This is a genomic window from Solidesulfovibrio sp. (assembly GCF_029978005.1).
In the GTDB taxonomy this organism is placed as follows: domain Bacteria; phylum Desulfobacterota; class Desulfovibrionia; order Desulfovibrionales; family Desulfovibrionaceae; genus Solidesulfovibrio.
In genome coordinates this window covers 1-56,430 of sequence record NZ_JARKOZ010000014.1, presented here as the reverse complement: position 1 = coordinate 56,430, position 56,430 = coordinate 1, and the positions used below count along the sequence as shown (strand labels likewise).

The following is a 56,430-nucleotide window of genomic DNA, read 5'->3' as shown; positions in this document are numbered from 1 at the left end:
GTTCGCAGTCGATGCCGAGCTGCGCGTGGACGGTGTGACTGAAACGAATGGGTTGCGTCTTCTCGCTGTACAGCAGTTTCGGAAAGATGACCCACCCCACCACGAGGGCGCCGACGAAGCCGATCAGGGCAAAAAGCACCATGCCGCCAACGCCGCCGGCCGAATTCGATCTTTTCTCCTCCATACTTCCCCTGCCCATTGCCGTTGCTGGTTAACCCCGCGCGAAACCCGCGCGACGTCCGCCGTCCCCCGGGGCACGGCCGGAAAATGATGTGATGCGAGCGAGGCGCGTCCTTTGCCCGGGGGCAATCCCCTCACCCCGGACGGGAGCGCCGCACCGCGCTTTTTACCCAGGCCGCAACTTCCGTGTCAAGGTTTAATGAAAAAATTCACGAATCCCCGTCATCGAGGGACGCCGCCTCACGACCCCGCGCCGCCGCCCCCGACCTTGCGGCCGTAGACGTCGTCGAAGCGCACGATGTCGTCCTCCTCCAGATACGGACCGGACTGGATCTCGATGATCTCCACCGGCACCTTGCCCGGATTGGACAGCCGGTGCTTGGCCCCCTTGGGGATGTCCACGGACTGGTTTTCGGTGAGCAGCCGCTCCTCCTCGCCGATCTGGACCAGGGCCGTGCCCGAGACCACCACCCAGTGCTCGCTGCGGTGGTGGTGCATCTGCAGCGACAGCCGGCCGGCCGGCGGCACCTCGATGCGCTTGATCTTGTAGCCCGGGCCGCCCTCGAGCACGGTGTAGCTGCCCCAGGGCCGGCGCACCGTGACGTGGGCCTCCACGAGCTTGCTCCCCTGGGACTTGAGCGCGCCCACCACGTCCTTGACCCGCTGGGCCTCGGACACCGGGCACACGAGCGTCGCGTCGCGGGTCTGGATGACGATCATGTCCTTGACCCCGGCCACGGCCAGGGAGCTGCCCTGGGAGAAGAAAAGCGAGTCCGCGCAGTCGAGCGCCAACACCTCGCCCTGGACCACGCAGCCCGAAGCGTCCTTCTCGCCCAGGCGGTAGAGCGCCTCCCAACTGCCCAGGTCGTCCCAGTCGAAGGGGGCCTCGACCATGGCGATGCGGCCCATCTTCTCGACCACGCCGTAGTCCACGGACATGTCCGGCAGGAAGGTGTAGCCTCCGGTCAGGGGCCGCTCCTCGCGCGCCTGCCACCAAACGTGAAATTCCGGGGCGTGGACGGCCACGGCCTCCAGGAACACGTCGGCCCGAAACACGAACATGCCGCTGTTCCAGAAATGCTCGCCCCCGGCCAGGAGCTTCCCGGCCGTGGTCAGGTCGGGCTTCTCGGTGAATCCCGACACGGCGTAGGCCCCCTCCCCCAGGGACTCGCCCCGGTGGATGTAGCCGTAGCCGGTCTCGGGGCTTCGCGGCGGGATGCCGAAGGTGACGAACCAGCCCTCCCCGGCCAGGGCGCAGGCGCGGTCCATGGCCGCGGTCCAGGCCGGCCGGTCGTCGATGCGGTGGTCGGCCGGGAAGACGCCGACCACGGCATCGGGGTCGGCGGCGACGATGGGCTCCAGGGCCAGCAGGATGGCGGGCAGGGTGTTGCGGCCCACGGGCTCGGCCAGGACATGGGCCACGGCCTGGGGCAGGAGACCCTTGAGCTGGGAGCGCACCTCGAAGACGTGCTCCTCGTTGGTGACGACGTAGAGGCGCTCGGCGTCGAAGGCTCCGGCCACGCGGGCCACCGTGGACTGGAGCAGGGTCGCGCCGTCGCCGAGGTCGAGGAGCTGTTTGGGCAAAAGCGTGCGGGAAAGCGGCCAAAGACGCGTTCCCGAGCCGCCGGCCAGCACGATGGCGTAACGGTTCGCGTCGGCGGCGTTTTGGGCGGTGTCCATGGATGTTCCTTAGGCGGGTTCGGAGTAGACGAAAGGCGAGCCGATTTCGGCCAGACGCGGCTGCCTGGCGTCCTTTTCCGAAAGGACGGGATCCGTGACGGGCCAGGCCACGCCGATCTCGGGATCGTTCCAGGCGATGCCGCCGTCCTCGGCGGGCGCGTAGAGCGCGTCGACCTTGTACATGAACTCGGCGTTTTCCGTGAGCGTGACATAGCCGTGGGCGAAGCCGCGCGGGACCATGAGGCGCAGGAAATTGTCCTCGGTCAGCTCGATGCCGTACCACTTCTTGTAGGTCGGCGAGCCGACGCGCAGGTCCACGGCCACGTCGAAGACCGCGCCGCGCACCACCCACACGAGCTTGGCCTGGGTGGCCGGCGGACGCTGGAAGTGCAGGCCGCGCAACACGCCCCTCGGTCCCGAGCGGGCGTGGTTGTCCTGGACGAAATCGTAATCGAGGCCAGCCGCGGCAAAGGCCTTGCGGCTGTGGGTCTCCAGAAAGAAACCACGGTTGTCCCCGAAAACCCTGGGCTTGACGACGACAAGCCCGGGGATGCCGGTTTGTGACACCTCCACGCGGGACCTCCCATGACTATAGGCATTCGGTACGTTTTGGATGCAGAAGGTGCCGAGTCCCTACCCCATTTCAGGAACGCGGACAACCGCGAACCGCCGCCAGCGAGGCCGCCTGGCCGGCCTTGTAGGAGCTGCGGACCAACGGAGCGCAGGCCATCTCGGCGATGCCGCACCGGCGGCCGAGCGCGGCCAGGGCCTCGAACTCCTCGGGCGGCACATAGCGGGCCACGGGCAGGTTGCGCCGCGACGGCCGCAGGTATTGTCCCACCGTGACCATGCGGCAGCCGGCCCCGGCCAGATCACGGAAGGTCGCCTCGAGCTCGTCCGCGGTTTCGCCGAGTCCGACCATGAGGCCGCTTTTGACCACGGACCGGCCGAGGCGCGCCGCCCTGGCCAGCACGGACAGGCTGCGGGCGTAGTCCGCCCCGGCCCGGGCCGTGGGGTACAGGCGCGGCACGGTCTCCACGTTGTGGTTGTAGACGTCCGGCCCGGCCGCCAGCACCACGTCCAGGGCGGCGAAATCGCCCCGGAAGTCCGGGGTGAGCACCTCCACCGTGGCCGCGGGCACGGCTTCGCGCACGGCGCGGATGGCGGCCGCGAACTGGGCCGCCCCGCCGTCGGGCAGGTCGTCGCGGGTGACGGAGGTGACGACGGCGTGGGCCAGGCCAAGCTCGGCCACGGCCCGGCCCAGGCGCGCCGGCTCGTCGGGGTCGACCGGATCGGGCCTGCCCGCCTCGATGTTGCAGAAGGCGCAGCCGCGCGTGCACACGCCGCCGAGGATGAGGAAGGTGGCCGTGCCCTTGGAGAAGCACTCGAAGATGTTGGGGCAGCGCGCCCCGCGGCAGACCGTGCGCAGGCCCGCGTCGGCCACGGCGTGGGCCGTGGCGGCGAAACCGGCGTCGCCCGGGAGCTTCACCCGCAGCCAGGGCGGCAGGCGGCCGGCGGTCTGGGCTTTTCGTGACTTATTTTCAAGATCATCCATGCTTCGGTCCTTTTTTGCCTGGCGCGTTTCGCGGGCCGGACCGGGCCGGACCGGGCTTGCCGCCGGCCTTGGGGCGCGGCCCGGCATCGCCGCCGCTTCGGGCCGGACGCGGCGCGCGGGGCTTTTTCCCGGGCCGCGCCGGCGCCCCCGGCCCCGGGGGCCCTTTGCGGACGGGACGGCCGGCCCCTTGGCCGGGGCGCTCTCCTTCCCTGTCCGGGCGCGCGCCCTCCCGAGCCCTCGCAGGCGCTGCGCCCTCCCCTTCCTTGGGCCGGTCGTGGCCGGGCAGGACCAGGCGCGGCGCGCCGGACTTGGCGTCGCGCGGGGCGTCGGCAGTAAGCGGCAGCTCCACGGCGTCGCCAGGACGCGGGGCGCGGCCGTCCGGGGCGTGCAGCACCACAAGCCCCCGCTGCGAGCAGCCGTAGACCGCCGCGCCGGGCGCGTCGGCCAGGGAGAAGGCCCCGGACACCACACGGGCGACGTTTTCAGGAAAGGCCGGGGGCGCGCCCACGGCCAGCAGAAACGACAGACTCAGGCGCTCCTTGCCGAGCCGGGCCCGGGCGGACAGCCCGGTCAGCCAGTCCGGCGCGCCGGCCGGGGACATGGTGAAATGGCACCAGGCCCGGGTGCGGCCGGCGACCAGGGAGCATTCCCGGCCGTGGGGACAGGGCGCGTCGAGCCCAAGCCCCATCTCCAGAAAAGCCTCGCGAAGCCCGAGCAGACACCGCCAGCCCAGGCGCGTCCCGGGCTCCACCACCAGGGTCCGGCCGCCCGGGGCCAGGGAATCGGCCAACTGCCCGGCCAGGCGCTCCATGCGGACATCCAGCGGCTCGCGGCCGGCGCCGGCCAGCTCGTTGGCCACGTTGACCATGGCGATAAGCGACGCGCCCTCGGTCAGGCCCTGCCAGTACTCCCCCCGCAGCAGGCGCACGCGCCAGGGCGCGTCGGGCGCGGCCGGGTCGAAGCCGGCCAGGCCGCGGAAAAGGCCCAGCCCGAGATCGAGCGCCCGGCGCGAGCGGTCCACGCACAGAAACCGGAGCCGCTTGGCCCGCAAATCCGGCCGCGACAGCCAAAGGGCCTGGAGAAAGGTCAGCGGCCCGGCTCCCAGGTCGCACACGAGGCCGTCGTCGGGCAGGTCCAGCGGCAGGGCCGGCAGCAGGCGCGACAACCGCAGGATGTTCCAGGGCAAAAAATACCAGGCGTAGGCGGCCAGGGTACGCGGGTCGCCCAGGTAGCCGGGCTTGGGCCCGCCCTCGCGCTCGGCGGTCAGGGACAGGGACAGGTCGCGCACGCTTCGCGGCAGGGCTCGTTCCATGCCCGGGGTGAGGCCGAGCTCCCGGCGCAGGATGCCGGGATAGGCCGCCAGGGCCGCGACCGTCTCCGGGGAAAGCGGCGGAAAGAGCCGGCGGGCCGGCGCGGCGGCCGGGATCGGGGAATCAGGGCACATAGGCGAAAACCATCCTGGAGATGAAGGATTCCCCTGCGTCGGGCACAAGGGGCACGATCGTCGTGCGGCCGGGCAGAGCCTCGGCCGCGTCCCGGCTGCCGGGGTCGGTCAGGAAAAGCGAGGCCCCCTCCAGGGAGAGGTTGCCGGCGATCCGCAGGCGCGCCGCCAGTCCCGGCGGGAAAAACCCCAGGGTTTCCAGGGCCTCGGCCGACACCTTGGCCCCGAAGGCCCCGGCCAGGTAGACCGCGTCCAGGGCGGCCGTGCCGCAGCCGGCGGCGCGCAAAAGCGCGGCCACGGCCAGGTTGCAGGCCGCCTTGACCTTGAGCAGCTCCTCCACGTCCGAGGCGTAAAGGCGGCCGCCGGCCACGGGAAAATAGGCCTCGCCGCCCTCGCGGCCGAGCTGGCGGCGCAGGCGTTCGCCGAGCGGGGTCGGGGCCGCGTTTTGGGCGAAACGGCCGTCGGCGTCAAGCACGCCCTGCTCGCGCAGGGTGGCAGCCAGGCGCAGGTAGCCCGGCCCGGCGATGCCGCGCGCCGGGCCGGCGGCTTCCCTGCCCTCGAAAAACACCGGAACCAGCCCCGTGGGGGCGAGATCGAAGGAGACGACCACGCCCGGCCCGGCCAAGGCCCCGTGGGAGAGGCCCACACCCTCGAGCGCCGGCCCGAGCGGGGCGCTGGCGGCCAGGAAGCGGTCCGGGGCCAGGGCAAGGACCATCTCGGCGTTGGTGCCGAGGTCGGCCAGGAGGAAGGGAAAGGCCGGGGCGCGGCGCAAAAGCGCGGTCAGGCCGGCGCTTATGTCCGCGCCGACGAAGGGCCCGAGCAGCGGCGGCACGTAGGCCGGGGGCAGGCCGCGCCCCAGGGCGACCGTCTCGCCGCCTGCCCAGGCCAGGGCGTAGGGCGCACGGGCCAGGCCGGCAAGGGACTTGCCGCACAGGATCGAGACCATGGCCGGGTTGCCGGCCAGGCACAGCCCGTCGAGGCGGTCGCCGGCCAGGGCGGCCTTGCGGGCCAGGACGTCGAGGACCAGGCCGCGCAGGTAGTCCGCGCCGCCGGGCGAGAGGGCGAAGGCCAGGCGGGAGACCACGTCGCCGCCCGCGCCGAGCTGGGGATTGACCCCGCGCCCCTCGGCCGCGACTACGCCGGTTGCGCGGTCGAGGATGCGCCAGGCCAGGCCCGTGGTGCCGAGGTCCACGGCCAGGCCGAGCACCCCGTCTCCGGCGCGGCCGGCGATTTCGCCCACCCGGTCGTAGGCCGGCGACGGTCCGGGATCGCCGACCTCCAGGCGTTCGCCGCCAAGGGCCGGCCGCAGGCAGGACAGCCGCCAGCCCCCGGCCACGGCTTTTTCGCCGAGACGCCGGGTTTCGGCGGGCAAGGGTTCGGGCGGATCGGCAAGGTAGCGCACGCGGCAGCGGCCGCAACGGCCCAGGCCGGCGCAAAGGGGCGCGCCGACGTAGCATCCGGCACGAAAAAGGGCCCCGGCCAGGGTCTCCCCGGGCGCGGCCGGGACCTCGCGCGCCCCTTGCGGGTCCTCCACGGAAAAGCGTACCCTCATCTTCCCCATGGTTCCCCAATCCCGGAGGGAAGGCAATCCCCGACCCGGCCGGCGAATCGTTACTTTTCAAATTATTAAATTGTAAAATCAGCCTTGACTTCAAATTTCAATTCTCTTAAACGGTGTCCTACCTTCCGTGGCAAAGCGGGTGATTGTAGCAGGTGTTTCGCGTTCGTCAACGCGAAGAAAGCTGCGCGGGCGTTCGGCCCACGGATGGATCGGTTTTTTCCGTCACGTGGACGCGGCCCCGGCCAGCAAACTCCAGCAAGGAGAGAGGATTTTGACCGACGCGCACGCACACGCACGCACCATACGCAAGCTCAAACCGGTTGTCCTGGTAACCCTGCTGGCCCTTCTGGCGGCCGGCTGCACCTCGAAACAAAAAACCTATTCCTACCAGTTCGAAGAATTCCAGGGCTTCAACGCCAGAAACAACTTCCTCACCAACTCCGCCGCGCCGGAAGAGCGCCTCAAGGCGGACGCCGAACAAAATCTCCTCTCGGGCAACCTTTTCGACCTCGGCGGCACGACGCCCAAGGTCGCTTCCAGCCCGGACCGCCTCCTGAGCGAAAATCTTTTTGAAACCGCCGCGGTGCAGCGCAAGGGCAGCGTCTACGAACGCATGCTGCGCACCGCCCACACGCAGCTCGGCACGCGCTATCGCTCGGGCGGCTGCGACCCCAATTCCGGTTTCGACTGCTCGGGATTCACCACCTGGGTCTTCAACCGCTACGGCATCCATCTGCCGCGCTCCTCGCGCGAGCAGTACCAGGTGGGCAAGGAAGTCGCCAAGAGCAACCTCCGCAAGGGCGACCTCGTGTTCTTCCGCTCCAAGCGCGGCGTCAATCACGTCGGCATCTATCTGGAAAACGGCAAGTTCATCCACAGCGCCAGCAACGGCAAGACCGTCACCATCAGCCACCTCGACGAAGACTACTGGAGAACGCATTATGCCGGAGGCCGTCGGGTTTTCTAACCCAACCGGCCGCACGTCGCGAGAAAGAACTGCAAAAGCGGGTTTCCCCGAAGCGGGGGGCCCGCTTTTTCGTCTGTCGCGACGCGCGGGGCTGACGCTTTTGGCGGCGCTTTTCCTGGCCGCCCTGGGTCCGTTTCAGGGAGACGGCCTGGCCGCGAGCCATGTCCCGGCCTATATCGACGCGGAAACCGCGCCCCTGACCGATCCCGCCCTGCGCCTGGAGCTCGCCGCCGTGGCCGGGGACTTCGCCCGCGACGTCACGGACAGGACCCTGGCCCGGGTGGGCCGCAAGAACGCCCGCCGCCGCGTCGACCTCCTGACCGCCCCATCCCAGGAATACCGCGACCGCATCCGCGCCGACGCCCTGGCCAAGCTGGAAGCCGCCGGCATGGACCCGACGCTCGGCCAGTACTTCGTCTACGCCGACCGCAACCCGGCCTCCCAGGTGATCTTCCTGGCCTATTACGACGCGGCCAGCCGGCATGTGGCCCTGCTCGGCGCGGACCTCTTCTCCTCGGGCAAGCTGCGCGCGGGCGACGACTCCTTTCTCACGCCCCTGGGCGCGTTCGAGCACCTGCCCGAGCACTGGGGCTACCGGGCCGAAGGCACGAAAAACGCCAAGGGCTGGCGCGGACTGGGGGCCAAGGGCAGCCGGGTCTGGGACTTCGGCTACCAGCAGGCCCCCCGGCTGTTCCGCCAGGGCGTCTACGACAGCGAGATGCGCCTGCTCATGCACGCCACGGACCCGGACCAGGGCGAGCCGCGCCTGGGCGGCCCGGACTCCAAGGGCTGCGTGCGGGTTTCCGCGGCGGCTAACGCCTTCATCGACCGCCGCTCCATCCTCGACCGCCACTATGAAAAGATCGCCGCCGAGGAAAAGGCCCGCGACCTGTGGCTCCTGCGGGCCGACCGCCAGCCCGTGTCCCACCCCGGCAGCTTCCTGGTGGTGGGCGACTCGGCCATCCAAAGCGCGTCGCGCGCCGTGCCCGAGGCCCCGACTACGGCCCAATGACCGCGCCAGGCTCGGGCATGACGGCGGCCAAACCCGATTCCGCCAGCCGGCGGCGAATCTCGCCGCCCCGCTCCCGGCGCACCTCGCGGCGCACGTGGACCACGGCCAGCGTCCCGGCCCCGGCCTCGCGCGCCAGCGCCAGCGCCTCTTCCACCGACCCGTGGCCCGGCACGCCGGCGGCGATGCCATAGGCCTCCTGCACGACGACGTCGCAGCCCCGGACCAGCTCCCGGCAAGCCTCGGTCGGCGCGCCGTCGCCACCGTAATAAAGCCGCCTTTCCCCGACCCGGAGACGAAGCGCCAGACAAGGCGCGCCGTGCCCGGTCATCGCCGCCTTGGCCGCGAAACCGGCCAGGGAAAACGGCACCCCCGGGGCGACCTCAGCCACGGCGAGCGCAAAGCCGAGCTTGCCCCGCAGGTTCGGGTAAGCCAGATCCACAACCGCGCCGATCTTCTCCGCCGCGCCGGGACCGCCGCGAACGGCCAGCGGGCGCGACCGGCCGGCCTCGTGCCAGCGGGCCAGAAGATAGGGCAGGCCGAGGAAGTGGTCGCCGTGGAAATGGGAAATCCAGACCGCGTCCGGCCCTGCCTCCCGGTCCGCCCCGGCCAGAGCCGGGCAGGCAAAATACGCGGCCGCCGCCGTGAAGCCGCAGTCGAGCAGGACGGCCGCCCGGCCCTCGCCTCCCTCCCCCTCCACGAAAAGGCTCGTGTTGGGCAGGGCCTCGTCAAAGGCCTCGCCCACGCCGACAAAGGTGACGCGCACGCCTCCCTCCTTGCCTCGCGGCGATTTTTGCGACAGTTTCCAGCTTGGTAGGACGACAGGCGTCCCGGCCCATCCCCATCCCAAGGAGCGAGCATGCAACGTCGCGTCACCCAGATCGAGAGCATCCGGGTGCTGGCCATGGCCGGCATCTTCTTCTACCACCTGTGGACCGTGCTGCCCGAGGGCGGCGCGCAAAACCCGCTCGGCCCCATCCTCGGCGACGTCCTGAGCCAGGGCTACCTGGGCGTTGTGGTCTTCAACGCCATCACCGGCTTCGTCCTGACCCTGCCCCACGCCGATCCCGGCGGCAAGCCGCCGCTGGGGTTCCTGGACTTCTTTCGCCGCCGCTTCGGCCGCATCGTGCCGCAATACTACCTGTCGCTTCTCCTGTGGAGCCTGGTGGCGGCCCTCGCCGGGGCCATGCCCCTGGCCGCCCTGGCCGCCTGCGTGGCCGAAAAAATCTTTTTCGTGCAGACCTTCGACCCGGCCCGGTTTTTCTGCCTGGAGCCGGCGCTGTGGTGGATGGGCCTGCTCGCCCAGTTCTACCTCTTCTTCCCGTTGCTGCTGCGGCTTTTTCGGGCGCTGGGACCCGGCCGGGCCACGGCGGCCTGCCTGGTCGGCGGCTGGGGGCTGTGGCTCGTGTTGTCGCTTTTGGCCAAGGTGAGCGCCACGGCCGCCCTCCTCGACTACATGCTCTACTTCAACCTGCCCTACCGGCTGCCGGAATTCGCCCTGGGCATGGCCTTCGCCATGACCTGGAAAGCGCGCGCCGCCTCGGGCGAGGGCGTCGATCCGGTCACGGGCCTGCCGGACTCCTGGCGGCTCGGCTTCCTGGGCCTGGCCTACTTCGCCCTGCCCCTGGCCATCCTCTTCAAGAACGCCCTGCCCATGCCCTTCGCCCACATCCTGCTGACCGCCGCCTGCATCGGCGTGGCCGGATCGCTTTTCGCCTGGCCGCGCATGGCCCTGTGGGGCGCAAAGCCCGGCGTGGCCGCTGCGGCGGCCGCCTCCTACAGCTTCTACCTGCTGCACCAGCCCATCCTCGGCTACGGCGCGGATGCGATACGCTCCCACATGGCGCCGTTCGCGGCCATGGTGCTGCTGTGCTGCGTGAGCCTGCCCCTCTCGGCCCAGCTCTCGCGCTGGCAGGACAGGCTCGTGGCCTACCTGGAATCCCGAGGCAAGAAGCAAGGCGCGTGAACGGGGATGATGCGGGAGAGAGGCGTCAGTCGTCGCGCATGGAGGCGACCACGCCCGTGCGTTCCAGGGCGGGCGTGGTCGCGTCGCGGGGGTATTCGCGGCCGAAGAGCTTGCGGTAAAGCCTGCGCCCTTCGTCGAAGCCGGGATTGACGGCCAGGGCCTTGTCCACGCTGACCTTGGCCCGTTCCGTGTCGCCCAGGAAGTAGTAGGCCTTGGACATGTTGAAATGGATGTTCTCGTCGTCCGGAGTCAGGGAGAGGGCCTGATTGTAGGCGTGCAGGGCTCCGGCCAAGTCGCCGCTTTTGCGCAGTTTGACGCCCAGGGAATTGAAGGGGTTGGGCGTGGCGGCGTCGTATTTGAGGATCTCGATGAACAGTTCCTTTGTTTCTTCCATGTGGTTGAACTGGGCATGGATTTCGGCGGCTTTTTGCAGGTAGCGCTTGAATTCGTCGATCTCGCCCTTGCCCTTGTAGGCGTCGGCCAGCCCCTTGTAGGCTTCGGCGAAGAGGTCGTTGATCTTGATGGCCTTCTTGAAGGCGATGATGGCCTGGCCGTATTTCTGGCGCACCAGGCAGCGGCAGCCCATGTCGTAGTACTTTTGCGCCATGTTCTGTTCGGAGATGATCTCTTCGAAGGCTTCGATGGCGTCGTCGAAGTTGCCCATGGCCACCATTTCCCGGGCGTCTTCGATCTGCTGGCGTTCGATTTCCGTGACGCGTTCCACCTGGCAGCCGCGCAGCACGTGCTTGGCGAAGGTCTCTTCGGAATAGGGGCGCAGGATGTAGCCGGCGCAGCCCACGGCGATGGCGTCGAGGACCTTGTCGCGCTGGCTCTGGGCGGTGATCATGACCACGGGCACGTCTTTCAGGCGCAGGTCGCGGCGGATCAGGCGCAGGAACTGGATGCCGTCCATGTCGTCGAGCTGGCTGTCCAGGAGCACGATGTCCACGTGGTTGGCGGCCAGGTATTCCAGGGCCTTGCCGCCCGAGGTGAAGTGCTCCACACGCCTGGGGCGGAAGGTGGACAGGGTGCGCCGGTCGCGGCGGGCGTTTTCCTCGTTTCGGGTGAGGATGATCGCGGTGTCGAACAGGATGGGCGAGAAATCCATGGCGCCGCCTCGTGTTGCAGTCGGATCAGGTGGTCCTGGGGGCGAAACGGTCGTGGTAGCGCTCGGCGAAGGCGCGCATTTCCGGCGTGTCCGGCAGTTGGTCGAACAGTTCCCGGACGTGGCCGCGCCGGAAAAAGAGCCGCCTGGTGCGCGCATGGTTCATGTCGTTCACCCAGCTCAAAAGCAGCAAGGTAAAATCGTTGACCGTCTCCATGGCTTCGTAGTTCCCGATGCGCCCGGCCTCGATCCGGGCGAGCATGGCCGGATTGTACCGGTCCGGGACGTCGGGCAGGTCGAGGAAGACCACGCCGTCCTTCTCGCCCGGGATCCTGAAATGTTCGAGCATGACCCGCACGATGTCGAGCTTGTCGGCGTCGCGCACGATGCGGGCCAGGACCAGGGCTTCGGCGTCGCCGCCGGCGAGGAGCCCCTTGGGCAGGTTTCGCCGGTTGTGGGCCATGATGGCCAGGCGCACCAGGAACCGGTCCCTGTCTCCCAGGCCGGCCAGCCCTCCGTGCCGGGCCAGGGCCGTGGTCCCGAGCACGGCGTGGTTGGCGCTTGCCGCGTCGCGAAAGGTCCGCCAGCGCCGGTACTGGGGAAACCGCCCGGTGTCGTGGGTCAGCCCGGCCACGGTGGCCAGGTCGGTCAGGCGCGGGGACAGGCCCAGTTCCCGGGCCTGCTCCCTGGCCTCGGCCATGACCAGCAGGCAGTGCTGGCGCTTGAGCTCCAGGCGCGCCGCGTCCACGGGGTCGTCCATGTCGCCGTCGCGGACGAAGTCCTCAAACCAGTCGAGCACGGCGGCGATCATGCGTCGTGCCGCCCCTTGTCCTTGCGGGCGTCGGGGGCGTCCGGCCCCGCGGGATCCTCGGGATCGGGCTCGTCGAATTCCTTGTCGCGGAGCGGCCCGCCGGGGCCGAACAGAAAGCGCAGCACCCAGGCCATGCCGCCGAGGATGGCCAGGATGAAAAGGCCCTTGAGCACCACGGACAAAAGTCCTTCCTCGAGGCCCGGCCCGAAGGGCCAGGTCTCGTGCCAGTGCGGTTCGACGCTGCTCGCTGCGAAAAAAAGAAAATCCTGTCCCCACCCCATGCGTTCGCTCCATGCTGCGCCGATTGCGCAATCTATTTATTTACGCGCCTTCGGGCCGCCTTGCAAGCCGGACCGGGCGGTCAGGACACGGCTTTCCGGGGTGCCGCATTGCCTTTTTGAGGCATTGCGCCTAAAAACGAAGAGATCGGCCGCCGGGGCGAACAAGCCTCCCGGCGGTCGCACGCGCCCGCCTCGCGCGGGCCATACGCCATTTCCGGGAGGCGCCGATGCGCGTGCTCGTAGTCGAGGACGACTTCACCAGTCGCAAGATCCTCCAGAAGATCCTCGGCCCCTACGGCGAGGTGGACATCGCGGTCAACGGCCTCGAAGCCGTTCAGGCCTTCACCCAGTCCCTGGACGACGACCATCCCTACGACCTCGTCTGCATGGACATCATGATGCCGGAGATGGACGGCCAGACGGCCCTGCGATCGATCCGGGCCCTGGAGAAGCAGCGGGGCATCCTGCCGGCCAGCGAGGCCAAGGTCATCATGACCACGGCCCTGGACGACCCGAAGAACGTGGTGGAGGCCTACTACAAGGGCGGAGCCACCTCCTACGTGCCCAAGCCCATCGACAAGCACATGCTCCTGCACCTGCTCAAAAACCTCGGGCTCATCGAATAGCGCCACGGGTGCGAAAGCCATTCAGGGCTTTGGCGCGCGTGCATGGCGCAGGCGACGAGCCGTCGTGTGTCGACAATGAAAAAGACGAAGCCCCGGGCCGCTTTGACGGCCCGGGGCTTCGCGTTATGGAGGGGCGCGGGGTTTACGCTTCCTTCTTGATCTTGGACTTGCTCATGGACATGCCGATGCCGTTGAAGATGTCGAAGATGCCGTAACCGTACCACATGGTGTAGATCACGTAGAAGATGAGCAGGCCGGTCACGGTGGGGATCTTGGTCATGATGCTCTCGGCCGGAATGCCGTAGAAGTTGTAGGCCGGTTCGATGGCCTTCTGGTTGACCGTGTTGAGGATGTTGGCCTCGTCGATCATCTTGATCTTCTGCAGGGGCTTGATCATCGTGTTGAGCGTGGTCCACCAGCCCTTCATGGCCTTCTTGCCGTCCATGCCATAGAAGGCCGATATCTGGGCGTCCTGGTCCTTGTAGAGCTCGTCCGCGCCTTCGAGCACCTTGGCCAGCATGGCGCCGAGGTCGCCGCTCACGGCCAGGGAGTCGCCCTTGGGCTCGGCCTTGCCGCCGGCCTTGGTGATCAGGGTCTGGGCCATCTTGGTCTCGTCGGCCGACTTGAACTTGACTTCGACGTTGATCTGCTTGCCGTCGAAGGCCTTCACGTCCTTGGCCACTTCGGGAATGAAGTAGGACGAGCCCTTGGACAGCTTGTTGAACAGGTCGTCGGAGAAGTGCAGGCCGTTGACGCCGCCCGGGAAGATCGGCGAAAAGATCAGCATGAAGACCACGGCGAAGGATATGAGCAGCAGCAGGCCCTTGATGAAGAGCTTCTTGTCGGTGACAAGCATTTCCTTATCCCTCCTGGCGCAGGGCGCCGATGTTGACGATGAACTTGCCGATGACCCAGGCGCCGAAGATGGCCACGACGATCCAGAACACGATGTTGCCCACGTATTCGATGGCGTTGACCAGGTCCTTGGACATGTTGATGTATTCGAGCTCCACGAACTTCTTGGGCAAGGTGGCCACGCGGTTGATGAAGCCGGCGATGATGGACATGGCGTAAAAGCCGCGGATGTGGATGCCCTTGACCACCTTGGTGGTCAGCGCGCCGACCTGGATGCCGAGCAGCGAGCCGAGCAGCATGCCCATGGCCAGGGTGTAGAAGACGTAGCCGTAGATGGCGTACTGGGCGATGGCCCCCAGGCCGGCGGTGAAGATGATCTGGAGGATGTCCGTGCCGACGGTGGTCATGGAGGAGACGCCGAAGACATAGACGAACATGGGGAAGGTGACGAAGCCGCCGCCCACGCCCATAAGCGCCGCCAGGATGCCGACGATCATGCCGCCGGCGGCCACGATCCAGCCGGAGATGCGCTTGCCGCCCGGCACGAAGTCCTCGTCGAAGGTGATCATGGGAGCGATGTTGAGGTTCTGGAGCTTGAGCGCCATGCCGGTGGTGCCGGCCGGGCCGCCGTGGCTGCCGCCGTGAGCGTCGCCGCCGGAATCCTTGCGGCTGGCGACGATGTAGTCGATCAGCGCGTAGAAGCCCAGGAAGCCGAGCAACACGGCGTAGATGGTGCTGATGAAGAACTCGGAGAGCAGCGGGTCGGTGTTGTACAGGCCCTTGTTGATGGCGCCGCCGACGAAGGTGCCGGCGCCCGAGCCCACCAGGAAGGCGACGGCCAGCTTGACCGAGACGTTGCCGAGCTTCTTGTGCACGGCCGTGCCCATGATGGCCTTGGCGAAGATGTGGAACAGGTCCGTGCCGACGGCCAGGATGCCCTTGACGCCGGCGGCCATGAGCGCCGGGGTGATGATGAAGCCGCCGCCCGCGCCGATGCAGCCCGTGATCAGGCCCGCGGCCAGGCCGACGGCGATGGAGACCAGGAAGATCTGCGTGGTGTAGAACGCCGGGCCGTAGGCCGTCTTGCTGCCGATGAAGTCGCTGGCCTCGACGAAGGAGACCGCCAGGATCGGCAGGGCCAGCACCAGCAGAAAGAGCAGCTTCTTGCGATTCTTGAGAATGGACGTGGACACTTCCATGTCCCACTGGGCATGCGCGACCGACGCCGCCTTCAGGAATTCAAAAACTTGCCTGCCGAACCCCATTTTCACTTCCTCCGTATTGTGAGTGCCGCCCCGCGCGGACCCCGCCGCGCGATGAAAATATCCGCGACGATCCTGCCATCTGTCCCTTGCCGCCCCTGTCCCGTCAGCCGTTGGCCTCACCCGGCCGCAACACCCGGCGCACCGTGCGCTTGAGCCGCTCGAAATCCCCGTCCTTCTCCACCCGGGCCACGCCGCCCTCGCCGGCCTCGAAGCCGGCGAAGCCGTGCAGCACCACGGGCACCTGGGGAAACGACCGCTCCAGTTGCGGCACAAGGGCCGAGCCGTCGGGACCGCCCATCTCGGCATCGAGCACGAGGACGTCCACCTTCTCCGCCAGGGACAGGTGCGACAGGACTTCGGCGCCGGAGCCTGCCGTCAGCACGGCGTAGCCCTCGCGGCCGAATTCCCGGCGCAGAAGCTCCCGGATGTTGGCGTTTCTCTCGGCGATGACCAGCGTTGCCCTTGGACGATCCACCACGGTCTCCTGACAAGGTTTGCCCTGGCCATCGCAACTCCCGTGCCAGGAACGCGGGTCGCGCCCTGCCGGACAACGTGGCGGCATCGCTTGGGAAAATGAGAACTTGAAAGAAAACCCGACACTTCCCCGGCCCGGGGCCTGTCAGGATTTTTTACAGGGCGTAAAAAGGGGAACGGCAGGGACGGGAATCAATCGGCCTGGCGCACGCGGGATTCGATGCGCAGGCCGTACTTCTCGATCTTGGCCAGAAGCGTCGGCCGCGAGAGCCCGAGCAGGCGGGCGGCCTGGGTGCGGTTGCCGCCCGTCACGGTCAGGGCCTCGCGGATGATCTGCTGGCCGAAGCGGTCCATGAGGTCCTCGAACACGCTCTCCCGGCCCGAGGCCAGCTCCCGGCGGATGAGCCGCGACAGGCTCTCGGCCGGGTCGTCGCCGGGGTCGGCCTCGCGCTGCAGGGGCTCGCCCAGGGCCTTTTTCACCTCGTCGAGCCCAAGCGGCGCGCCGAGGTTGAAGATGAGTGCCTTTTTCACCGTGTTGGCGAGCTCCCGGACGTTGCCCGGCCAGGGCTGGGCCGTCAGGAACTCCATGGCCGCCTCGGACGCGCCCGGGTCGGGCTGGCCCATGTCCCGGGAGTAGCGGCCGAGGAAGTAGCGCACGAGCAGCGCGATGTCGCTTGGCCGTTCGCGAAGGGGCGGCAGGGAGAGGGTGACCACCTTCAGGCGATAGTAGAGGTCCTCGCGGAACTGGCCCTGGCGCACGGCCTCTTCCAGGTCGCGGTTGGTGGCGGCGATGATGCGCACGTCCACGGGAATGACCTGCCGCCCGCCCAGGCGCTCGACGTTTTGCTCCTGGAGCAGGCGCAGGAGCTTGGCCTGGATGGACAGCGGCATGTCGCCGATCTCGTCGAGAAAGACCGTGCCCCGGTTGGCCTGCTCGATTTTTCCCACCTTGCGGCCGGCCGCGCCGGTGAACGCCCCTTTCTCGTAGCCGAAGAGCTCGGATTCGAGCAGGGTTTCGGGGATGGCCACGCAGTTGATGACCAGGTAGGGCTTGGCGGCCCGCTGGGAGTGCTGGTACACGGCCCGGGCCACGAGTTCCTTGCCGGTGCCGGATTCGCCGCGCACGAGCACGGTGGCGTCGGTGGGGGCGACGCGGCCGATGGCCTTGTAGAGCTCCTGCATGGCCGGGCTTTTGCCGACGATGGCCTCGGCGGCCGCCGCCGCGCCCTCCTCGCCCACGGCCACCCGGGCGCGCATGGACCGGCCGGCGGTTACGGCCTTGTCGATCAGCCGCAGGACCTGGGGGATGTCGAACGGCTTGAGGATGTAGTCGTAGGCCCCCATCTTGGTGGCCTCGATGGCGATGTCCGTGGTGCCGTAGGCGGTCATGATGATGACGGGCAGGCGCGGCTCGATCTCGCGCATGGCGGCGTAGGCCTCGAGGCCCGAGATGCCGGGCATGCGCACGTCCATGACCACGAGGTCGGGCATGGCCTCGCGCACGGCGTCGATGCCGGCCTCGCCCGAGGAGGCGGTGCGCACGTCGTGGCCCTCGGCGGCCAGCAGCCGCTCGAAGCTCATGCGCAGCTGGTGGTCGTCGTCGACGATCAGGATCTGTGCCATCCCCGCTCCCCGGCGCACGGAAAAACCATGGTGAAGACCGCCCCGCCCGACGGCGGGGACTGGATCGTGATCCAGCCGCCGTGCTCCTCGACGATGCGCTTGACGATGGGCAGCCCCAGGCCCGAGCCCTCGCCCTTGGTGGTGAAAAACGGCTGGAAGATGCTGTCGAAAAGGGCCGGATCGACTCCCGGGCCGCTGTCGGTCACCCGCAGGGCCACGATGCGTCCGTAGGGCTCGAGCACGCCCGCCTCCTCGCGAAGCGTCAGGCTGCCGCCCTCGACCATGGCCTCGCAGGCGTTGAGCACCAGGTTGACCAGGGCCTCCTTGAGCTGGTCGGGATCGGCGTTTATTTCCGGCAGCACCCTGGCCCGCTCCACGGACACCTCCACATTGTAGGACTCCAGGCGGTGCCGCAATAAGGTCAGCGTGGTGTCCACCACGGCGGACAGGCTCACGGGCTGGGCCGTGAGCTTGGGCGGGCGGGCGAACTCCAGGAAATTGCGCACGATGGTGTCGATATGGCCGATCTCCTCGGCGATGACCTCGAAGTCCTCCTGCTGGGAGGGGTCGAGCTTGAGGCCGCGCTCCAGGGAGAAAAGGCGCATCTTGACCGAGGTCAGGGGGTTGCGGATGGTGTGGGCCACGCCGGCGGCCAGGCGGCCGGCCATGGCCAGCTTCTCGGACTGCATGAGGTGGCCGCGGCTTTGCTCCAGGTCCAGATGGGCCTGATCCACGTCCTTCTCCAGGTCGCTGAACTTCTGGCCGATGGCCTTGACCTCGTCGGAGAACCCGGCCAGGGCCTCCCTGCCCCTCGCGCCGCCGCCCCGGGCCAGGCGGCGCAAGGGGTCGAGGATCTGGCCCACCAGCACATAGGCCAGAAAAAAGCCCAGGGTGGCGTTTATCACCACGCCGACCACGGCCACGCCCATGACCATGTCCGTGCGCTCGATGTAGACCTCGCCGGTCTCGCGCATGCGGGCCCGGAAGAACTCCTTGAAGCGGTCGCACAGGTCGCGCAGGCCGTCGAAATCCTCGCGCACGGCCCAGTGCTGGCCCTTGGCCGCCTCCACCCGCCCCTGCTGGTAGAGGCTTATGACGTTGTCCTTGGCCGCGGCGTATTCCTTGTAGGCCGCCTCGATGCCGTCGAGCAGCGCCACGGCCTCGGGCGCGTCCACCTGCTGGCGCATGCGCTCGAGCCACAGCAGGAAGGCGCGGCGGCTCTCGTCGAGCTTGGCCAGCCAAACCTGGTCCTGGCTCAGGTAGTAGTAGGTGGCGTAGCCCTTCTGGTTGAGCAGGGCGTTTTCCAGCTCGTGGGCGGCGGTCAGGGCGGCCAGGTCCTTGTCGGCCGTGGCCGTGTAGAGGTCGCGGGCCATGGCCGCGTACCAGACCATGATGACCGGCCCGGCCATGTTGACGAGGAGCAGCCCGCCGAGCAGGAGGTAGACCCGGGCGCGAAGCCCGAGCCTGGCCAGGACGGCGGAGCCGAAATGTTTCTTCACGACGGTCATAGGCGGCGCGCCGCCGGGGAGGCGTTTGGGGAAAGGCCGCGCCCAGGCGGGCGGGCCGGCTCCTGCGGACGCAACAGCCTCTTACCGGGGCGGGGCGGCCGTGGCAACGCCAAGCCGCCCCGCCCGAGAATAATTTCGTCGTCCGGGGCCGTTGCCGCCGATCCGGCCGCTTGCCACGCCTCGCGGGCGCGGGAGCGACGATGTTTGGACATGGCAGGCATGGCCGCGCGGATGTCGCGCCTCGCGGGCGCGGGAGCGACCGGGGGCGGCGCGTCCGCCAAGACGAATTTCCCCCGTCGCGGACGACGCCTTCGAATGCTTTTATTGAAAATATCGCCGTATTTTCAATAAGCCGCCGCTCTACGCGGCCAGAGCCCGGAGGGCCTCGTCCTCGTCGCCGCGCAGGCGGCCGATGAGCTCCTTGAGCTCCTCGGCCATGGCGGCCAGGGCGCGGGCGGCCCGGGAAGTGGCCTCCACGCCGGCCACGTTGTCGTCGGCCACCTGGTTGATCTCGGTGATGGCCCGGCTGATCTGCTCCGAGGCGGCGGACTGCTCCTCGGCCGAGGCGGCGATGGACTGGACCTGGCCGCTGGTCTCGTCGGCATGGCCGACGATGGACAGGATGGCCTCCCCCGAGCGCTCGGCCAGGGAGTTGGCCTCGGCCACGGCGGCCACGGCCTGGTCCATGCCCCTGATGTTGCCGCCGGCGGCGTCCTGGATGGCCCGGATGCGCGATTCCACTTCCTTGGTCGCCACCATGGTCTTTTCGGCGAGCTTTCTGACCTCGTCGGCGACCACGGCGAAGCCGCGCCCGGCCTCGCCGGCCCTGGCCGCCTCGATGGCGGCGTTTAAGGCCAGCAGGTTGGTCTGGTCCGCGATGTCGTTGATCACGCCGACGACCTGGCCGATGGACTGGGCCTCCTGGCCGAGGCTCGACATGTCGGACTTGAGCTTGACGGCGATGCCGTTGACCCGACCCATGGACGCGCCGGCCTGCTTGACCACGTCCGCGCCGGTGACGGCGTTGTCCCGGGTCCGGCCGGCGTTTACGGCGGCCGCGCCGGCGTTGGAGGCGATCTCCAGGATGGTGGCGTTCATCTGGCCGATGGCCGTGGCCGTCTCGTCCACGCGGCGTCGCTGGAGCTCCACGCCCGTGGCGGACTGCTCGGTCTGGGTCGAGAGCTCCCGGGCCGCGCCGGACAGCCGCCGGGAGATGTCCGCCGCCTGTTCGGCCACGGTCTGCATGCGGGAAAGCGTGGCGGCCAGCTCCTCCTCCTTGCGCATGGTCTCGCGCATGGCCTCCTCGGCGGCCCTGGCCTGGCGGGCGGCCTCGGCCTGCTTCTCGGCCACCTGGCGCATGTTCTCCCGGAGGTTGGCGACCATGGCCGTGACGTCGTCGCGCAGGGCGGCGAACTCGGCCTCGAACCGACCCGAGGGCCGGGCGGCCAGGTCTCCCGAAGCCACCTGCCTGGAATAGCTCCCCAGGGCGGCCAGGGAGCGGTTGAGCCCCCGGACGATCCACAAGATGACCAGCAGCACGGCCAGGCCGAGCCCGGCCTGCACGGCCAGCTGCGCCATGTCCACCGTGGACTGGGCCTGGGCCCGCCGGGCGGCGTAGAAGGAGCCGATTTTTTCGAAGCGCGGCATGAGGTCGCGCCCGCTCGCCACCATGGCCTCGCCGATCTTCTTCCCCTTGGCCGCGGCCGCCACATAGGCCTTGAAGCTGCGCTGGTAGGCCTCGATCACCGTGGCGCAACCCTTGCGCTGGGCCGCCGGAATCTCCGGGCTCTCGGCCACCATGCCGAGCAGTTGCGCCACCGAGGCGTCCACCTTTTCCACGTAGGAAGCCTCGTCGCGCAGTTGCCAGTTCTTCTCGTGACGGCGGATGGTGAGCAGGACGATCTGGAAGTCCTTGTCGGCCACGGGCTTGAACTTCTCGTCCAGGTCCCGGGCGGCCTGCACAAAGTCGCGCATGAGGCCTTCGTTCTCGTTGAAGCCCTTGGCGCGTTCGTTGGCGACCAGCTCCTCGAAGCCCTTGCGGTACTCGGACAGTTCGGCCAGGGCCTCCTGGGCCTGGCTGGCCATGGCCGGGTCCAGGCCGGCCAGCCGGCCGACGTCCTCGCGGACCTTGTCGGCATGGCGCAGGGCCGGCTCCACGTAGGCCGGATCCATGCGCATGAGGAAATTCTTCTCTTCGCGACGGGCCTGAAGCAACTCCAGGTAGGCGTTGGCGGCCAGGTCCTCGAGATTGCGGTAGTGCTGCTCGTAGCGCGCACCGATCCGGTCCGCCGCGAAGGAGCAGACGAACCCCAGCACGCACACGCCGAGCAACACATACAGTTTGTTCCGCACGCTCATACGCCCCCCTGCCGGCCCGAACGGGTCCCGGACATGCCTTTGCGAGGCATGACAAACGGTTGTTGGCGCCGCCGCGTTTTGCGGCCGGCGGCCTTGAGACTTTACCCAGCGACACGACTGCCAAGCAAAACCCCTGCCAACGCCTCGGGAGCGCAAGGGGGCGTCTTTGCGCAAAAAATCACAACCTTACCCGACAAGTAATGTCAAGAATTTTTACAATCCGTCAAACCTCCCGCATTGACTTGCCCGCCGGCCTTTGACACATCCTGAGCCTATGAAAAGACATCCCAGCGACAACCCGGCCGGTGCGGCCCGCCGCCTTTTCCCGGCGGCGGCCGCCGGGACGGCCGCCTGGCTGCTCCCCCTGCCGGCCCGGGCCGACCTGCTCAGCGGCGGCCTGCTCGGCAGCGTGCTGCGCGGCGACGAGTTCACCGGCCCGCGCGTCCTCGACCTGGTCGTGCTCGGCCTGGGCATCTTCCTGGTGCTGCGCCTGATCCTGGGACGCCAGCGCCCGGGCAAAAGCGGCGACGCCGGCCCGTCGGGCCCGTCGGACCGGGAGCCCACGCCTCACGACCGGGACGACGACCCCGGCCGGCCCCAGGAGCCGCGCCCCAAGCCGGACATGTACACCAACGCCGCGGCCATGTGGTCCTACCTCCAGTCCAAGCCGGCCGGCGAGGCCGCGCCCGGACCCGGCTCGGCCGCGCCGCCGGCGGCCCCGGGTTCGGACGCGGAATTCCTGGCCGGGGCCAAGCTGGCCTATCCGCGCATCCGCTTCTCCATGGCCAAGCGCGACTTCGACGACCTGGCCGGCTTCGTCACGCCGGCCTTCCTGGACGAGCTGCGCCGGCGGCTGACCGGCTCGCCGCCGCCCGAGCCCGACATCCTGCTGGTCGAGGCGCGCATCGCCGAAAAACGCCAGGAGAACGGCCACACCATCATGGTAGTGGACTACGAGGCCCTCATCCACGAGATGAATGCGCCCCACAACATCGACCGCTTCGAGCGCTGGACCTTCGACCGCGACGACGCCACGCCCGGGGCCAACTGGCTGCTGGCCGCCATGGAGCGGGGCAAATAGCGGATTCGGCGGACGGCTTCCCCAATACGCCCAAAACAAGAAGGCGGTCCCTCCCCTGCCGGAAGGACCGCCTTCGCGCGTCGGGCCGCGCCCGGACCAGGGACGCGGCAAAGAGAAAATGCCGGGGCTTTACCCCAGGCCGTGGGTCTTGCCCTTGATGGATTCGATGGCCACGCGCACCACGGCCGTGGCCGCCAGGCTCGTCTTGGGATAATCGAACTTCCTGTCCGTGAACCGCGCCACGATCCGGTCCAGGGCGGCGATCTTTTCCGCCTCGTCCTCCACCACGCTCGCCCGGCCAAGCCCCACCACGGTACGGTGGGCGGCCTCGAAGTCGCAGGCGTTCTCGCTCTCCACCACCCCCTGGTCCAGGGACACGGCGAAGCAGACCTTGGGGTTGCGCTTGAGGATGGACATTTTCGTGCCCGCGCGCGCGCCGTGGAAGTACAGGACGTCGCCGGCGAAGGCGTAGAAGACCGGGACGAGAAACGGCGTGTCCTCGTCGCAAAGGGCCAGGTACATGACCTTGCCGGCCGTAAGCACGGCGTCGATGGCGGCGCGGTCCGCGATCTCGCGGTCCTTGCGCCGCATGGGGCCGTGGGGAAAATCCTGGCTGGACATGGCTGATGCCTCCTTGCCGGCCGCGCCGGCGTCAATGGGTCTCGATCAGGCTGCCGCAGTCGGCGCAGGTGGTCGCGCGCACGACGCCGCCCCGGCCGGGGCGCTCCACAGGCACCGGGTAGCCGGCTTTTTTCGCCGGCGTCTCCAGCAACTCCGCCACGTAATGCGGCGGCAGGCCGCGCAGTTCGGCCCCGCGCGCGATGTGGCGCAGGTATTCGAGGCTCGGCTTTCCCGGCGCGCCGAGCATGTCCTTCTTGTAGAGCAGCGCCTCGCGGGGCGCGCCCGCGGCGTCCGTCACCGTGACGGGAGAATGGAAATAGGTCCCCGTGCCGTTGAAGCGGGCGTCCTGCCAGGCGTCGAGGCTGTCGGCGTCCAGGTGGGAAAGGGCGTAGAGCACGCCCCAGACCGTGCGGCCCGGGGAAGGGACGACGGTTTCCAGCGCCCCGTCCCAGACCAGGGACGTGCCGAAAAAGGCCAGCCGGTGGCCGGCCAGGCGCGCCGGGCCGAGGCATTTCGCCCCCAGGCAGCGGGCGGCGATCTGTTCGGGGTGCATGTTCGCGCCGTAGGCGAAAAAGAGGATTTTCCCGTTTTCGGGCGGCCGGGTTTCGAGCGTTCCCTTCACAGCGGATGTGGCCGGTGGCATCGTCATGCCCGTCTCCTTCTTGTCGTGTCCTCAAAACCGACGACGACACCTGAGTCTGACTGCAATCTTCACCCGTTACGGGATTCCAAAGGGCGGCAGCCCTTTGGCCGCCGGAGGCTCTCTTCCCCCACACTCCCCGGCCTGGGGGAAACCGCCGTGGCGGGGCCTTGCGGCCTGACGGCGGTTTCCGGTTCCCGGGCGGTCGCGCGGGGGACCCGGCCTGGCGGGGCGTTCCCGCCGCCGGGCCTACCACATGTTGAGGCTCCATTCCCGGACGCGCTTGTGCTCCATGTCCGTGAACAGCACGTTGGCCATCTGCTCGGCCAGCCAAATGGCCCCGGCGTAGCCGACCACGGGGTGGCGGTACATGCCGGCCCGGTCGTAAGTGGGGAAGCCCACCCGCAGCATGGGGATGTCGTAGTCGATGGAGATGAAGCGCCCCTTGGAATGGCCGAGGATCAGGTCGAGCTTGAGGCCCCTGTTCTTGATGCGGTCCTCGAGCTCCCAGAAGTCGGCGTTGGTCACGATCTCCATGTCCCAGTCGACGTTCTCCTGCAGGGCCTTGATGCGGGGGTCCTTGACGTAATTGGGATTGTCGTCGCCAAGAAGCAGGACGGTGGGGTGCATTTCCAGGTCGATGCAAAATTCCGCCAGGCCGATGACCAGGTCCGGGTTGCCGTAGATGGCCACCTTCTTGTCGGCGAAGAACATGTGGGCGAGGTCGGTGAGCGCGTCGAGGGCGATGCCGCGCTCGCGCACCAGGGACTCGGGGATGGGCTTGCCCGTGAGCTTCCTTAAGTTGGCCAAAAACGTGTCCGTGTTGCGGATGCCGATGGGCGTAGGGCCGATGATGGTCGGGAGGTCGAACTCCTTTTCCAGGTACTTGGCCGCCTTGCCCCCTTCGTAGGGACTCAGCGCGATGGTGCCCACGGCGTTGGCCGTGCCTTCCAGGTCGGCGATGGTGGTCTCGCCGTGGGAGACGTGGTTGCCCGAGGGCATGAGCGGCGAGTCGAAGGCCTCGATCTCGAAGAGCACCGTGGCCTCGATGTCCATTTCCGTAAGCAGGTGCTTGATGGCCGTGACGTCGCCGGGGTTGACCCAGCCGGTCATGACGTTGAGCTTGCCGCTGGGCTCGGTCTTCTTGGCGAAGTAGGCCACGATGTCGCGCATGGCCACGTCGTAGCCCGTGACCATGCTGCCGACGAAGCTCGGGGTGTGGATGGGGATGAGGTGCACCTCGCGGCCGGGGTACTTCTCCTTGAGCAGGCCGCCCTTGAGCTTGGTCACCACGCCCTCGATGTCGTCGCCGATGACTTCGGTCGAGCAGGTGGAGATGATGGGCACCACCTTGACGTGGGGGTAGCGCATTAAAAGCACGTCCACGGCCTGCTCCACCCTGCCGCAGGCCCCGAACACCGCCCCGTCCTCGTGGACCGAGGACGAGGCCAGCTCGAAGCTCTCCTTGAAGTGCTGGGAGAAGACCAGGCGCACGAACATGACGCAGCCCTGGCCGCCGTGCACGATGCCGATGCAGTCCGTGATGCCGATGCTGACGAACTGCGCCCCGGCCGGCTGGCAGGTGAAGATGGGATTGATGATGCCGGCGCGGGACCGTTCCATGAGTTCGCAGGTCATACGGGATTCCTTCTAGTAGTGCTGGTCGGTCAGTTCCTGGTTAAGCGACCCGTCGATGGTCAGGTAGTCCATGCGTTCGTGCACGCCCTTCATGATGTCCGCGACCTCTTCCTTGGGCAGTCCCTCCAGCCAGGCGTACTTCTCGCGGTAGGCCTCGGCCAGGAGCACGGCGTCCACCCAGTAGCAGCGGTCGGCCGGCGTCTCCAGGGCGACCTTCTCGTCGCACAGGATCTGCTTCGTCTTGAGCAGGATGTTTTCGTTCTGGTCGCGCCTGTCCCAGGCCCGGGAGTGGAACTGCCACAGGCACTTCTTCATGATGTAGTCGACGAGCTGCTCGATGCGTTCCTTGCGCAGTTCTTCCATGGCGTGGTCCTCGTTACGCCGCCGCTCCCGGGGCAGGCTGCGTTTTCATGTAGGGGTATTCCCTGTCCTCGTACCCGGCCAGGCAGTCGAAGTTCCCGGAGTAGGGGCGCATCTCGGTGGAGTCGCGGACTTCCTCCGGCAGGTTGGCGTCGGAGAGCATGCGGCGGGTGACGAAGCCCTTGTCCGTGGGAATCTCGTCCTTGCTGATGTCCAGCTTGGACAGCTCGTGGATGGGCGAATAGACGGCGTTGTAGATGTCGCGGGCGAACCGGACCCAGCCTTCGAAGCCCTTCCAGGGGCCGTTGTGGTAGGCGTGGGCGTTGAGGTAGGGCACGCGGATCTTTTTCGCCACCTCGCCGGGACGCTTGCCCGTGAAGATGATGTCGGGCTCGAGCATGTCCATGGCCTCCAGGCCCTCGAGCTCGTTGGGGTCGTCGATGGCCAGCGCCCCCTCCTCGCAGCGGGAGATGCCCTTTTCCATGTCGCCCTGGTGTCCGAACTTGGTGTAGACCGAGACCACGTCCACCTGCATCTCGTCGTGGATGACGTGGGCCCAGTGCCAGAGCTTGGAGCCGCCGGGCCACAGGCAGACCTTTTTTCCCTTCAGCCGCGCCGCGTACCAGTCGAGCTCCGGCTTCCAGCGCGCCGTCTCCTCCTCGATGATCTTCTTGGCCCGGTCCTCTATGCCGAAGAAAAGCGCCACCTTGCGCAGCGACGCGCCCAGCGGCCCGAAGCCGAATCCGTCGATGTCCAGGCGCGGCGTGCCGTAGCGCTTGCGCAGCTCGTTGCAGATGTATTCGGCCGAGCGGGCGCATTCGAGGACGTTCAAATGCGCTCTGTGCATGCCGCGCAGGTCGTTGTAGGAGCCGTTGCCCGTGAAGGTGGACAGCACCTGGATGCCCATGCGTTTGAAGTAGTCGTCCATGACGACCTGGTCGCCCTGGATGTTGTACTCGCCCACGTAGTTGATCACGTAGTCGCTTTTGATCTCGGGCTCGAAGGTGCCGACCTTCTGGTTGATCCAGGCGATGTTGATCTTGTGGTGGCCGCCGGACTGGCTGGGGCCGCCGAAGCCGGGCGAGTTGCACACGAAGATGTCGACGCCCGGCATCTCCTCCATGACCTCGGCGGCGATGGCGTTGATGTCGTCGCCGATCAGCGCCGAGGCGCAAGTCTGGTAGATGGTCATGGCCTTGATGTGGGGAAACGCCTTGAAGGCCTCGACGATGTTCTGCTTGAGCATCTTCTCCGCGCCGAACACGATGTGCTTTTCCTTCATGTCCGTGGCGAAGGTGTACTTGATCTGGAAGTTGTCGTTGTCGCTGATGTAGCGCTTGGTCTGCAAGGTGTCGTAGGTGCACCCGACCGGGCCGTGGCTCAAGTGGATCACGTCCTTCATGGGCGTGCCGATGACGTGCTTGGCCCCGCAGTAGGCGCAGCCGCGCTCGGAGATGGTGCCGGGGATGGTGTTGAGGTACCCCAGCGGCAGGGCGTCGGCCAGGGTCTCGCCCGGGCCCTTGATGACGGCGTGCTCCTTGCGTTCCGGGATGCACTCGCTGCATTTGAACAGATGGTACGGCATACGTTCCTCGCGACATCGGGCCGTGGGCCGTTGCCCTCGCGTTCCGATGCTTCTCTCGGTTATGGGGTTCCAAGGGGCGCCGGCCCCTTGGCCGCCGGAGGCTTTCCCCCCGCCTCCATTACAATATCGCCGCGTCGCCGGTTTCGTCGGTGCGCAGGCGCATGGCCCCGTCCACGGGCATGACGAAGATCTTGCCGTCGCCGATCTGCGCCGTCTGGTTGACCTTGATGATCTCGCGCACCACGGCGTCGGCGTCGGCGCTCGGCACGACCACGGAGAGCATGCGCTTGGGGATGTACTTCATGCCGCCGGACTTCCCCTGCCCCTTGAGGAATTCTGGGATGTCGCAGGCCAGTTCGCCGGCGATGCCCCGCTGATGGCCCCGGCCGAGGACGCGCACGGCCATGAAGCTCGGGAAGCCCAGTTTTTCCAGGGCGTCCCTGGTCGGCCCCACTTTCTTCGGCCGGATGATGGCGATGATCTCTTTCATGCGCCGCCTCCTAGAGCCCCGTCTGGCCGGTGCGGACCGTGAAGACCTGCTCCACCGGCAGGACGAAGACCTTGCCGTCGCCGAAACTGCCGGTGTAGGCCTTGTACTTGATGATCTTGAGCACTTCCTCGACGCTGCCGTCCTCCACGACCATCATGATCATGGTCTTGGGCAGTTCGTCGTAGTGCACGTCGCCCATGGTGATGCCTTTCTGCTTGCCCCGGCCGTAGGCGTTGACCTTGGTCATGGTGAAGAACCCGGCGTCGGCCAGCCCCTCGGTCACGGTCTCGGCCGCCTCCGGGCGCACGATGGCTTTGATCATCTTCATATGCGGCTTCTCCTTTGGCTGCCGGTTAGTCCGAGATGCCGTACTTGACGACCATGGCTTCCAGTTCGTCCATGGTCAGCGGCTTGGGGATGACGAACATCTCGTTGTGGATGATCTTGTCGGCCAGGGCGCTGTATTCCTGGGCCTGGTTCTCGGCGGGGTCGTATTCGGTGACGGTCTTCTTGTTGAATTCCGCCTTCTGCACGATGTTGTCGCGCGGCACGAAGTGGATCATCTGGGTGCCGATGGCGGAGGTGAACTCCTCCAGGAACTCGCGCTCCCGGTCGACCTTGCGGCTGTTGCAGATCACCCCGCCCAGGCGCACCCCGGACTGTTTGGCGTATTTGACCAGGCCCTTACAGATGTTGTTGGCGGCGTAGATGGCCATCATCTCGCCCGAGGCCACGATGTAGACCTCCTGCGCCTTGCCGTCGCGAATCGGCATGGCGAAGCCGCCGCAGACCACGTCGCCGAGCACGTCGAAGAAGACGAAGTCCAGGTCGTCGGTGTAGGCCCCGTTGGCCTCCATGAGGTCGATGGCCGTGATGACGCCGCGGCCGGCGCAGCCGACGCCGGGCTCGGGGCCGCCGGATTCCACGCAGTTGATGCCCATGTAGCCCTGCTTGATGACCTTGTCGTTGGTGACCTTTTCCGCGCCGAGGTCGCGCAGGGTGTCCATCAGGGTCTCCTGCGGCTTGCCGCCGAGGATGAGGCGGGTGGAGTCGGCCTTGGGGTCGCAGCCGTGGATGAAGACCTTCTTGTTGTGGAAGTGGGCCATGGCGGCGGCCGTGTTCTGGGTGGTGGTGGACTTGCCGATGCCGCCCTTGCCGTAGATGGCGATCTTGCGGGTCATGGGAGTGCTCCTTGTCTGTAATGGCCGGCGCCGACATGGCGTCACGCCGTTGCAGGGCTGTTTAGCCAATTGCATGCCAAGGAGCGCCGTCCGACCGGCCGTGGGGACAAGAGCCCGGATTCGGGAGAAAATAATTATATTTATTTGTTTTAATTGATTTTATTTTCGATCACGCCGCCACGGAGAAATCGAGACAAAGCACCGTTACGGTACACTCTTGCAACGAGAAGCACTTGGATGTTCCTTTCATGATCCCAGGGTATTTTTCGCATTGCATGGCTGAACATTCCGTTCCGTAGCTTGTGTCGCTCAATGGGACCGCCCGGTGCTGTGTCACGGCTTTCCATCCAAGCCGTGACGCCTCGATCGATCGCCCCGGTCGTCCCGCTTCCTTTCACCGCGAGCTCGTGCGTCGGATTTGGTCCCCGGGCCGCTGCGACACGACCGACAAAACCGTCGCCGGCGTACCTTTCGGTACATTCCGACCGGCGACCCAAGACCGTGGCGCTCCCGGGCCGGTTGCGCCGGCTCTCGGCGCGACGCCTGATTTTCCTGGCTTGCTATGCTCGGCAAAGCATATAAAGGATGCGAGCCCGTTCGGGGAACGCCGCTGGCATGTGGCTTGCTCGGCGGCGGGGAAACCATCCGAGCGAGGGGCCGTGCGGCTGCGTCCCGGCCCTTGCGCCTTCGCCAACCGCCGGCGCGCCGGCGCAGGACGGCCGCGAGCCCCAGGCCGCCGGCCGGAAAGGACGTACGCGACCCATGGAAACCACGCGCGGCCAGGCCGCCCCGGCCAGGGAGTGCCATGCCGGGGCCTGCAAGCAGGACGACCCCAGGATCAAGGAATGCCATGCCGGCGTGTGCCGGGGCCGCATCGTGCCCCTGCTCCAGGCCATGGGCGAATCCCTCTCCCGGCAAAGCGACCTGGAGCCGGCGCTGGACTGCCTGCTTACGTACATGCGCGACGACATGGGCGTGACCCGGGCCATGGTCAACCTCCACCACCGGGAATCGGGCCACATCTGCATCCACAAGAGCCTGGGGCTGACCGAGGAGGAGCAGGCGCGGGGCATCTATTTCCCGGGTGAGGGCATCACCGGCCAGGTGGTGGAGCGCGGCGCGGCCATCGTCGTGCCGCGCATCGGCGACGAACCGGCCATCCTCAACCGCACCGGCAGCCTGTCGCGGCCCGAGGACCGCGAGTGCGCCTTCTTGTGCGTGCCCATCATGCGCGGCCGCAAGGTGCTCGGCACCATCTCGGCCGTGCGCGCCTACGAAAGCGGCGAGCTTTTGCGCAAGCACGTGGACGCCCTGACCGTCATCTCCTACATGCTGGCCCAGGCCGTGGAGCTCTACCTGGTCGAGAACGTGGACATCGTGCGCTGGGAGCGCCGCCAGGCCGAGCTTCTGGGCCAGCTCGGCGAGCGCATGCGCCCTCCGGCCTTCGTCGGGTCGTCCAAGGTCATGATGGAGCTGTTCGCCCTGCTCCACAAGGTCGCGCCCACCCGGACCACGGTGCTGCTTCTGGGCGAATCGGGCGTGGGCAAGGAGATGCTGGCCAAGGCCATCCACGCCGGCGGCCCCAACCCCGACGGGCCCATGGTCAAGTTCAACTGCGCGGCGCTTCCCGAGAGCATCCTCGAAAGCGAGCTCTTCGGCCACGAGAAGGGGTCGTTCACGGGTGCGACCCAGCTGCGGCGCGGGCGGTTCGAGGAGGCCGACGGCGGCACCATCTTCCTCGACGAGGTGGGCGAACTGTCGCTCGGCGTCCAGGCCAAGCTCCTGCGCGTGCTCCAGGAACGGGCCTTCGAGCGGGTGGGCGGCAACAAGACCGTGACCGTGGACATCCGGGTGGTGGCCGCCACCAACAAGGACCTGGCCGCCATGGCCGCCGGCGGGGAATTCCGCCAGGACCTCTATTTCCGGCTCAACGTCTTTCCCCTGGTGGTGCCGCCGCTTCGCGAGCGCGGCAGCGACGTCGTGACGCTGGCCGAGCATTTCGCCGCCCGCTACGCCCGGGAAAACGGCAAGGCGATCAACCGCATCACCACCCCGGCGCTCAACATGCTCATGGGCTACCACTGGCCGGGCAACGTGCGGGAACTGGAAAACGTCGTCCAGCGCGCCGTGATCCTGACCGAGGACGACGCCATCCACGGCTACAACCTGCCGCTTTCCCTGCAAACGCCCGTGCTTCCCGGCCACGACCGCCAGGGGGGGCTGGTGGCCCGGCTGGAGGCCATGGAATACGAGATGCTGGTGGAGGCGCTGCGCCTGCACCGGGGCAATTCCACCGAGGCCGCCCGCGAACTGGGACTCACCCGCCGGACCATGGGCCTTCGCATGAAGAAGTACGGCCTCGACTACCGGGAGTTCCGCCGGGAAGACCGGGGGCGCGACGCGACCTGACGCCCCGCCCTCCCCTAGGGAGGGGCCTCTTCTTACCTGTCGTAGACGGCCCGGGCCACGGCCGCCGGCAGCTCCCCGGACAGGCCGTCGGGCGTGGTGTTGGTCAGCACCACCACGGACAGTCCCGAGGCCCGGTCCATGAAGAAGTGCGTGCCGTAGACGCCGCCCCAGTTCCAGGTCCCGGCTGCGCCCGGAAAGCCGGCCTTGTCCGGATCGACCACCACCGCCCCGCCGAAGCCGAAGGTCCGCCCCTTGTCCACCAGGTTCGGGGGCAGGCCGCCGAGCTGGTCCGAGGTCATGGCCCGGGCGGTTTCCGGGCGCAGGATGCCGCCGCCGTCGCGGCGCACGGCTTCCAGGAACGTGAAGTAGTCGTCGGCCGTGCCGGACATGCCCGCGCCGCCCGAAGGGAAGGCTTGCCGGTCCGTGGCCCGGGAGGGGGAAAAGAGGATGCCCGAGGCGCTGGTCGGCAGCACGTCCGGGTCGGCCATGGGCCGCAGCGGCCCCTGGCCGTGCAGATACGGCGCGGCCAGCCGGCCGGGGTCGGCGACCAGGAAGGTGGTGTCGCCCATGCCCAGCGGCCCGGTCACGAGCCGGGCCACGGCCTCGGGCAGGGGCGCGCCGGCGGCCTTTTCCACCACCGCGCCGAGCACGTCGATGGCCAGCGAATAGCGCCAGGAGCTCCCCGGCGCAAAGGCGAGCGGCACGGTGGCCAGCCGCCGCAGGTTCTCGTTAAGGTCGATGCCTGGCCGGTCCAGGCCGTCGGATACTCCGGCCCGGTGCAGCGGTCCGTCCGGGGGTTCGGAAAAGCCGTAGGAGAGCCCGGCGGTGTGTGTCAAAAGCTGCCGCACGGTGACGGTCTCCGGCGTTCCGCCTGGCAGCGTCGGCGCGAACCCGGGCAGCCAGCGGGTCACGGGATCGTCCAGGGAGAGCTTTCCGGCATCGGCCAGGACCAGGGCGGCGGCGCTCACCAGCGGCTTGCTCATGGAGGCCAGGCGCAAGATGCTGTCCACGCGCATGGGCTCGCCCTTTTCCCGATCGGCGTAGCCGAAGGCCTGGCGGCAAAGGATGCGGCCGTCGCGGCCGACCACCACCACGGCCCCGGCGATGCGGCCCTCGGCCACGGCCTGGGAGACCACCACGCCCACGCGGCGGGCGAGGTCCGCGTCGTCCGCCCGGGCCGGGGCGGCCGGCGGCAAAAGGACGGACAGGAACAGCAGGACGAGCAGAAATCCGGACGACAGGCGACGGGGCATGGCGCTTCCTCCTTTTCGCACCGGCAAGGGCTGGCACGTTTTTCATGGCGTGCCGCTGATCGGCCGGGCAGTCAACGGGCCGCGGAGCGATGCGGCGATCGCGCCATGCCCGGGAAGCGGCGGCGATGTTCGCAGCCAGGTCGAAAACCGCCACGGCAACGGACAAACCGCGCGCGGCCCGATCGACGCTCCCGCGCCGCTTTGCCGGCCAGGCCGAGGCTGCCGCCGAAGCGGAAAAAACGGCCCGGCCGGCTCCGTGACGGAAACCGGCCGGGCCGCGTCCTTTTTCGGCGAAGGCGGCCGATGCCGCCGTCCGCAACGCCCCGCGCCTTACTTGAAGGGCTTGGCCTGGGCGGTCGTGTCCGGATAATCGACCGGGATGAAAACGGGAATGCTCTCGATGCCCTTGGCGTTGGCCACGGCCTTGGCCACGTCCACGTAGCGCCAGTTCTTGTTGTCCATGCTGCGGTAGTAGTAGCGCAGCTCGGCCGTGTCCGCGACCACGGACCAGATGGTCTTGTCGAAGCGTTCCTGCTTGCCTTCCCAGCCGCGCACCGCGCCGAGGGGGATGTCCACGTTGTCGAGGATGGTGATGGCCTGGTTGAGCCCGGCCGTCGCGCCCTTGGCCGGAAGCGCCGCTTGGCTCAGCGCCACCATGCGCACGAAGCGGCTGGGGGGGCTGTAGTCGCCGGGCAGGCCGTAGAGCCCCGTGCCCTGGCCGAACTGCTTGAGCGTCACGCCGCCGAGCTTTTTCTCCGGGGTGTTCATGACCGACAGGCTGATGTAGTTGTCGAGGTTGGTGAGCATCCAGTCGAAGGTGGGGGAATTGGTCATGACGCCGAGGGGGTTGTCGTAGATCGCCACCTTGCCGGCGGTGTACTCGATGACCACGCAGTCGCCCGAGGGGTCGTGCACCACGTAGTGCAGGGGCAAGGGGCCGGCGTCGCCGACCGGGCCCTGGCACACGCGCACGTCGCGGTAGCCCTTGCGCACCTCGGCCACGCTGGCGAAGTTGGACAAAAGCCAGGTGCCGAACTCGTACTGGGCCAGGGTCCTGCCCGCCTTGGAGCGCTCGAAAGGCTCGTACGAAGCGTAGCCCGGCAAAAAGAGCTGGCCCACGACCAGCCCCTTCTCGTTCATGCCGTCCGAGGCCAGGGGCATGCCGAAATCGAACATGCCGACGAAGGCGTACCTGTTCTTCCAGGCCACGCCCTTGCCGCCGTCGGGCAGGGTGCCGACGAAGGGCGTGCCCTTGGGCACCACGCCGAGCACCGTCTGCAACGTCCACTCGCCTTCCATGGTCCGGGCGTAAAAGACCAGACCGTCGCTGGTCTTTACACGCACGCTCGTGCAGGCCAGCACGGCTGACCAAGCAAAAGCGAGCAAGCACAACGCGAAAAACGGGACAACGAAGCATCTGCGCATGGTCATTCCTCATGCATACGATTGCTGGTTGCGGACAACGGCGGGAGACTCCGCCAGACCCCGGACATCCCGCAACGCTGCAACGGGGAAGCAGGAGAACAACCTTGCCCCGCAAGCGGCATGTCGTGCCGCAACGGCGGCACGACCGCGCGGACAGCGGCCACGGAAAGAAACAAACGCGTTCCATCACGGGCGATGCAAGAAGGCCCCGGCGCGGACAGAGCCAGGAACGGTCGAAGGGAAAGACGCCTTCTCCATCACGGATGCAAGGCGATTCCGTCGCGTCCCGCGCCACAGCCGGCATTCCCGCGCCATGCTGCAGGCTCCTTGCGCCATCGCTCTCTCGGTATTCCGTTTCGCCGCGCCAGCGCAAGGGAAATCTGGCCCCGAGCCCCATGTCCCAACGTCCGTTCCCAAGACATCGCGCGGCCCGCAGCGCCGCGTTCGAAGTGCAGCCCAAGGCCTGGCGGCAGAAGTCGATGAAGGCGCGCACCTTGGCCGACGGATGCCGCCTGGAGGCAGAGAAGGCGTACAGGGAAACGTCTCGCCCGGCCCTTCGGCCTGGACGGGCCATCAGAAGGTGATTTCGAGCTTGTTGAAGCGAACGGCCAGGGGGCGGGCGTCCTGCGGCACGTGGCGGACCGCCCGGCCGTTCCAGTCGCCGTAGACGAAACGCACGACGTTGCCCGACTTGCGGGCCGGCAGGGCGTACTTCCTGTAGATCGAAGCGTCCTTGTCCAGGCGAAACGTCTCCAGGAGCAGGCCGTTGCAATAGACGGACACGGTCTGACCGTCGGCCACGGGGAAGAACTGGAAGGCGAGGTCGAAATTGGCCGCGCGGGGCAGGGAGAAGAGGATTTCGGACTTTTCGCCCAGGCCCCAGCGCCACCTTCCGGAGGCGTTTTCCTCGGGCGGGTCGAAGCCGATGAGCACCATTTTCTCCGGGTTGCCCCGGAGAAAGTCGTAGTCCGCGAGGGCGGCGCTGCCGGAGAGGTGCTCGCGCTCCAGGACCGCCTTGCCGGCCAGGGGCGCGGCCACGACCGCCAGGGCGCAGACGGCGACCGCCGCCAGGCCCCTGGCCGAGGGGAAACGGCGCGTCGTCCCGGCCACGACCCGCCCGCGCCAGGCTTCCGCCCTGCGCTCCACGCCGAGGTACAGCAGCATGGAAAGGGCCAGCGTGCCGAGGACGCCGGGAAGCTCGTAGCCCACGTGAGTGTACTGCGTGATGGCGTAGAGCACGAGCATGTGGCTGATGTAGACCGGGTAGGACAGTTCGCCCACGAGCCGGTCGTGGCGGCTGTTCCTGGTCAGCAGGAACAGCGACGGGATGCCCAGGGTCAGGGCGGCGTAGCGCGCCGGGTCCGGAATGTTCCAGCCAAAGGAGAGGAAAACGGGAGCCAGGGCCAGCACGGCCGCAATGTGGGGCAGCCTGCCCCTGCCGCTGGCGCGGTAGCGGGCGTAGAACTTGTAGGCCAGTCCGCCGCAGCAGAAAAAGACGATCTCGAAGGGAAAGAAGCGGTAGCCGAAGGCGTCGGCGTCGATCCCCCAGGCGGGAAAGGCGACGAAGCGCAGCAGGCAGCTCCCCAGGACGACGCCGAGGATCGCCAGGGCCGGGCCGGCGACGAAAAAGGGCGCGACGAGGTAGAAGGCCAGTTCGAGCCCGAGGGTCCAGGCCTGCGGCACGAGCATGTAGCCGCCGAAGGAGGTGTGCGACAGCCGGCCGAGATGATCGAAGACCAGCCCACCGTTCTCGGACACGTTGAAGAGGGAAAGCACGTCCTGGCCGAAGAGGAACACGTTGGACAGGGCGTAGCAGGCGATGGGCAGATCGCCCAACCTGTCCAGGGTGTTGGCCCAGCCGCCGAGCGGCCACTGCACCGAGCCGACGATCGCCCAGGTGACGCCGCCGTAAGCCAGGGTCAGGACCAGCACGGCGAAGTAAAGGGGGAAAAGGCGCAGGTAACGGCTCTTGACGAAGACGTAATACGGCTTGTCCCGGTACTTCGTGGAGAGCACCAGCGCCATGTAGAATCCGGAAATGACGTAGAACGAACGGACGGCCAGGGTGGTGTCGAGCCCCGGCATCCCGAAGGAATGGTCGCTGTGGCCGATGACGACGGAAAGGGCCAGGATCAGTCGCAGGAAACCCATGTCGCGGAGCATCGCCTTTTCAGGTGGTGAATGCTGCGGGCCTGTCCCGCAGCAGGCCTGGAAATACAGCCGACAGGGCGCGGCGTCCACCGAAAAACGCCCCCCGGCGCACCCGGGAACCGGTTGCCCGGAATGTCCTCGAGACAAGACAAGAAAAAACGGTCTCAGATCGGCTTTTCGCGAATGAAAAAGCCCGCCGTCCAGGGGACGGCGGGCCAAGGGACGCGCGCCAGGCCGGAGCTAGGATTCGAAATCCACCACCCGGCGCTCGGAAACCACCTTCTTGATGAACTCCACCACTTCCACGTGCAAGGGGTGCACGGCATAGGCCTGCAAGTCCTCCTTGGAGCGGAAGGTGGTGTAGAGCACGATGTCCGTGGGCGGCACGGAGGCGAAGATCGCCCCGCCCACGGCCACCTGCATGTCCACGACCAGCGGCACCTTGGCCGGCAGGGCCAGCAGCCGGGCCTGCATCTCGGCCGCGTTGGCGGCCTTGTCCCGGCCCTCGGCCGCATCCTTCAGGGTCCACATGACGATATGGGTGATCATGGTCCACTCCTTGCGCGATTTCGCCGCCACCCTACCCCGAACCGGGCCGGGAAACCAGGGGCGGCCGGGCGAAAGGCCCGCCCGGAATTCCGGACGGGCCTCGCCCGCCGCCGGCCAGGCCGCGCGCCTGGGGCGGCGTCCGCGAGGCGCGGGCAGGCACGCTTCACGGACAGTCTACGCAACCGTCAGCTTTTCCTGAAAAATACCACCGTATTTTTCAAGACTCCCACTAGAAGCGTTCCTGGACGCCCAGAGGGTCCTTGAACTCCTGCTGGGGCTGATTGCCAAGCTTCTTCGCGCCGCGCCCCTCCAGGTACTTGGCCAGTTCCAGGTCGACCTTGACCGGGACGTCCTCGCCGGCCTTGGCCAGGATCTGGCGCAGGTAGCCCTCGGACTTGGCCGCGAAGGCCACGGAGTCGCCGAGCACGCGCAGGGCTTCGGTGGGGTTGTGGAAGCCCATGGAGTTTTCCGCGCCGATGAAAAGGGAGCGGTAGAAGGCTTCCTCGTAGAACTCCTTGGCCTTGTCGTAGAGGGCCTTGTCGATGGGCTTGCCGGCGTCGCGGGCCTTATGCACGGCCTCGAGGAGCTTGGCCGCCGTGGCCGTGGCGTTGCCGGCCCGGATCTGGAGGGAAACGGTGCGGTCCTGGATGGCCACCACCTGCTCCTTGAGCCAGTCTGCCGTCTCGGTGTGGCACTGCATGCAGGCCTTCATGTCGTTTTTGAGCGGGCTCATGACCCGGTGGTCCGAGACCTTGCGCACGCCGACCTTGGTGTAGGGCATGTGGCAGTCGGCGCAGGCCGCGCCGGCCTTCCAGTGCACGCTCTTGTTGGAGAAGAGCTCGAACTCGGGGTGGCGGATGTAGGCCAGTTTGAAGCCGGTGACCGTCTGCTTCCACTCCTTGAGGGTGTCGTCGTGGGCGATGCGCTTGACGATGTCCTCGATGGTGATGCCGCCCCACTTGCTCCCCTGCCACGGGAAGAGGATGCCCACGGACTGCATCTCGGCGTTCTTGTTGATGTTATAGGTCACGTGGCACTGGGCGCAGACCATGGAGCGCATGTCCTGGCGGGTGAGGTCCGCCTGCTTGACGCCCATGGAGTCGAGGGCCTCGCCCAAGGTGAAGCCGCGCGAAATCTTGAGCGACATGTCCTTGTTGTCGTGGCAGTCGATGCAGGCCACGCCCAGATTGCGGAATTTCTCCGGAATCTTGTTGAGCACGTCCTTGAAGGGCAGCTTGTAGTACTCGACGCCCATCTCCTTTTCCAGCAGCGGGGCGTAGGGCGACTTGCAGCTCAGGCACACGCCGCCGGCCTTGACCCGGGAGGAATCGATCTCCACCTGGTCGCGCAGCATGTGGGCGTGGCCGCGCGGCTCGTTGTACTCCACGCCGAAGCCCCAGCCGTTGAACAAAAGCGCCATGTACGGGAACTCGGCCAGCTTGTCGTAGGTGATGCCGTCGGCGTCGAAACCGCGCTTGTACTTGCTCTTGCCGGCCGGCTCGGGCTGCTCGGTCTTCTTCCAGCTCTCGTATTCCTCGGGATAGGCCTTGCCCCACACGGCCGGGTCGATCTCGCCGTCCGGGATGGTCACGGTCTTGACCGGTTCGGGCTTGGGCGGCGAGCAGGCGTAGGGCACGAACAGGAATGCGGCGATCCCCAGGGCCAGGGCGGCGTTGATGACGGTTTTGCCTCGCATGGTCTTCCTCTCTAGTGGATGGTTGTCTGTCCGTGTCAGCGCGTTTCCACGGCCCCGGTCCGGGCGTGGGTGATGCGGCGGTGGCAGTCCGTGCAGGGACGGCCCTGGTCGATCATGTCCACGGCCGCCTCGTGGCAGCGGATGCAGTTGGCCTGCAGCACCTCCTTGCCATGGGCGGAGATGCGGATGTTTTCCGGCACGCGGCCGGAATGGAACACCACCACGTCCTTCATGCCGTCGATGGCCTTCCAGACGTAGTGCCCCGCCATGTTGTCATTGGGCAGGTGGCATTCCACGCAGGCCTTGCGCCGGTGCGCGCCCTGGTGAAACCAGGCTTCGTACTGCGCCTCCATGACATGGCAGGAGGCGCAGAAATCCGGGCTTTCGGATTTGGCCAGCAGCCGCGGCGGCCCCAGGGCCAGAAAGAGCCCCGCTGCGGCCACGACCAGACCGGCCAGGGCCAGGTGGATCTTCTTCGGCATCTCGTCCCTTCCTTCCTTTGGCCAAATAATCGGGAGGCCGCCCACCGACATCCCGGCAGGGCGGCCTGTGCAAAAGACAAACCAGCCCGCGTCGCCGTGACGCCGGCCGGGACAGAAACGGGCCGGACCGGCCCGGCGCAAGCCTTCGGCCGCCTCCCGCCCCTTTCAACCGGGCGAAGGCGCACCTCGGAGGAACGCCGCGACCTGTCATATCCATCCGACAGTGTCTGTTTTTCCTGACAACAGTCAGGGAAAGCGGACACCCGGCACTGTCACGCCAACAGGCCAAAGCCGCGATTCCCGCGCCTTCCCGGGGGGCCGCCCCCATGGCATGTCTCTTGCTTTTTGCCTGGAACAACCGACCATTGGACAGATGCAGCCAAGGAAACGCGGGAAGTTCCCATGAAAAAGACCGCTGTCGTGACGATCTCCTGCCTCGCGGCGTTTATAACGCTCAGCAGCGTATACGCCGTCAGGAAGACATCCACCACGGAATTCTGCCTTTCCTGCCACGAGATGGAGACGCACGGCTTCGAGCTCAAACGTTCCGCCCACGCAGTGGACAAGGACAAAAAGCCAATTACCTGCGCCCAGTGCCACATGCCCCCGGGATACGGCCTCGATTACTTCATGGTGAAGTCCTACCTCGGCGTGCGCGACGCCGCCGCCCACCTTCTCGGCGACGTCGACGACCTGGACCGGCGGGAGATGCAGGGCGTGGCCCGGCGCTTCGTGGCCGACGCCAGCTGCCGGGCCTGCCACGCCGACCTGACGAAAAACGTCAAGGGCGAGCCCATAAGCCCGGAAGGCAAGAAGGCCCACGACGCCTGGCTCGGCAAGGACGGCAACGCCCGCCGGACCTGCGCCGGCTGCCATGCCAACATGGCCCACCTGCCCGTCTTCGACCGGCGATACGCGGTCAACGCCGCCTTCGCCGCCAAACTGCCCCAGGCCGGGGAATAAGCCCGGCAGGCCACGAGGGAACCGTCATGAACAAACGCACCTGGCTTCTCGTCGTCCTGGGGCTGGCCGTCCTGGTCGCGGCCTACTTCTCCTACCTGACCCTGGGGTTCACCGGCACCCGCTGCGAAGGGGCCAAGGTCCGCCACGGCGAGGTCACGGACGAGCAGGGCGACTGTTACGCCTGCCACAGGAAGGCCACGCCCAAGGTGGCCCAGGACTGGTTCGAGAGCAAACACGGCATGCTGCTGGTCAAATGCTACGTCTGCCACGGCCTGCCCGACGGCAAGGGCTCGGTGCCCTTTTCCGCCAACCCCAGCGCCGAGGTGGCCTGCCAGCGCTGCCACGCCCCGGCCATGCAGCGCATGGCCGAGAAGTTCGGTGTGCGCGACCACTGCGACGGCTGCCACGGCTTCCACGCCAACTCCCTGCACCACGAAGCCTTCACCAAGTCCGTTTCCAAGGAAAAAGCCGAATGAGGCGCGCGAAGCATTGTTCCGACACGTTGCCGCGAAACGCCGTGCGCGCGGACAGCCAGGACACGACCCCAGCCCGGCCGGGCCAAGGAGGAGCGACATGTCGCTGACCAGACGAGACTTCATAAAATATTCCGCAGTGATGGCCGCGTTCGCCCTCCTCGATCCGGCGCGGGCCACGGCCGCCCCGGACCAGGGGCCGCAAACCTGGGTCAAGGGCGTGTGCCGCTACTGCGGCACGGGCTGCGGGGTGATGGTCGGGGTGCGCGACGGCAAGGTGGTCATGGTCAAGGGCGATCCCAACAACCACAACAAGGGCCTGCTCTGCCTCAAAGGGGCGCTTCTGCCGGCCGTGGTCAACGCCCCGGACCGCCTGACCAGGCCGCTTGTCCGCAAAAACGGCCAGTTGACCCCGGTCACCTGGGACGAGGCCCTGACCCTCACCGCCGCGCGCTTCAAGGACGTGCTGGAAAAGCACGGCCCCAAGGCCGTGGCCTACTACGGTTCGGGCCAGGCGCTCACCGAAGAGTCCTACCTGGCCAACAAGATCTTCAAGGCGGGCCTGCGGTCCAACAACGTGGACGGCAACCCGCGCCTGTGCATGGCCTCGGCCGTGGGCGGCTACACCACCACCTTCGGCAAGGACGAGCCCATGGGCTGCTACGAGGACATGGACGCCGCCACCTGCTTCTTCGTCATCGGCTCCAACACCTCCGAGTGCCACCCGGTGCTCTTCCGGCGGCTGGCCGCCCGCAAGCAGGCCGACCCCAACGTCAAGGTGATCGTGGTCGATCCCCGGCTCACCAACACCGCCCGCATCGCCGACCTGCACCTGCCCATCATCCCGGGCACGGACCTGGCGCTTATGAACGCCATGGCCCACGTCATCATCAGCGAGGAGATGGACGACCCGCGCTTCCACGGCAAGTACGCGGTCTTCCGGCAGATGGTGGACGGCAAGCCCGAGGAGAGAAGCTTCGACGACTACCGGGCCTTCGTGGCCCAGTACCCGCCCGAGAAGGCGGCGGAGATCACCGGCGTGCCGGCCGCCTCCATCGTGGCGGCGGCCAAGCTCTTCGCGTCCTCGAGCGCCACCATGTCGCTGTGGTGCATGGGGCTCAACCAGCGTATCCAGGGGGTGTGGGCCAACAACCTGGTGCACAACCTGCATCTGCTCACGGGCAAGATCTGCAAGCCCGGCTCCACCAGCTTTTCCCTGACCGGCCAGCCCAATGCCTGCGGCGGCGTGCGCGATACCGGCTCCCTGGCCCACCTCCTGCCGGGGGGCCGGGTCATCGCCAACAAGGCCCACCGCAACGAGATGGAAAAGATCTGGGGCATTCCCCAGGACAGCATCGCCCCGGAGCCCGGGCTTTTCACCACGGCCATGTTCGGGGCGCTGGGCGACTCGGTCAAGGCCATGCTGGTCCTTTGCACCAACCCGGCCCAGAGCCTGCCCAACGTGCGGAAGTACGCCGCCAATCTCAGGAAGGACACCAAGTTCCTGGCCGTCATCGAGGCCTTCGGCGACGCCGAGACCCTCAAGTACGCCGACGTGGTCTTCCCGGCCGCCTTCTGGTGCGAGCGCGACGGCGTCTACGGCTGCGGCGAGCGGCGCTACGCGCTCATCGAAAAGGCCGTGGATCCCCCGGGAGAGGCGCGCCCGAGCGTCGACATCCTGGTCGACCTGGCCCTGCGCCTGGGCGTGGACCCCAAGCTCGTGCCTTTCAAGAACGCCTCGGACGTCTGGGACGAATGGCGCGAGGTCTCCAGCCACTCGGCCTACAACTTCAAGGGCATGACCCGCGAGCGGCTGCGCAAGACCTCGGGCCTGCTGTGGCCCTGCCCGACCGAGGACCATCCGGGCACGAAGATCCGCTACGCCCGGGGCGAGGACCCCAACATCCCGGCCGACCATCCCGACAAGTTCGTCTTCTACGGCAACCCGAACGGCAAGGCCATCATGTGGCTGCGGCCCCACAAGCCGGCGGCCGAGCCGCCCGACGCCGCCTACCCCTTCGTCCTGACCACCGGCCGGGTCATCGACCAGTGGCACACCGGCACCATGACCGGCAAGGTGCCGGAAATCCACAAGGCCTTTCCCGCGGCCTTCGTGGAGGTCAACCAGGAGGACGCCAAGCGCCTGGGCATCGCCAACGGCGACACGGTGCGCCTGGAGACCCGCCGGGGCAGCGTGGACCTGCCGGCCCGGGTGGGCGAGATCTGCCGGCCGGGACTCGTGTTCACGCCCTTTTACGACGCCAAAAAGCTCGTCAACGAACTCACAGTCGACGCCATCGACGACATCTCCAAGCAACCGGAATTCAAGATCTGCGCCGCCAAGGTGGCCAAGGTCTGAGGCAGGGGACGCCGGGAAGCACTTTTTACGACAAAGGGGCCGAGATGCTTGCGAATATGAAGATGTCCAGCAAGCTCAGCTTGTTGCTCGCCCTCCCCATGGCCGCGTTCCTGTTCTATGCCGCCACGGAAAGCTACGGCCGTTGGCAGGCCCTGAGCAGGCTGACCCAAACCGAACAACTGCTTCGCGTCACGCAATCGATCGGGGAACTCGTCCACGAACTGCAAAAGGAACGCGGCCTGTCCTCCGGCCACGTCAGCAGCCGGGGCGCGCGCTTCGGCCAGGAGCTCGAACAGCAGAGGAAACTGAGCGACGCGGCCCGCGCCAGGCTCGAAGCGGTCATGCAGACCTTGGGCGGGCAGGCGGACGCCCAGTTCCAGTCCATCCTCGCGCCGGTGCTGGCCCAGCTTCGCGAACTGGCCGCCACCCGGGCGGCGGTGACCGAGCTGCGCTTCGACGCCCTCAAGGTCATCGCCAGCTACAACGCCTGCATCGCCAGCATGCTCGACGGCGTTTCCCAGGGCATGTCCCTGGCCGGCGGCACGGGCATGAGCCTGCCCTGCGCCTCGATCCTCCAGCTCATGCGCGGCAAGGAGATCGCCGGCCAGGAGCGCGCCAGCCTGAATGGGGCCTTCGCCGCCGGCACGTTCAGCAAGCAGCTCTACCGGGACTGGCTCGTTCGGGTGAGCGCCCAGGACACCTACCTGCGCTCCTTCGCCGACATGGGCGGCAAGGAGGCGCGGACGCTCCTCGAAGAGAAGCTCAGGAACGCCGACGCCGAGGTGGAGCGCTTCCGCGAGCTGGCCTTCGCCAACTCGGACAAGCCGCGCCTGGACGTGGACCCGGCCGCCTGGTTCGCCGCCTCCACCCGGCGCATCGACCTCATGATGCAGGTGGAAAAGGCCTGGGACGAGGCCACCGGCGGGCAGGTCGCCGCCCTGCTGCAAAGCGCCAGGCGCTCCCTGCTCCTCATGGGCGCGAGCGCCGTGTGCATCGCCCTGGTCACCGCGACCATCGGCCGGCGGATCTGCCTCGCCGTGGCCCGCCCTCTGCGCCGCACCCTGGACTTCGCCGAGAAGATCAGCCAGGGCGAACTGGAGGCCAGCCTGGACGTGGACCAGACCGACGAGATCGGCGGACTGGCCGTGGCGCTGCGGGCCATGGTGGGGCGGCTCAAGGAGCAGATCGACAAGGCCCGGGAGCAGTTCGCCCTGGCCCGGGAGCGGGGGGAGGCGGCGGAACAGTGCCGCCTGTCCGCCGAGGCCGCCGGCCGGGAGGCCGGGGTACGGGCGGAAAGCCTCGCCCACGCCGCCGACAGGATCCGGTCCGTGGCGGAAAAGGTCGCCGCGGCCCTGGCCCAGCTGTCCGAGCAGATCGCCCTGTCCGGCCGGGGAGCCGAGGGCCAGGCGCGGCGCATCGGCGAAACGGCCACGGCCATGGAGCAGATGAACGCCACCGTGCTCGAGGTCGCCGCCAACGCCGCCAGCGCCGTCCGGACCGCCGAGCAGGCCCGGGCCCGGGCCGCGGACGGCGCGCGGGCCGTGGGCGAGGTCGTGTCCGGCATCGCCCAGGTCCAGCGCCAGTCCCAGGAAATGAAGAGCGACATGGGGAACCTCGGCCGGCAGGCCCAGGGCATCGGCCAGATCCTCGACGTCATCTCCGACATCGCCGACCAGACCAACCTGCTGGCCTTGAATGCCGCCATCGAGGCGGCCCGGGCCGGCGAGGCCGGACGCGGCTTCGCCGTGGTCGCCGACGAGGTGCGAAAGCTCGCCGAAAAGACCATGACCGCCACCAAGGAAGTGGGCGCGGCCATCGCCGGCATCCAGACCGGGACCCGCAAGAACATCGACCACGTGGAACGGGCGGGAAAGACCATCGAGGAGGTCACCGGCCTGGCCGGCCATTCCGGGGCGTCCCTTCGCGAAATCGTCTCCCTGGCCGAGGCCACCACGGACCAGGTGCGCTCCATCGCCACGGCCTCGGAGCAGCAGTCCGCCGCCAGCGAAACGATCCACCACAGTCTCGAGGACATCAACCGGATCGCCACGGAGACCTCCGAAGCCATGGCGCGCTCGGCCCGGGCCCTTGGCGAACTGACGGATCAGGCCGACATCCTGGAAACGCTCATCGCGGACATGCGTCAAGGCGGCGGCGCGCCCGCGCTTGCGGCCGCCATGGCGGCCTGAGCCCGCCCCCAAGGAGGGTACTCCCATGGCCGTGGCCAGCTTCATCGTGCAGACGAGCAAGGACGGACTCGCGGGCGTCAAGGAAACCCTGGCGCGCCGGCCCGACGCCACGGTCCTGCCCTGGGAGGGGTCGCCGGACCTGGTGGTGGTCATCGAACGGCCAAGCGACGAACTGCCCGCCGTCGAGCGGGCCATCCGGGCCACGCCGGGTGTTTTGGCCGTGGCCGCCGCCTACCTGAGCCTCGAGGACGAACTGTCGGGCGCAACGCCGCGCGAACGGGCCTGACCGGCCGCCAGCCGACGCCCGGCCCGGCGCGGCCGGGAAAGGGAGGGACATGTCCGACGGACATCTGCTGCGGCCGCCCGGGGCCCGCGACGAGGACGCCTTTTTGCGGCGCTGCGTGCAGTGCGGCCGCTGCGCCCAGCTGTGCCCCTTCGGCAGCATCTTTCTCGAAGCCGGCTTCGACCCGCGCACCTGCGGCACGCCACGCATCGACCCGCGCCGCACGCCCTGCTGGCTGTGCATGCGCTGCCCGCCGGCCTGCCCCACCGGGGCGCTGCGCCCCGTGACCGAGATGGCCAAGGCGGCCATGGGCCGGGCCTGGCTCGACAAGGCGCGATGCTCCACCTACGAGGGATCGATCCTGTGCAAGACCTGCCACGAGAAATGCCCGCTGCGCAACACGGCCCTGGTCATGGACATGGGGATGTTTCCGGTGGTGACCGACGCCTGCGTGGGCTGCGGCGTGTGCGAGAGCGTCTGTCCCCGCCAGGCCATCGTGACCCTGCCCCGGGCAGCCCTGCCCCCGGACGCAAGCGGAGGGGCGGCATGACGCGCCCGCCCCTTCGTGCCGTGCGGCGCGCCGTCCAGATCGGCGTCGCCCTGGTCATGGCCGCCGTGCCCCTGGCCAACGCCAAGGGCGTCCACTGGATAAGCGGCAACTTCCTGGCCCTGGACGTCCTGGGCCTGCCGCTCGGCGATCCCCTGGCCGTGGCCCAGGTCGCGGCCTCGGCCCGGGCCGTGGCCTGGCCGGCGGCTCTGGGCGCGGGATTGGCCCTGGTCCTGGCCCTGGCCCTGGGGCCGGTCTTTTGCGCCTACGCCTGCCCCTACGGACTTTTGTCCGAATGGGCCCACGCCCTCTCCCGCCGCCTGGGCCGCGCGCGCCCCGGCCGGTTTCCCCGGGGGGGCCTGGCCGCGCGAACCCTTCTGGCCGGCATCGGGCTCGCAGCGGTCGGCGTCCTCGGCCTGCCGCCGCTGCTCAATCTCCTGTCGCTTCCGGCCGCCTATTCCAGGCTGTGGCAGCACGCCGCAAGCGGACTCTTCTGGCTCCCCGTGCTGGCCGTGCCGGCCCTGCTTCTCGTCGAGGCCCTTTGCGGCGCGCGGCTGTGGTGCCGGTTCGTCTGTCCCCAGTCCGTGCTCCTGGCCCTTGTCCACCGCCTGGCTGCGCACGGGCTTCGCCTGGCCTTCGAGGCGAAACGCTGCACCTGCGGCCGGGACGATCGGGCTTGCCTGACCGCCTGCTCCCTGGACCTCGACCCCAGGCGCAAGACCCCGTCCGCCGCCTGCACCAACTGCGGCGACTGCGTGGAAGCCTGCCGGCGGCGGGGCCGGGCGTTGGGTTTTTCTCTGGGACCGCGCCGGGAAAATCCCGGGGAATCGGGCTCGACAAGGCCGGCCGGCGGATTGTAAGAATAAGGGACTCTCGCCGAAACGCCGCGACGCTTCGGACTGGGGATCGCCATGAAACGCATGATCGTCATCCCGGTGCTGCTGGGGCTTTTCTGGACCGGACTGCTCCTGGTTCTTTTCCTGTGGAACGTGGCCGGCGAGCGCCGCCACATCATGGAGCTGGCCGAGTACCAGGCCAGGGCGTTTTTTCAGCAGATCCTGGCCGCCCGGGCCTGGAACGCCGCCCACGGCGGCGTGTTCGTGCCCGTGGGCCCGAACGTCGCGCCAAACCCCCACCTGCCCGTGGCCGAACGGTCCCTGGCGACCGCCTCCGGCGAGACCCTGGTGCGCATCAATCCGGCCTACATGACCCGGCAGATCGCCGAAATCGCCGCCTTAAACGCGGGCGTGCACTTTCACATCACGAGCCTGGCCCCCATCCGGCCCGAAAACGCGCCGGACGCCTGGGAACGCGAGACCCTGGCCGAACTCCCCCCAAACGGCCGCTTCGAGCTGGTCTTCGGCGGCGCGGACAAGGGCCAGTTCCGCTTCATGGCTCCGCTTTTGACCGAAGAGAGCTGCCGGGGCTGCCATCCGGCGGCGGTGGTCGGCACGGCCCGGGGCGGCATCAGCGTCTCGGCCCCGGCCGGCCCCCTGCTCGCCTCGCGCGACCGCAACCAGCGCACCCTGGCCGCCACCTACGGCATCATCTGGGTGGTGGGCCTGCTCGGCATCGGCGGCTCCACCTTCGAGATCAGCCGCCGCCGGGAGAAGGCCGAAGAATTAAGCCGCATGAAAAGCCGCTTCCTGGCCAACATGAGCCACGACATGCGCACGCCCCTGACCGGCATCATCGGCCTGTCCGAGCGCCTGCTGCGCGAGGACCTGCCCCCCCGGGCCGCGCGCTACGCCAAGCTCGTCATCCATTCGGCCGGATCGCTGCTCGAGATCGTGGGCGACATCCTGGACGTCTCCCGCCTGGATTCCGGCCGGCTGGAGCTCGAGGCCCGGCCCTTCTCCCTGCGCCGGGCCGTGGAGCAAACCAGCGGCATCTTCGCCTTCACCGCCAGGGACAAGGGGCTGGAATTCTCCGTGCACGTCGCGCCGGAGACGCCGGCCTGCCTCGTGGGCGACGCCTTCCGCTACCGCCAGGTGCTGGCCAACCTCCTCGGCAACGCCGTGAAGTTCACCGAACGCGGCGGCGTGCGCCTGGAGGTGGACGTGGTCCCGGGCAGGACGCCCCGGGGCGTGTGCATCCGCACGATGGTCTCGGACACCGGCGTGGGCGTGGCCAAAGAGGACCAGGGGCGCATCTTCGAGTGCTTCAGCCAGGTGGACGACTCCCTGTCCCGGCGGCACGCCGGTTCGGGGCTCGGGCTTTGCATCGCCCGGGAGATCGCCCGGATGATGGGCGGCGACATCGCCGTGGAGAGCGTTCCGGGCCGGGGAAGCGCCTTCGCCTTCACCGCCGTTTTGGCCGTGGGGCCCGAGACGGCCCTGCCCGAGGAAGCGGCCCGACATACGGAACTGGCGGATGCCGGACCGGACCGCGCCCTGGCCGGTCTTCGGGTGCTGGTCGTGGACGACCACAACGCCAACCGGATTCTTTTAAGCGACATCCTGCGCGAGGACGGGGCCGAGGTGCGCCTGGCCGCCGGCGGCCCCGAGGCCCTGGCCCTTTTGCGCAAGGCACCGAGCGACCTGATCCTGCTCGACCTGCAGATGCCCGGCATGGACGGCGTCGAAGTGTTGCGCCGCCTGCGCGGCCTGGAAACCGAGCTCGACCGCGAGCGCACGCCCGTGCTCATCCTCACCGCCTTCGCCCTGCCCGAGGACCAGGCCGTGCTGCCGGCCGGGGAAATCGAAGGCGTGGTGGGCAAGCCCATCGACGTGGCCGCCCTGCACCGGGCCATGCGCGCCGCCGTGGGAGCGCGCTCCATCGCCGTGCCCCCGGCGGCGGCCGACGCCCCGGGACGAGGCGGAGCCGACGGCGGTCTCCTCGAAACGGACGCGGCCCTGCGCCTGCTCGGCGGACGCAAGGACCTCTACCGCCTGCTGGCCTCGGATTTCCTGGAAAGCGCCCCGGCCCTGGCCGCGGCCTTCGAGGAGGCGGCCGGGCGCGGCGACCTGGCCGAGGCCTCCCGACTCATGCATACGCTCAAGTCCGGCGCGGCGTCGCTTGGCGCGGCCGGGCTGCGGGAGGCGGCCGCCCGCCTGGAACTGCTGGCCAGGGCGCGCGAAGCCGTGCCCGACGCGGACCGGCGGGAGCTTCGCGACGTGCTCGACCGCACGAGCCAAGCCCTGCGCCGGGCCGCTTCCCTCGGGTAGGCCGTGGCCCGCATCCTCGCCCTCGACGACGACCGCCTGGTGCAGCGGCTCATCGGCGTCACCGCCACGGAGCTCGGCCACGAGGCCCTGGCCGCCTCGACCCTGGCCGAGGGCCTGGCCCTTTGCCGGGAGCGCGGCTGCGACGTCGTCTTTCTGGACGTGCTCCTGCCCGACGGCAACGGCCTGGAACGCATCCCGGAACTGCGCGCCCTGCCCGACCCGCCGGAGATCGTCATCGTCACCGGCCACGGCGACGCGGCCGGGGCCGACCTGGCCATCCGCCACGGAGCCTGGGACTTCCTCGCCAAGCCCCTGTCCCTGGACAACCTGCGGCTCATCCTCGAACGGGTGGTGGCCTTTCGCCGGCAGCGCGCCGGCGCGAGCACCGACCTGTGCGAACTGCGCAGCATCGTAGGGGAGAGCCCGGCCCTTCGCGCCTGCCTGGACCTGGCCGCCCAGGCGGCGGCCAGCGACATCAACGTGCTGCTGCTGGGCGAGACCGGCACCGGCAAGGAGGTCTTCGCCCGGGCCATCCACGACGGCAGCGCCCGGGCGGCCATGCCCTTCGTGGCCATGGACTGCGCCTCGGCCACGGAATCGCTCCTGGAGAGCCAGCTGTTCGGCCACACCCGGGGAGCTTTCACCGGGGCAGACCAGGACCGCGACGGCATGGCCCGGCTGGCGCACCGGGGCACGCTCTTCCTCGACGAGGTGGGCGAGCTGCCCGTGCCCCTGCAGCGCTCCTTCCTGCGCCTGCTCGAGACCCGCCGCTTCCGGCCCATCGGCGGCAAGACCGAGGTGCAAAGCGACTTCCGCCTCATCGCCGCCACCAACCGCAATCTCGTGGAAATGGCCTCCCTGGACCTGTTCCGCACCGACCTGCTCTACCGCTTAAACGGCATCGTCATCACCCTGCCGCCCTTGCGGGAGCGCAAGGAGGACATCCCGCTTCTGTGCCGCCATTTCGTGGAACGGCTGTGCAGCCGCTACGACGCCTGCGGCAAAACGGTGTCCGACGACCTCGTGGAGGCACTCGTGCGCTACGACTGGCCGGGCAACGTGCGGGAACTCGGCCATGCCCTGGAGCGGGCCTTCGCCGCCTCGCGGGGGGAGCCGCAGATTTTCGCCGGGCATCTGCCGCTCGATATCCGCATGGCCGTGGCCCGAAGCCGCCTGGGCGACGGCCGGGCCGGGACGTCCCCGGCCCCGGCCGCGCCGGAGGGCGCGCCCCAAGGCCGAGTCTATCCGCCCTATCGGGAATTCAAGGACGCCTCGGAGCGGGGCTACCTGACCGGACTTCTGGCGGCCACGGCCAGCATCAGCCAGGCGGCCCGGGTCTCCGGCCTGTCCCGCGGCCACCTCTACCAGATGCTCAAGAAGCACGGTCTCGACGGCTGACGCCCCAAGCCCGCCCCGTGGCGTCGTCGGGAGGCGCTGCGGCCGCCGGCGCGTGGACGACGGCTCGTGTCGCGCCGCGAAATGCCTGCCTGCGCGGCATTTTCTCAGGGACGCGACACTACGGCAGCGGGAACCGGAAGGTGAATTTCGAGCCGAGCCCCGGCGTGGAGGCGACCTCCACGGTCCCGCCCAGGCGCTCGACCTCGGCCTTGACCGCGGACAGGCCCACGCCCCGGCCGGACAGGGCGCTCACCTCCTCCTTGGTGGAAAAGGAATCCTCGAAAAGGAGCGCATGGACCTTCTCCAAGGGCAGGCCCGCGACGTCGCCGGGCGCGATCAGGCCCTTGGCCACGGCCGCCCTGGCCACCTTGGCCGCGTCGATGCCCCGGCCGTCGTCCGAGACGCTCAGGCGCGCCTCCCCGCCCTCGAGACGGACCTTGCACTTGACCAGCCCCTGCTCGCGCTTGCCGGCCTCCAGGCGCTCCTCCGGGGACTCGATGCCGTGGTCGATCATGTTCCGGAAAACGTGGACCAGGGACTTGACGAAGCGCTGCACCGCCTCCTTGTCCACGAACACGTCGTCGCCGCCGACGCGAAGCGGCTCCACGGCCTTGCCCAGGCGGTCGGCCAGGGCCTGGAGGTACTCCCGGTACTCGGCCAGGATGTCCTTGAGGGAACGCTGCCGCAGGCGGCGCAGGGCATCGAGGATGCCCCGGCGCTCCGCGCCTTCGGGCAGGGCCATGACCTGCCGCTCGATGTCCCCCAGGGCCTCCTCGCCGATCTGGAAGCGCTCGTCCTTTTCGAAAAAGGACTTGCCCAGGATGTCCGTGAGGATGCCCACGTCCTCCTGGAGCAGGGCCCGGGCGTCCCAGCCGGCGACGATCCCGGTCAGCTCGTCGCGGGCCGGCGCTTCGGGCCTGGCGGACAGCGCGGCCAGCCGGTCCTCCTCGGCGTGCAGGTTGGCGGCGGTGTTGTGCAGCCCGAGCTGGGCGAAGTCGCCCTTGAAGGTGTGGACCAGGCGGAAGATCTCGGCCAGGGCCGCCCCGGGGTCGGCGGCCGCGGCGACGATCACACCGGCGTCGCCCGGGGCGAAGGCCGCCAGTTCCTCCATGGCCAGGTTCACGTCGGACTGCCTGGTCAGGGCCTTGGCCACCATCTTGACGTTGTTGCGCTCCTCGACCATGCGCGCCTCGAGCTTCTTCTTCTCGGTGACGTCGGTGAGGATCAGCATCATGCGCTTCTGGTCGCCGTACCGGATGATCTTGTACTCGATGCTGACGCTGCGGTCGTAGATCGTGACCTCGGGCGGTAGAAGCGACAGGTAGACCTTGGCGCGCAGGGCCTTGTCCGAGGCGAACACGCTCTCGAACACCTGGGCCATGGTCCGGGCCACCCCGGGCGACACGTGGCGGGCCATGAGCGCCACGAAGTCGCGCCCCTCCACGGGCACGCGCAGGATCTGCACGCACTCCAGGCTGTGCTCGCCGGAGACGACCAGGTCCTTGCCGAAGGACAGGAAGCCCTGGCCGGCGTTGTCCATGAGGTTTTTGATGGCGTCGTTTTTCCTGCGCAGCTCCTGGCTCTTCTCCTCGATCTGCTTGCGGTTGCGTATCTCGGCCTCGTTGGCCTCGCGCAGGATCTCCTTTTGCGTCTTGAGCAGCGAAATCTCCATCTCCCTGTTGCGCGACAGTTCGATCATGAAGCGCTTGATGCTCACCACCCCGGAATAGCCCTCGCCGCTGGTGATGACCACGAGGTCGTAGAGCTGGTCGTGGGGCCTGTTCATGGCGATGAGGCCAATGGTGGCGATGTCCACGGACACGTCCACCACCAGGGGCCGGGCGTTCATGATGAGCCTGATGGGGCGGCGCATGAACAGGTCGCGGCCGTAGAGCGAGCCCATCTTCTGGTAGAAGTCGTTGCGCATGACCAGGCCCTTGGGGGCCTGGCCGTCCAGGATGACCACGCCCTCGGCGCTGGGATGGCCGCCGAAGAAGGCGTGCACGGCGCTGCCCGGGTCCGAGGCCGCAAACGTCCGGGTGTGCTCCACCAGGTTGCCGATGGACTGGTCCTCGGCCGGTTGCCCGTCCCGCCTCATGTCCAGATCGTCGACCGTCGTCTCCATACGCCCTCCCCAGAGCCGGGATCGGCCGGGCCGCCTCCTTCGAGGCGGAGTATCCGAAGCCTTCGCACCCGCCGCGGCGGCCTCATGCCGCGTTCTCGGGAAACGGCATGGCCGTTTCCCGAACAACGTCCGAGGCTATCCAGCTATCCCACCAAAATACCAACGTATTCCAGAAGAACCCCAGGCTAGTCGCCGAGCACCTCCGTCACCGCCTCGATGACCTTGTCCGGCTCGAAGGGCTTGGTGACGTAGTGGCGCGCGCCGCTGTCGATGGCTTCCAGGATCTTGGCCCCCTGGCCCAGGGCGCTGATCATCATGACCCGGGCCTCGGGGTCGTGGCCGAGGATGCGCTTGAGGCACTCGATGCCGTTGAGCTTGGGCATGGTGATGTCCATGGTCACCATGTCCGGGCGCAGGGACAGGAACTTCGCCACCCCGTCCTCGCCGTCGACGGCCTCGCCCACCACTTCGTGCCGGGCGTCGGCCAGGATGTTCTTGAGATTGGTCCGGGACACGATGGAGTCATCCACGATCAGTATGCGGGCCATGACGCGTTCCTCCCTTAGCGATGGCGAATGACCGGCGAACCGACGCCGATGAAGAAATGAAACTGCCCGAAGGACAGGGCGAACGGGATGGCGTACACCACGCCCACGGACTTGAGGCTGCCTGCGCTTTTGTATTCCGGGGGCAAAAGCTCCAGCTCCACCCATTCGTTGGACAGCTTGGACAGGTACAGGCCGTTGTGGACGTTCATGAATTCGCCAAGCGAATCCCGGGCCACCGCATCCATGCCGTCCACGTCCATCTTGGCGAAACGGCTGGCGAACCGGGCCATGCCTTCCTCGGTCCCGGAAATGCCGGTGAAGAGCTTGAAGCGCCCTTCGATCTCCTGATGGATCAGGCTGCAAAACGGTTCCTCTTCGACCTTGCGGGCCGGCTCCAGCAGGATGCGGTCATCGATGAAGCGCACCAGGTTGCGCACGAACAGGCTGAAGTAGTCCACGTACATCTTCGTTTCGCCGACCTCGGGCAGGCGCAGCAGGGCCCCGGTCACGGCCTCGATGTCGTTGGCCTTGAGCGCCTCGAACTCCCGGGGGGAAAGCCCGGACTCGCGCTTGTAGGCCTCGAGGTGCTCCTGGAAGTCCTCGAAGCGCATGAGGCCCTTGTCGATGAGCGCCTGGCCGATGAGCAGGTGCCGCCTGTTCTGCTGGCCGAGCAGCCCCGAGAGCCTCTCTTCGTCCAGGTAGCCGCGCTCGATGGCGATTTCGCCGAAGCGCTTGTCCATCCTGGATTGCAGCTGATGGACCTCCTCCACCTGGGGCGCGGTCATATAGCCGGCGTCGATGGCCAGGACGCCGAGCTTGACCCGCACCGCGTCCTGCAGGGCCAGGACGTCCCGCAACTGCTCCAGGGTGATGCACCCGCGCTTGCGCAGGTAGTTTCCGAAAAACTGGCTGAACATGATGCACGCTCCTTGAAAGATGCGGTCCGGCCCGAAGCCCGGCCGCCAAAGCCCATTTTACCGCCCGGACGCGCGGGACGCCTCCGGCGCGGGGTTCGACGCATCGCCGCGCGGCCGCCGCCTCAGGCCACCTTTTCCTCGTCCTTGCGCCCGGTCCGGCCCAGGGGATCGACGTCCGGCTCCTCGCGCAGGGCGAGCTGCCGTTTGAGCTCCCGGTAGTATTCCAATTGATAGGATTGCAGGAGCTTGAGCAGGTCCAGGCTGCCCTCGGCCTGGACGTCCTGCCAGCGGGCGTGCGCCCCCTGCTGCCGGACGGCGATGAACTGCAACCCGAATTCCGGGCGCGTGGCCGGGTCTTCCGTCACCCGGGAATTGCTGACCTTGGCGACGAACACGAAGGCGTCCGTGCGCCCCGTTTCCGGGTCCGTGAATTCGAGCTGCACCAGCAGGCGGCAGCCCTGCGACAGGAAGGGCGCGGACCGGACGTAGGCCTGCCAGGGCAGGGAAAGGCGCAGTCCTCCGGCCGAAATGTTCTTGAGCATGGCCTGCACCTCGTCCGGCCGGCTTTCCGGCTCGACGACGCCGCATTCCTTGAGGATGCGTTCCTGGGATTCGCCCTTGGCCATGCCCCAGACCCCGAGCCGGGGGAGGTGGCGCCGGTGGAGCTTCAGGCGCACGTTGCGGCGCTGCTCCAGGGTGGTGATGCTGGCGGGAAAGGCCACGGTGATGGCCTTTTCGTCCTTGTGCACCGCGGTGACCGTCCCCTGGAAGGTGTGCAGGCGCGGGAACTTGTCCATTTCCTCCTGGACGAGGAAGCGAAACGAGAATTCCCGCCGCTTAAGGCCCTCGCGCATGGCGGCGTCCGCGTCCCGGCTGGCCAGGACCACGCCGTCGCTGCGGACGCCCCGGCAGACCATGTACCGGAAGGACGGGGAAGCCTTCTCCCGGCCGACGGCCATCTGGAAGATGGCCTGCTGCCGCGCGGCCACGCAAAGAAGGCGCGAGGCCGAGGGATCGGGGCGGTTGCCCGTGCGCAGGAAGAAAGTAAGTAAACGCCGGATGGAATCGTACATCTCCTCCGCTCCTGCATGCTGCGTCGGGCGGAGGTATACGGGGAAAATATCGCGGAATGGTGATGAGAGCGTGACCAGTCGGCGCTGGCGGCATGTTGGCCAGGGCCGGCAAGGCTCCTCCCGCCCCTTGCGCCGCCCGGCCGGCCGGGACATACTGGCGGCATGCGATTCACCTTCGCCACGCCGGGAAAAGTCGTCTTCGGCCACAACGCCGCCGATCAGTTGCCGACGCTCGCCGCCGCCCGGGGGCGGGCGGCCCTGGTGGTCACGGGCGCGAACCCGGGCCGTCACGAAGGACTTCTGGCCGCCCTGGGCCGGGCCGGCCTCACGGCCACGGTCTTTCCCGTGGCCGGGGAACCCGACGTCGCGACGGCCGAAGCCGGGGCCCGGCTGGCCCGGGAGGCCGGCTGCGACCTGGTCATCGGCCTTGGCGGCGGCGGCGCGCTGGATACGGCCAAGGCCGCCGCCGCCCTGGCGACCAACATCGAGGACGTGTACGCGTATCTCGAAGTGGTGGGCGAGGGCCGGCCGCTTACGGCGCGTCCCCTGCCCGTCCTGGCCGTGCCGACCACGGCCGGCACCGGGGCCGAGGCCACGGCCAACGCCGTGCTGACCGTGCCGGGAAAGCGCGTCAAGGTGAGCCTGCGCTCGCCCATGATGCTGCCGGAGGTGGCCCTGGTCGATCCGCTGCTTTCGGCTTCCATGCCGCCGGCGGTCACGGCGGCCACAGGCCTCGACGCCCTCACCCAGTTGCTCGAAGCCTTCGTGTCCAACATGGCCAACCCCATGACCGACGCCCTGTGCCGCGAGGGCCTGCGCCGGGCGGCCCGGGCCCTGCCGGCGGCCTACGCCGACGGCGCGGACCTTAACGCCCGCGAGGACATGGCCCTGGCCAGCCTGCTTGGCGGCCTGGCCCTGGCCAACGCCAAGCTCGGGGCGGTGCATGGCTTCGCCGCGCCCCTGGGCGGCCTTTTCGCCGCGCCCCACGGCCAGGTCTGCGCGAGCCTTCTGCCCCACGTCGCCGCGGCCAACATCCGGGCACTTCGCGAACGCGCCCCGGACTCCCCGTCCCTGGCCGCCTACGCCGAGGCGGCGGCGATCCTGACCGGCCGGGACGCGGCCGGCCCCGAGGACGGCGCGGCCTGGCTGGCCGCGACCTGCCGCCGCCTCGACGCGCCGTCCCTTGCCCGCCTGGGCCCCACCGTGGCCGATATCCCGACCATCGTGGCGCAAGCCTCCCGGGCCAGCAGCATGAAGGGCAACCCGGTGGCGCTTTCCGACGAGGAACTGACGGCCATCCTCAAGGCCGCCCTGGCCGCCTGATCCCCGCCCGCGCCGCGAAAAAAGGCGGCCCGACCGAAGCCGGGCCGCCGCGCGCAGGGGTTTCCCCGCGACCGGGCCGCGAGGTCAGGGCACTCTGTTTCCTAGTGTTGCGTCCTTGAAATAAATCTATATACTGGCCTCCAGTTTAGGAGGTCAGGATGGGCGCTCGGGTAAAGGTTGAGTTGACGGAGGAGCAGGCGGCAACGCTGCGGATGCGGGCTGGGTCCGGCAAGACCGAA

Annotated in this window: 50 protein-coding genes (1 of these 50 only partly in view); 16 read left to right on the top strand and 34 right to left on the bottom strand. The window is 68.2% G+C overall.

Features of this window, described 5'->3' with window-relative positions:
- From qrcA to Q1K70_RS01760, 6 genes are all read right to left on the bottom strand, one after another.
- Nucleotides 1–184 carry the start of a menaquinone reductase multiheme cytochrome c subunit QrcA gene (gene qrcA, locus Q1K70_RS01785; RefSeq protein WP_300154916.1) on the bottom strand. 386 nt of this gene lie to the left of the window's left edge, so the window shows 184 of its 570 coding nt (coding positions 1–184); its start codon is at nt 182–184; its stop codon lies off the left edge, out of view.
- A 236-nt stretch (nt 185–420) separates the two neighbouring features.
- Nucleotides 421–1,860 carry a mannose-1-phosphate guanylyltransferase/mannose-6-phosphate isomerase gene (locus Q1K70_RS01780; RefSeq protein ID WP_300154913.1) on the bottom strand — a complete coding sequence of 480 codons (1,440 nt, stop codon included), beginning with the start codon at nt 1,858–1,860 and terminating at the stop codon, nt 421–423.
- Nucleotides 1,861–1,869: 9 nt separating this feature from the next.
- Complete coding sequence (gene rfbC, locus Q1K70_RS01775; RefSeq protein ID WP_300154910.1) at nt 1,870–2,433, bottom strand: dTDP-4-dehydrorhamnose 3,5-epimerase; 564 nt, start codon at nt 2,431–2,433, stop codon at nt 1,870–1,872.
- 70 nt (nt 2,434–2,503) lie between these two features.
- Nucleotides 2,504–3,415, bottom strand: a complete 912-nt coding sequence (gene lipA, locus Q1K70_RS01770) for a lipoyl synthase (protein ID WP_300154907.1) — start codon at nt 3,413–3,415, stop codon at nt 2,504–2,506.
- Nucleotides 3,408–4,859, bottom strand: a complete 1,452-nt coding sequence (locus tag Q1K70_RS01765) for a small ribosomal subunit Rsm22 family protein (protein ID WP_300154904.1) — start codon at nt 4,857–4,859, stop codon at nt 3,408–3,410. The genes lipA and Q1K70_RS01765 overlap by 8 nt, the downstream gene beginning before the upstream one ends.
- The gene (locus Q1K70_RS01760; protein WP_300154900.1) at nt 4,849–6,417 is read right to left on the bottom strand and encodes an ASKHA domain-containing protein; all 1,569 of its coding nucleotides are present in this window, start codon (nt 6,415–6,417) and stop codon (nt 4,849–4,851) included. Before Q1K70_RS01760 ends, Q1K70_RS01765 begins: the two co-directional genes overlap by 11 nt.
- A gap of 271 nt (nt 6,418–6,688) precedes the next feature.
- Between Q1K70_RS01760 and Q1K70_RS01755 the strand changes: the two genes are divergently transcribed.
- Together Q1K70_RS01755 and Q1K70_RS01750 are read left to right on the top strand one after the other, a co-directional pair.
- A complete protein-coding gene (locus Q1K70_RS01755; protein ID WP_300154897.1) occupies nt 6,689–7,384 on the top strand; it encodes a C40 family peptidase in 696 nt (231 codons plus the stop codon).
- A gap of 100 nt (nt 7,385–7,484) precedes the next feature.
- Nucleotides 7,485–8,396, top strand: coding sequence for a hypothetical protein (locus Q1K70_RS01750; RefSeq protein ID WP_300154894.1), 912 nt, complete (start codon nt 7,485–7,487; stop codon nt 8,394–8,396).
- Here Q1K70_RS01750 and Q1K70_RS01745 read toward each other — a convergent pair.
- Nucleotides 8,383–9,159, bottom strand: coding sequence for an MBL fold metallo-hydrolase (locus tag Q1K70_RS01745; RefSeq protein ID WP_300154891.1), 777 nt, complete (start codon nt 9,157–9,159; stop codon nt 8,383–8,385). The genes Q1K70_RS01750 and Q1K70_RS01745 overlap by 14 nt on opposite strands.
- Before the next feature lie 93 nt (nt 9,160–9,252).
- Here Q1K70_RS01745 and Q1K70_RS01740 point away from each other — a divergent pair, with 93 nt between their 5' ends.
- Nucleotides 9,253–10,359 (top strand): acyltransferase family protein, encoded by a 1,107-nt coding sequence (locus tag Q1K70_RS01740; protein WP_300154889.1) that lies wholly within the window; start codon nt 9,253–9,255, stop codon nt 10,357–10,359.
- A gap of 25 nt (nt 10,360–10,384) precedes the next feature.
- Here the strand turns inward: Q1K70_RS01740 and Q1K70_RS01735 are convergent, their stop codons facing one another.
- The 3 genes from Q1K70_RS01735 to Q1K70_RS01725 are packed head-to-tail and all read right to left on the bottom strand — an operon-like array spanning nt 10,385 to nt 12,556.
- Nucleotides 10,385–11,467, bottom strand: a complete 1,083-nt coding sequence (locus tag Q1K70_RS01735; RefSeq protein ID WP_300154887.1) for a response regulator — start codon at nt 11,465–11,467, stop codon at nt 10,385–10,387.
- A gap of 25 nt (nt 11,468–11,492) precedes the next feature.
- Complete coding sequence (locus Q1K70_RS01730) at nt 11,493–12,275, bottom strand: HD domain-containing protein (protein WP_300154886.1); 783 nt, start codon at nt 12,273–12,275, stop codon at nt 11,493–11,495.
- Entirely contained in the window at nt 12,272–12,556 is a 285-nt protein-coding gene (locus Q1K70_RS01725) for a hypothetical protein (RefSeq protein ID WP_300154883.1), read from the bottom strand. Before Q1K70_RS01725 ends, Q1K70_RS01730 begins: the two co-directional genes overlap by 4 nt.
- A gap of 227 nt (nt 12,557–12,783) precedes the next feature.
- Here Q1K70_RS01725 and Q1K70_RS01720 point away from each other — a divergent pair, with 227 nt between their 5' ends.
- Nucleotides 12,784–13,182, top strand: a complete 399-nt coding sequence (locus Q1K70_RS01720; protein WP_300154881.1) for a response regulator — start codon at nt 12,784–12,786, stop codon at nt 13,180–13,182.
- A 142-nt stretch (nt 13,183–13,324) separates the two neighbouring features.
- Here Q1K70_RS01720 and Q1K70_RS01715 read toward each other — a convergent pair whose 3' ends face one another.
- The 6 genes from Q1K70_RS01715 to Q1K70_RS01690 form a co-directional block, all read right to left on the bottom strand.
- A complete protein-coding gene (locus tag Q1K70_RS01715) occupies nt 13,325–14,038 on the bottom strand; it encodes a hypothetical protein (RefSeq protein ID WP_300154878.1) in 714 nt (237 codons plus the stop codon).
- Nucleotides 14,039–14,042: 4 nt separating this feature from the next.
- Nucleotides 14,043–15,302 carry a sulfite exporter TauE/SafE family protein gene (locus Q1K70_RS01710; protein WP_300154876.1) on the bottom strand — a complete coding sequence of 420 codons (1,260 nt, stop codon included), beginning with the start codon at nt 15,300–15,302 and terminating at the stop codon, nt 14,043–14,045.
- A 103-nt stretch (nt 15,303–15,405) separates the two neighbouring features.
- On the bottom strand, nt 15,406–15,777 hold the full coding sequence (locus tag Q1K70_RS01705) for a response regulator (protein WP_300154873.1): 372 nt from the start codon (nt 15,775–15,777) through the stop codon (nt 15,406–15,408).
- A gap of 191 nt (nt 15,778–15,968) precedes the next feature.
- Nucleotides 15,969–17,399, bottom strand: a complete 1,431-nt coding sequence (locus tag Q1K70_RS01700) for a sigma-54 dependent transcriptional regulator (RefSeq protein ID WP_300154871.1) — start codon at nt 17,397–17,399, stop codon at nt 15,969–15,971.
- Nucleotides 17,384–18,907: an ATP-binding protein gene (locus Q1K70_RS01695; protein ID WP_300154868.1), complete on the bottom strand. Its 1,524-nt coding sequence runs from the start codon at nt 18,905–18,907 to the stop codon at nt 17,384–17,386. Before Q1K70_RS01695 ends, Q1K70_RS01700 begins: the two co-directional genes overlap by 16 nt.
- 360 nt (nt 18,908–19,267) lie before the next feature.
- Nucleotides 19,268–21,265 carry a methyl-accepting chemotaxis protein gene (locus Q1K70_RS01690; protein ID WP_300154866.1) on the bottom strand — a complete coding sequence of 666 codons (1,998 nt, stop codon included), beginning with the start codon at nt 21,263–21,265 and terminating at the stop codon, nt 19,268–19,270.
- A 274-nt stretch (nt 21,266–21,539) separates the two neighbouring features.
- Here Q1K70_RS01690 and Q1K70_RS01685 point away from each other — a divergent pair, with 274 nt between their 5' ends.
- Nucleotides 21,540–22,346, top strand: coding sequence for a hypothetical protein (locus Q1K70_RS01685; protein ID WP_300154863.1), 807 nt, complete (start codon nt 21,540–21,542; stop codon nt 22,344–22,346).
- A 129-nt stretch (nt 22,347–22,475) separates the two neighbouring features.
- Here Q1K70_RS01685 and Q1K70_RS01680 read toward each other — a convergent pair whose 3' ends face one another.
- The 8 genes from Q1K70_RS01680 to nifH form a co-directional block, all read right to left on the bottom strand.
- Entirely contained in the window at nt 22,476–22,967 is a 492-nt protein-coding gene (locus tag Q1K70_RS01680) for a pyridoxamine 5'-phosphate oxidase family protein (RefSeq protein WP_300154860.1), read from the bottom strand.
- Nucleotides 22,968–22,998: 31 nt separating this feature from the next.
- The gene (locus Q1K70_RS01675) at nt 22,999–23,616 is read right to left on the bottom strand and encodes a gamma-glutamylcyclotransferase family protein (protein ID WP_300154857.1); all 618 of its coding nucleotides are present in this window, start codon (nt 23,614–23,616) and stop codon (nt 22,999–23,001) included.
- Nucleotides 23,617–23,856: 240 nt separating this feature from the next.
- Nucleotides 23,857–25,245, bottom strand: coding sequence for a Fe-only nitrogenase subunit beta (gene anfK / locus Q1K70_RS01670; RefSeq protein ID WP_300154856.1), 1,389 nt, complete (start codon nt 25,243–25,245; stop codon nt 23,857–23,859).
- 12 nt (nt 25,246–25,257) lie between these two features.
- Nucleotides 25,258–25,608: a Fe-only nitrogenase subunit delta gene (gene anfG, locus Q1K70_RS01665; RefSeq protein WP_300154853.1), complete on the bottom strand. Its 351-nt coding sequence runs from the start codon at nt 25,606–25,608 to the stop codon at nt 25,258–25,260.
- A gap of 13 nt (nt 25,609–25,621) precedes the next feature.
- Nucleotides 25,622–27,190 (bottom strand): nitrogenase iron-iron protein, alpha chain, encoded by a 1,569-nt coding sequence (gene anfD / locus Q1K70_RS01660; protein ID WP_300154850.1) that lies wholly within the window; start codon nt 27,188–27,190, stop codon nt 25,622–25,624.
- A 118-nt stretch (nt 27,191–27,308) separates the two neighbouring features.
- Nucleotides 27,309–27,680: a P-II family nitrogen regulator gene (locus Q1K70_RS01655; RefSeq protein ID WP_300154847.1), complete on the bottom strand. Its 372-nt coding sequence runs from the start codon at nt 27,678–27,680 to the stop codon at nt 27,309–27,311.
- Between the two features lie 10 nt (nt 27,681–27,690).
- Complete coding sequence (locus Q1K70_RS01650; protein WP_300154845.1) at nt 27,691–28,008, bottom strand: P-II family nitrogen regulator; 318 nt, start codon at nt 28,006–28,008, stop codon at nt 27,691–27,693.
- A 25-nt stretch (nt 28,009–28,033) separates the two neighbouring features.
- A complete protein-coding gene (gene nifH / locus Q1K70_RS01645) occupies nt 28,034–28,861 on the bottom strand; it encodes a nitrogenase iron protein (protein ID WP_300154842.1) in 828 nt (275 codons plus the stop codon).
- 762 nt (nt 28,862–29,623) lie between these two features.
- On the opposite strand from nifH, the gene Q1K70_RS01640 reads away from it, so the two are divergent.
- A complete protein-coding gene (locus Q1K70_RS01640; protein ID WP_300154839.1) occupies nt 29,624–31,270 on the top strand; it encodes a sigma 54-interacting transcriptional regulator in 1,647 nt (548 codons plus the stop codon).
- A 32-nt stretch (nt 31,271–31,302) separates the two neighbouring features.
- Here Q1K70_RS01640 and Q1K70_RS01635 read toward each other — a convergent pair whose 3' ends face one another.
- The 6 genes from Q1K70_RS01635 to nrfH form a co-directional block, all read right to left on the bottom strand.
- A complete protein-coding gene (locus tag Q1K70_RS01635) occupies nt 31,303–32,523 on the bottom strand; it encodes a serine hydrolase domain-containing protein (RefSeq protein ID WP_300154837.1) in 1,221 nt (406 codons plus the stop codon).
- 330 nt (nt 32,524–32,853) lie between these two features.
- Nucleotides 32,854–33,948: a choloylglycine hydrolase family protein gene (locus Q1K70_RS01630; protein WP_300154835.1), complete on the bottom strand. Its 1,095-nt coding sequence runs from the start codon at nt 33,946–33,948 to the stop codon at nt 32,854–32,856.
- Between the two features lie 573 nt (nt 33,949–34,521).
- The gene (locus tag Q1K70_RS01625) at nt 34,522–36,099 is read right to left on the bottom strand and encodes an acyltransferase (protein ID WP_300154832.1); all 1,578 of its coding nucleotides are present in this window, start codon (nt 36,097–36,099) and stop codon (nt 34,522–34,524) included.
- 240 nt (nt 36,100–36,339) lie between these two features.
- Complete coding sequence (locus tag Q1K70_RS01620) at nt 36,340–36,648, bottom strand: Dabb family protein (protein ID WP_300154829.1); 309 nt, start codon at nt 36,646–36,648, stop codon at nt 36,340–36,342.
- 229 nt (nt 36,649–36,877) lie between these two features.
- On the bottom strand, nt 36,878–38,344 hold the full coding sequence (locus tag Q1K70_RS01615; RefSeq protein WP_300154826.1) for an ammonia-forming cytochrome c nitrite reductase subunit c552: 1,467 nt from the start codon (nt 38,342–38,344) through the stop codon (nt 36,878–36,880).
- A gap of 35 nt (nt 38,345–38,379) precedes the next feature.
- Entirely contained in the window at nt 38,380–38,826 is a 447-nt protein-coding gene (gene nrfH, locus Q1K70_RS01610; protein ID WP_300154824.1) for a cytochrome c nitrite reductase small subunit, read from the bottom strand.
- A 402-nt stretch (nt 38,827–39,228) separates the two neighbouring features.
- Here nrfH and Q1K70_RS01605 point away from each other — a divergent pair, with 402 nt between their 5' ends.
- From Q1K70_RS01605 to Q1K70_RS01565, 9 genes are all read left to right on the top strand, one after another.
- Nucleotides 39,229–39,789, top strand: coding sequence for a NapC/NirT family cytochrome c (locus Q1K70_RS01605; protein ID WP_300154821.1), 561 nt, complete (start codon nt 39,229–39,231; stop codon nt 39,787–39,789).
- A gap of 26 nt (nt 39,790–39,815) precedes the next feature.
- Nucleotides 39,816–40,265: a hypothetical protein gene (locus Q1K70_RS01600; RefSeq protein ID WP_300154818.1), complete on the top strand. Its 450-nt coding sequence runs from the start codon at nt 39,816–39,818 to the stop codon at nt 40,263–40,265.
- A 97-nt stretch (nt 40,266–40,362) separates the two neighbouring features.
- On the top strand, nt 40,363–42,621 hold the full coding sequence (locus tag Q1K70_RS01595) for a nitrate reductase (RefSeq protein ID WP_300154815.1): 2,259 nt from the start codon (nt 40,363–40,365) through the stop codon (nt 42,619–42,621).
- Nucleotides 42,622–42,665: 44 nt separating this feature from the next.
- Nucleotides 42,666–44,810: a nitrate- and nitrite sensing domain-containing protein gene (locus Q1K70_RS01590; protein WP_300154812.1), complete on the top strand. Its 2,145-nt coding sequence runs from the start codon at nt 42,666–42,668 to the stop codon at nt 44,808–44,810.
- 25 nt (nt 44,811–44,835) lie between these two features.
- Nucleotides 44,836–45,096, top strand: a complete 261-nt coding sequence (locus tag Q1K70_RS01585) for a chaperone NapD (RefSeq protein ID WP_300154809.1) — start codon at nt 44,836–44,838, stop codon at nt 45,094–45,096.
- 49 nt (nt 45,097–45,145) lie between these two features.
- A complete protein-coding gene (locus Q1K70_RS01580; RefSeq protein WP_300154806.1) occupies nt 45,146–45,643 on the top strand; it encodes a 4Fe-4S dicluster domain-containing protein in 498 nt (165 codons plus the stop codon).
- Complete coding sequence (locus Q1K70_RS01575) at nt 45,640–46,500, top strand: 4Fe-4S binding protein (RefSeq protein WP_300154803.1); 861 nt, start codon at nt 45,640–45,642, stop codon at nt 46,498–46,500. Before Q1K70_RS01580 ends, Q1K70_RS01575 begins: the two co-directional genes overlap by 4 nt.
- Nucleotides 46,501–46,551: 51 nt before the next feature.
- Entirely contained in the window at nt 46,552–48,807 is a 2,256-nt protein-coding gene (locus Q1K70_RS01570; protein WP_300154800.1) for an ATP-binding protein, read from the top strand.
- Nucleotides 48,808–48,810: 3 nt separating this feature from the next.
- Nucleotides 48,811–50,205 (top strand): sigma-54 dependent transcriptional regulator, encoded by a 1,395-nt coding sequence (locus Q1K70_RS01565; protein ID WP_300154797.1) that lies wholly within the window; start codon nt 48,811–48,813, stop codon nt 50,203–50,205.
- Between the two features lie 118 nt (nt 50,206–50,323).
- Here Q1K70_RS01565 and Q1K70_RS01560 read toward each other — a convergent pair whose 3' ends face one another.
- The 4 genes from Q1K70_RS01560 to Q1K70_RS01545 all read right to left on the bottom strand — a co-directional run bounded on the left by Q1K70_RS01560 (nt 50,324) and on the right by Q1K70_RS01545 (nt 54,868).
- Nucleotides 50,324–52,330: an ATP-binding protein gene (locus Q1K70_RS01560; protein ID WP_300154794.1), complete on the bottom strand. Its 2,007-nt coding sequence runs from the start codon at nt 52,328–52,330 to the stop codon at nt 50,324–50,326.
- A gap of 185 nt (nt 52,331–52,515) precedes the next feature.
- Nucleotides 52,516–52,878, bottom strand: a complete 363-nt coding sequence (locus Q1K70_RS01555) for a response regulator (RefSeq protein ID WP_300154791.1) — start codon at nt 52,876–52,878, stop codon at nt 52,516–52,518.
- Nucleotides 52,879–52,892: 14 nt separating this feature from the next.
- The gene (locus tag Q1K70_RS01550) at nt 52,893–53,795 is read right to left on the bottom strand and encodes a hypothetical protein (protein WP_300154788.1); all 903 of its coding nucleotides are present in this window, start codon (nt 53,793–53,795) and stop codon (nt 52,893–52,895) included.
- A gap of 122 nt (nt 53,796–53,917) precedes the next feature.
- Complete coding sequence (locus tag Q1K70_RS01545; protein WP_300154785.1) at nt 53,918–54,868, bottom strand: PilZ domain-containing protein; 951 nt, start codon at nt 54,866–54,868, stop codon at nt 53,918–53,920.
- A 162-nt stretch (nt 54,869–55,030) separates the two neighbouring features.
- Between Q1K70_RS01545 and Q1K70_RS01540 the strand changes: the two genes are divergently transcribed.
- A complete protein-coding gene (locus tag Q1K70_RS01540; protein WP_300154782.1) occupies nt 55,031–56,191 on the top strand; it encodes an iron-containing alcohol dehydrogenase in 1,161 nt (386 codons plus the stop codon).
- The last annotated feature ends 239 nt before the right edge of the window (nt 56,192–56,430 follow it).

Coding starts and splice junctions, on each gene's coding strand:
- Q1K70_RS01600 (WP_300154818.1), top strand. CDS start 39,816: ATGAACAAACGCACCTGGCTTCTCGTCGTCCTGGGGCTGGCCGTCCTG.
- anfK (WP_300154856.1), bottom strand. CDS start 25,245: ATGACCTGCGAACTCATGGAACGGTCCCGCGCCGGCATCATCAATCCC.
- Q1K70_RS01720 (WP_300154881.1), top strand. CDS start 12,784: ATGCGCGTGCTCGTAGTCGAGGACGACTTCACCAGTCGCAAGATCCTC.
- Q1K70_RS01605 (WP_300154821.1), top strand. CDS start 39,229: ATGAAAAAGACCGCTGTCGTGACGATCTCCTGCCTCGCGGCGTTTATA.
- Q1K70_RS01550 (WP_300154788.1), bottom strand. CDS start 53,795: ATGTTCAGCCAGTTTTTCGGAAACTACCTGCGCAAGCGCGGGTGCATC.
- Q1K70_RS01650 (WP_300154845.1), bottom strand. CDS start 28,008: ATGAAGATGATCAAAGCCATCGTGCGCCCGGAGGCGGCCGAGACCGTG.
- Q1K70_RS01560 (WP_300154794.1), bottom strand. CDS start 52,330: ATGGAGACGACGGTCGACGATCTGGACATGAGGCGGGACGGGCAACCG.
- Q1K70_RS01700 (WP_300154871.1), bottom strand. CDS start 17,399: ATGGCACAGATCCTGATCGTCGACGACGACCACCAGCTGCGCATGAGC.
- Q1K70_RS01640 (WP_300154839.1), top strand. CDS start 29,624: ATGGAAACCACGCGCGGCCAGGCCGCCCCGGCCAGGGAGTGCCATGCC.
- Q1K70_RS01540 (WP_300154782.1), top strand. CDS start 55,031: ATGCGATTCACCTTCGCCACGCCGGGAAAAGTCGTCTTCGGCCACAAC.
- Q1K70_RS01710 (WP_300154876.1), bottom strand. CDS start 15,302: ATGGGGTTCGGCAGGCAAGTTTTTGAATTCCTGAAGGCGGCGTCGGTC.
- Q1K70_RS01615 (WP_300154826.1), bottom strand. CDS start 38,344: ATGCGAGGCAAAACCGTCATCAACGCCGCCCTGGCCCTGGGGATCGCC.
- Q1K70_RS01730 (WP_300154886.1), bottom strand. CDS start 12,275: ATGATCGCCGCCGTGCTCGACTGGTTTGAGGACTTCGTCCGCGACGGC.
- Q1K70_RS01655 (WP_300154847.1), bottom strand. CDS start 27,680: ATGAAAGAGATCATCGCCATCATCCGGCCGAAGAAAGTGGGGCCGACC.
- Q1K70_RS01680 (WP_300154860.1), bottom strand. CDS start 22,967: ATGTCCAGCCAGGATTTTCCCCACGGCCCCATGCGGCGCAAGGACCGC.
- Q1K70_RS01620 (WP_300154829.1), bottom strand. CDS start 36,648: ATGATCACCCATATCGTCATGTGGACCCTGAAGGATGCGGCCGAGGGC.
- Q1K70_RS01715 (WP_300154878.1), bottom strand. CDS start 14,038: ATGCTTGTCACCGACAAGAAGCTCTTCATCAAGGGCCTGCTGCTGCTC.
- Q1K70_RS01765 (WP_300154904.1), bottom strand. CDS start 4,859: ATGTGCCCTGATTCCCCGATCCCGGCCGCCGCGCCGGCCCGCCGGCTC.
- lipA (WP_300154907.1), bottom strand. CDS start 3,415: ATGGATGATCTTGAAAATAAGTCACGAAAAGCCCAGACCGCCGGCCGC.
- Q1K70_RS01690 (WP_300154866.1), bottom strand. CDS start 21,265: ATGAGCGTGCGGAACAAACTGTATGTGTTGCTCGGCGTGTGCGTGCTG.
- Q1K70_RS01760 (WP_300154900.1), bottom strand. CDS start 6,417: ATGGGGAAGATGAGGGTACGCTTTTCCGTGGAGGACCCGCAAGGGGCG.
- Q1K70_RS01585 (WP_300154809.1), top strand. CDS start 44,836: ATGGCCGTGGCCAGCTTCATCGTGCAGACGAGCAAGGACGGACTCGCG.
- Q1K70_RS01740 (WP_300154889.1), top strand. CDS start 9,253: ATGCAACGTCGCGTCACCCAGATCGAGAGCATCCGGGTGCTGGCCATG.
- Q1K70_RS01675 (WP_300154857.1), bottom strand. CDS start 23,616: ATGACGATGCCACCGGCCACATCCGCTGTGAAGGGAACGCTCGAAACC.
- Q1K70_RS01780 (WP_300154913.1), bottom strand. CDS start 1,860: ATGGACACCGCCCAAAACGCCGCCGACGCGAACCGTTACGCCATCGTG.
- Q1K70_RS01685 (WP_300154863.1), top strand. CDS start 21,540: ATGAAAAGACATCCCAGCGACAACCCGGCCGGTGCGGCCCGCCGCCTT.
- anfD (WP_300154850.1), bottom strand. CDS start 27,190: ATGCCGTACCATCTGTTCAAATGCAGCGAGTGCATCCCGGAACGCAAG.
- Q1K70_RS01575 (WP_300154803.1), top strand. CDS start 45,640: ATGACGCGCCCGCCCCTTCGTGCCGTGCGGCGCGCCGTCCAGATCGGC.
- Q1K70_RS01555 (WP_300154791.1), bottom strand. CDS start 52,878: ATGGCCCGCATACTGATCGTGGATGACTCCATCGTGTCCCGGACCAAT.
- Q1K70_RS01630 (WP_300154835.1), bottom strand. CDS start 33,948: ATGCGCAGATGCTTCGTTGTCCCGTTTTTCGCGTTGTGCTTGCTCGCT.
- Q1K70_RS01570 (WP_300154800.1), top strand. CDS start 46,552: ATGAAACGCATGATCGTCATCCCGGTGCTGCTGGGGCTTTTCTGGACC.
- Q1K70_RS01625 (WP_300154832.1), bottom strand. CDS start 36,099: ATGGGTTTCCTGCGACTGATCCTGGCCCTTTCCGTCGTCATCGGCCAC.
- nifH (WP_300154842.1), bottom strand. CDS start 28,861: ATGACCCGCAAGATCGCCATCTACGGCAAGGGCGGCATCGGCAAGTCC.
- Q1K70_RS01735 (WP_300154887.1), bottom strand. CDS start 11,467: ATGGATTTCTCGCCCATCCTGTTCGACACCGCGATCATCCTCACCCGA.
- Q1K70_RS01580 (WP_300154806.1), top strand. CDS start 45,146: ATGTCCGACGGACATCTGCTGCGGCCGCCCGGGGCCCGCGACGAGGAC.
- nrfH (WP_300154824.1), bottom strand. CDS start 38,826: ATGCCGAAGAAGATCCACCTGGCCCTGGCCGGTCTGGTCGTGGCCGCA.
- Q1K70_RS01595 (WP_300154815.1), top strand. CDS start 40,363: ATGTCGCTGACCAGACGAGACTTCATAAAATATTCCGCAGTGATGGCC.
- Q1K70_RS01635 (WP_300154837.1), bottom strand. CDS start 32,523: ATGCCCCGTCGCCTGTCGTCCGGATTTCTGCTCGTCCTGCTGTTCCTG.
- Q1K70_RS01545 (WP_300154785.1), bottom strand. CDS start 54,868: ATGTACGATTCCATCCGGCGTTTACTTACTTTCTTCCTGCGCACGGGC.
- Q1K70_RS01725 (WP_300154883.1), bottom strand. CDS start 12,556: ATGGGGTGGGGACAGGATTTTCTTTTTTTCGCAGCGAGCAGCGTCGAA.
- Q1K70_RS01695 (WP_300154868.1), bottom strand. CDS start 18,907: ATGACCGTCGTGAAGAAACATTTCGGCTCCGCCGTCCTGGCCAGGCTC.
- anfG (WP_300154853.1), bottom strand. CDS start 25,608: ATGGAAGAACTGCGCAAGGAACGCATCGAGCAGCTCGTCGACTACATC.
- Q1K70_RS01590 (WP_300154812.1), top strand. CDS start 42,666: ATGCTTGCGAATATGAAGATGTCCAGCAAGCTCAGCTTGTTGCTCGCC.